The sequence below is a fragment of the Pseudoxanthomonas sp. 3HH-4 genome (assembly GCF_006716465.1).
In the GTDB taxonomy this organism is placed as follows: Bacteria; Pseudomonadota; Gammaproteobacteria; order Xanthomonadales; family Xanthomonadaceae; genus Pseudoxanthomonas_A.
On sequence record NZ_VFPB01000003.1, the window covers coordinates 171,539 to 229,209 of the forward strand.

Below are 57,671 nucleotides of genomic sequence, written 5' to 3' on the forward strand. Positions count from 1 at the left end.
GGTCCTCCGGCACCGTGACCGTCCGCACGGCGCTTTTGGCACCCGCAGCCGGCTTGTCGGAAGGGGGGGTGGGGTTGGAAGCATTCATTCTGTTACACTCGGCGGGCGAGATAAGGGTTTGATTTCGCAGGGAGTTGCAGTTGGGCCAGAAGCCCGTCTCCCCGCGATTCCGGCAAGTGCGCGGCCACCGCCCCAGGGGCGGCCATGTTAGCGGCTGATCGGCAGGCCCGGATACCGCCGGGTACGTGACGGTACCTGTGGCTGAACATGTCCCGCGCGGCGCCACCTCACCAGGGAAGCTGCCGCCGGTCCCGCAACACCTATTAGAAGAAGCGCTCCCGCGGCCTGCCGTGGTGTCGTAGCGCTGGAAACCCGATCTGCCCCGCTGCGCCTGCGCAAGGGGTGGTGCAACGTTCCAGAAGCGAAACTCCATGGCGTTCCGCGCGGTAGCAGCGCGCGAGGAACGCACAATGAAACGCATGTTGATCAACGCCACGCAGGCCGAAGAGCTGCGCGTGGCCATCGTCGACGGTCAGACCCTGTACGACATCGATATCGAACAGCCGTCGAAGGAACAGAAGAAGTCCAATATCTACAAGGGCCGCATCACCCGGCTCGAGCCCTCCCTGGAAGCCGCCTTCGTCGATTACGGCGCTGACCGCCACGGCTTCCTGCCGCTGAAGGAAATCTCCCGCGATTACTTCCAGGCCGGCGTCGACCACAACAAGGCCGGCATCCGCGAGCTGCTGAAGGAAGGCCAGGAAGTCGTCGTCCAGGTGGACAAGGACGAACGCGGCAACAAGGGCGCCGCCCTGACCACGTTCATCTCGCTGGCCGGCCGCTACATGGTGCTGATGCCCAACTCGCCCACCGCCGGTGGCGTGTCGCGCCGCATCGAAGGCGACGACCGCGCCGAGCTGAAGAAGGCGATGGATGCGCTGGCCATTCCCGACGACATGGGCGTGATCATCCGCACCGCCGGCGTCGGCCGTGACGCCGAAGAGCTGCAGTGGGACCTGGATTACCTGCTGAGCGTGTGGAAGGCCATCGCCGAAGCGGCGCTGACCAAGCCGGCCCCGTTCCTGATCTACCAGGAAAGCCGCCTGATCGTGCGCGCCCTGCGCGACTACCTGCGCAGCGACGTGGGCGAGATCCTGGTCGACACCGACGAACTGTACGAAACCGCCCGCGAGTTCATGCAGCAGGTCATGCCGCACAACCTGCGCAAGCTGAAGGCGTACAAGGACGACATCCCGCTGTTCAACCGCTTCCAGATCGAATCGCAGATCGAAGGCGCCTACGAGCGCAACGTCCGCCTGCCCTCCGGCGGCTCCATCGTGGTCGACCAGACCGAAGCGCTGACCGCCATCGACGTCAACTCGGCGCGCGCCACCAAGGGCGGCGACATCGAGGAAACCGCGTTCCACACCAACATGGAAGCGGCTGAGGAAGTGGCCCGCCAGCTGCGCCTGCGCGACCTGGGCGGCCTGGTGGTGATCGACTTCATCGACATGTCGAGCAACAAGCACCAGCGCGAAGTCGAGAACAAGCTGCAGAACGCGCTCAAGTACGACCGCGCCCGCGTGCAGATCGGCCGCATCTCGCGTTTCGGCCTGCTTGAAATGAGCCGCCAGCGCCTGCGTCCGTCGCTGGGCGAGTCCAGCCAGATCGTCTGCCCGCGCTGCGAAGGCCATGGCCGGATGCGCAGCGTCGAGTCGCTGTCGCTGTCGATCATCCGCGTGGCCGAAGAGCATGCGATGAAGGACAACACCGGACAGGTGCTGATCCAGGCCCCGCTCGAGATCGCCAACTTCCTGCTCAACGAGAAGCGCAGCGCGCTGCGCGAGATCGAACAGCGCCACGACGCACCCGTCATCATCGTCGCCGACGAAGCGCTGCACACCCCGCACTATGAAGTCACCCGCATCCGCGAGAACGAGCTCGGCGAAGAAAGCAGCAAGCCCAGCTACCACCGCGGCACCCAGCGCAAGCTGCCGGTGCATGCGCTGACCAAGGCCCAGCTCAACATCCCGGCCGCACCGGCGGTCACGCACGTGAAGCACGCGCAGCCGGCCCCGGTACGCGAAGAGCGCGAAGCCCCGGTGGCGGCCCCCGCACCGGCTCCGGTCGCCACGCCTGTCGCAGTGGCGGCGCCCACCAGCGGCGGCGTGATCGGCTGGTTCAAGCGCCTGCTCGGCGGCAGCGAGGCCACCACGCCCGCACCGCAGGCACGTCCGCAGCAGGACAACCGCCAACGCAATGACCGCAACAACGGCCGTCGTGAAAACCGCGACGCCCGTGGCCAGCAGAACCAGGGTCGTGGCGGCAAGCAGGACGGTGGCCGCCGCGACGAACGCGGCAACAAGGGCCAGAACGCGCAGAACGGCAATGCCCAGCAGCAGAAGCCGCGCAATGAACAGCAGGCCCAGAAGCCGCAGAAAGCGCAGGGCGGCCAGCTGAATGCCCAGGGCAACGCTCCACAGCCAAAGGCGCCCCGGCAGGCGCAGCCCGGCAAGCAGGAAGGCCAGCGCCAGTCGAACGCGCCGCGCACGCCCCAGCAGGAGACGGCCAAGTCTGCTGCCCCGGGTGTTGATGATGCCGTGATCGCAACGGCGGCCGTGGCTGCCGTGGTTGAAACCACCCGCGTGGCAGCTGTCGTCGAGCCCGCTCTGGTCTCGCCGATCGACGCACCGGCCCTGGACACCGACGTGACGGATAGCCTGGCAACCCCGGCCAACCCGGACGCCGCTGCGGATGCTGGTGATGGTGGCGAAGGTGGCAGCCGCCGCCGTCGCGGCCGTCGTGGCGGTCGCCGCCGCCGCCGTGGCAATGGCGAAGGCGCCGCCGCCGGCGAAGAAGGCCTGTCGGTCGACGACCTCGGCAGCGATGACGAAGCCCCGGTGGCCGACCGTTCGCAGCCCGAGTTCGATTTCGATGACGAAGAGCCGACCGTCGCCGCTCCCCGTCAGCCGAAGCCCCAGACCATCGATGCGCCGGTACGTGAGCGCACCGCGCCGGCTGCCATCGCGCCGGTCGCGGCCGTGGCTGTCATGGCAGACGTCCCGGCGGCCGAAGTGCCCCAGGCGTCGACGCCTGTCCACGTGCCCGCCCCCGTCGTGGTCGAGGCCGCGCTGGCGGCCGATGTCATCGAGGACGTGAAGGCCCAGGCCGTACTCGCCCAGCCCGAGGTGACGGCCACGGTGCAGGAAGAAGCACCGGCAGCCGTCGCCATCGTCGAGACGGTGAAGGCCGAGATCGCCGCCGAACCCGTGCGGAAGATCGAAGCGCCTGTCGCGGTGGCGGACGTCGTCGAGGCGGTTCCCGCCGCCGAAGCTCCCGTGACCGACTTGCGCAGCGAGCCCGTGCAGATCGACCTGGTCGACGCGGTGAACGAAGCCGCCAGCGAACCTGTCGCGCCCGTCGAGGTGGCCGTGGCCGCCCCCGCACCGCAGCAAGCCCCGAAGCCGGCCAGCGTGCCGGCAACCGGTTCGCTGTTCTTCGTCGCCGACGCCGACACGCCACCATCGGTGACGCGCAGCCTGTTCGAGCCGGTGGTGACGCCGGTCAAACCGGCGGACGATATCGCCCACGACGACAAGCAGGACGACGAAACTTCGGAAGAACGCAGCGTTTGACACGCTTCGCGCTCCCGAAGAAGTGAAAGCACACTGGCCGCGCGAGCGGCCAGTGTCGTTTCAGCTCCCCTATCGCGCGGGTTGGCAAGTGTGGAACGATGCGACTACAGTCCCTCCATGTTCCCAGTGCATGGATGCCTGTCATGAAGTCAGTCGCCTCGTCCTTCACCCTGAGCCGAGCAGCGATCGCACTGCTTGCATGCCTGTCCAGCACTGCCGGCGCCCAGTCCCGCGAGGTCTACACCTGGACCGAAGGCCCGGTGATCGTGCGTGGCTCCGACAACACGCGGGAACATCTGTTGAAGCAGACCTTCATGGATGTGTACTGTGTCGACATGCCCGACGCCGGCCCCATCGAGAACGTCGTGTACGGCACCCTCAAGGGTGGCGCGATCTCGTATTACCGGCTGGCCTACACCAACGGTCTGCATGGACACGTGGTGACCTCCACCCTGCCGAATGGCCGCACGGCCTCCGACGAGTACGCGCGACAGTTGCAACGCGAGCAGGACAATGCGTTGGCCATCCGCGCGGCCACCTCCGCGGAGCGCTATGTGGTCGGCACCGGCATATCGACCTTCGGTCCTACCGTGGAGATGCGCCTGCTCAACATCGAAGGCGGCAACGAAGACGGCCCGTTCCCGGTCACGCGTCCCCTGCTGAACGTACCCGATGAACCGCTGTACTCGCTTTCGGTCCATCGCTTGTTCATGCACGGCGGTAGCCGCTACGAAATCGCCGTGCTTGGCGTGCCCGCAGAAGGCGAATCTCGCACTGCGCTGGAAGCACGTGCCGCGCAGCTTGCCGACACCATGCTGGATTCGCTGCAGACCTGCACCGCGTCGATGAAAGCGAAGGCGTAGCCTGCGCGTTAGAGCGCACACCCGCATGCTCGCAATGGACTCCAGCTTTCGCTGGAATGACGGCACGGAAGAGCTGGCGAATCCCCACCGCAGGATGCGTCGCCTGCCCGCTCAGAGCGCGCGCGACGGATCCATCAGTCCCCACTGCGCCGCCAGGCGCGCCAGCGCGATGGTGTCCTGCACGCCGGTCTTCTCGAACAGCCGCGTCTTGTGCGTGTTCACCGTCTTCGCACTCAGGCTCAGGCGTTTGGCGATCTCTTCCTGGCGCAGGCCCTGCGTCAGCAGCATGGCGACTTCCAGTTCCCGCGGCGACAGCGCATCGAACGGCGAAGCATCGCCGCCCACCGTATGCAAAGCGAGGTTCTGCGCCACGTTGCTGCCCAGGTAGCGCTTGCCGCGCGATACGTCGCGTACGGCACGGATCAGTTCGGCCGCATCGCCCGCCTTGCCGAGGTAACCCGACGCCCCGGCTTCCAGCAAGCGCTTCGGCAGCGGGCCATCCTCCAGCACCGACACGATGATCACCCGCACGCCCATGTCGGCACGCACGATGCGTTCGGTAACTTCAAGACCGCTGTAGCCCGGCAGATGCAGGTCGCACAGCACCACGTCCGGTTTGAGCTGGCGCACCATCGGCAATGCGGCCTCGCCGGTCTCCGCTTCGCCCACCACCTCGATGTCGGTGTCCGTGCCGAGGATGAGTCGCATGCCGGTGCGCACGAGGGCATGGTCGTCGATGAGGAAAACGCGGATCGTCATGGGACACGGATGCCTTGAGGTACGGTTCGAGCGTAGGTGGCCGTCCATCGCCGCGCAATTAACATTCTATCGGTTGTCGCACCCGCACATGCAGGAAGCCACATCCGGCACGCGCATCCGCTGCGGCATACTCCGGCTTTCCCAAAGGAATCCGACATGCCCGGCATCCGTCCGCATCTCCGCGCCGCCCTGCTGCTCTCCCTCGCCGCCATCACGCCCGCCTGGGCCGATGACGGTGTCTCCGATCGCTGGCACACGCAGGTCGGCGATGTCAGCGCGCACGCCGACACCACGGCGCGAGGCGATGCGATCAGCCGACGGCTCGACGCCCTGGGCATCGCGTGGAAGCGCGAGGCGTTCGAGCATGACGGCCAGTCCGGCCACAACCTGGTCGCCGATCTCGGCGGCCCCGACGGGGCGCCGCTGCTGCTGATCGGCGCGCATTACGATCAGGTGGACGTGGGCCATGGCGCGACCGACAACGCCTCGGGTGTGGCGGCCGTGCTGGAACTGGCGCAGGCGTTGAAGACGAAGCCCCTTGCGGGCCATCGCGTGCAGGTCGCGTTCTGGGATCTCGAAGAGAAGGGTCTGCTGGGCTCGCGCGCATGGGTCGCCACGCCCGGCCGCGAAAAGCCCGCGCTCTACGTCAATTTCGATGTCTTCGGCTGGGGCGATACCTTATGGATGATGGCGCCGGACGCCGGCACGCCCCTGGTGGCCGCCCTGCGTGTTGCCAGCCAGCACGAGAAGCTCGGCTTCCAGCCCGGTGACAAGTATCCGCCTACCGACCACCTCGCCTTCCTCAAGGCGGGCTGGCCGGCAGTGTCGTTCTCGCTGGTCGGCGGCGACGAGATCGACTCCATCCTCACGGTGTTCGGCGGTGCCAAGCCCGAGCGGATGCCCAAGGTGATGCAGGTGATCCACAGCCCGCGCGACACCACGGCCGAACTGGACCGTGCCCGCGTAGACGACGCGCTGCGCGTGGTGGAAGCGGGACTGCGTGCCTGGGACGCCGCTCCCGCGCCTTGAGCGCGTCTGCCCCAACACACATGCAAACGGGCCCTGCAGGGCCCGTTTGCATCTGGACGAGAACACGCCTGGCTCTTCGGGCGGCGACGGTGTCGGACTCGCGGTCCACCGCCAGGCGCAGCAAGGAACAGGGGGTGTCCGGAGCGCTGCGTTCGGTTCTCTCGTGGCGCCCTGGGTGCCAGCCTTGCGGCTCGGAAGCAGGGTTGCGCGGGGGACGGAGGGGGTGGTTCCGCCTGCCCGACCACTGGCGACGTTTTACGTTGGCGTTTGCGAAGACGGCGTGTACGGCGTTCAGCTGCAGCGCACGGTTTGATGACGCCGGCTCGACATCGATGAACCCGGGCGAACGGCCCCGGGCGCGGATTCGCATCCACCTCACGGATCGCTGCGTAGTTTCGAGTCAGGCACGCGCACTTCCCCACAGCCGCCATGATGACTTTCGACCTGTTCCACGACGCTGCCGACGACGGCAGTTACGAGCTTTCCATCAACGAGTCCCCGCCCCTGCACTTCGCCAGCCGCGGCGCGGCCTTGGGCTACGCAGTCAGACTCGCCAATCAGCGCCACCAGCAAGGGCTGGACTACGCCATCAACATCGAGGGCGGCGATGGCCGCTGGCGCCTGTTCAATGGCTGGCGGCTCTGCGCCTGATATTGCGGGCCTGATGGCGGCATTGACGACCGCATCCGGCGAGTAGCCGGCGCGACGGCATGGCACCCTGTATGCCCATCCCAATGCCGGCTGCCGCCCATGACCGCCCCCTCCGACGCCGTCACCCGTTTCCGCCAGCTCCATCAGCAGGGCCTGCTGCGCCTGGCCAACGCGTGGGATGCCGGCACCGCACGCCTGATCGAGCACCTTGGCGCCCCGGCCGTGGCGACCACCAGTGCCGGCCTGGCATGGGCGCAGGGGTATCCGGATGGCGACCGCCTCCAGCCTGACGCATTGCTGCATGCCGTGGGCGGCATCGTGCGCGCCCTCCATGTGCCGTTGACCGTCGACGTGGAAGGCGGCTATTCCGACGATCCAGCCACCGCTGCCGGCACGGTGATGCGCGTGGTGCAGGCCGGCGCCGCCGGCATCAACCTGGAAGACGGCGCAGGCGAGCCTGCACTCCTCGCCGCCAAGATCCGCGCGATCCGAACCACCTGCGCCGCGCAGGGACTGGACGTCTTCATCAATGCGCGCACCGATGTCTACCTGCGCGGACTGGTCGCGGAAACCGCGCGCATCGACGAAACCCTCGCACGCGCCGAGGCCTACCGCGCAGCCGGCGCCGATGGCCTGTTCGTGCCTGGCCTGGTCGACACCGATGCCATCGCCACCCTGGCCGCACGCTGCGGCATGCCGCTCAACGTGATGCTGCGCCCGCAGCTGCAGGATCTCGCCGCGCTGGAACGTCTCGGCGTGCGCCGCATCAGCACCGGCTCGGCGCTGGCCGAATCGATGTACGGGCGACTGGGTGTGCAGGTGGAGGAATTCCTGCGCGACGACCACACCACCCTGCCCGATCCCCGCGCCATGGGCTATGGCGCGATCAACGGACTGTTCGCCTGACAACGCAGCTGGGAGAGCGGGTAGGATTTTTCCTACAGCACATCGGGGCGACGACCGACGGCGAATGTGACGGCTTTGGACGACGATGCTCGCGTCCCCGGCAGCACGCCCTGCGCAGGCCACGAAAGGCCGCTCTGCAAAGGAAACGGGCGCTGCCTTGAGCAAGCAGCACTGCCGGAGCCGGGGACTCCCCCTTCAGACCCGACCCTCATTGGTCGGGTTTTCTTTTGGCGGCGGCAGGATCAGCCGTTGCCGCCGCCCAGCCAGAGTTCGGGCATCTGCAGCAGGCCGAACAGCACCAGCGCCGTCGCGGCGATCAGCATCCAGGCCATGCTCCGCACCAGCAGGTTGCGCATGTAAGGGTCTCCCTGTCCCGTGTGTGGCACGACTATCGATGCAGGCGCGCGACGAGTCAAAGGTAAATGCATTAAGCCGCGATGGCCGTCCGCGTTTCCGCGTTTACCTCGTCCTCCAAACCCCGCGCTGCGGCAAGGAACTCCCTGCCCCAGCGCGACAGATCGTAGTGGCGGACGATGTCGTACAGCCTGCGCTGGCGGTCTTCGCGCTCGCCCTGCGTCATCACCAGCGCGTGCCGCAATGCACGCGCAAGATCCGCCGGATCATGCGGATTGGTCAGCACCGCGCCCTTCAGTTCTGCCGCCGCACCCGCGAATTCCGACAGCACCAGCACCCCGTCACCGCCATCCAGGCCCTGCACCGCGACGAACTCCTTCGCCACCAGGTTCAAACCATCGCGCAGCGGCGTGATCCACATGACATCGGCGGCGGCGTAATGCGCCACCACGTCGGCGAACGGCAGCACGCGCGCGAAGAAGCGCACCGGCGTCCAGTCCAGCTGCGACAGCCGCCCGTTGATCCGGCCCACCGCCTGTTCGATCTGCTGCTGCAGCGGGCGGTACACCGTCATCTCCTTCGCGGCCGGCACGCACACCAGTACCAGCGTCACTTCGCCCTGCAGTTCCGGGGACTCGTCGAGCAGGCGCTCGAACGCGTGCAGCTTCTGCAGGATGCCCTTGGTGTAGTCCAGCCGCTCGATCGACAGCACAAGCTTGCGCCTGCCGATCTCGTCGCGGATGCGTGCGATGTCCTCGGCCACCTGCTCCGTTTCCAGGCACGCCTGGATGCGGCCCACGTCGGTGCCGATGGGATGCGCGCCGATGCGCACGGTGCGCCCGTCGATGCGCAGTTCGGTGGCCATGTCCTCCACGCCCACCGCGCAGCCGAAGGTCAGGAAGCGCGGCGCGCACTGCGCGCGCGCGGTGACTTCCACCGGGAACGTGCTGCGTACCGCGTCGGTGAAGTTCTCCGCATGGCGCGGGATGTGGAAGCCCACGTAGTCGCACGCCATCAGGCTGCCGAGGATCTCGCGCCGCCACGGCAGGATCGCGAAGATGTCGGCCGACGGGAACTGGGTGTGGTGGAAGAAAGCGATCTTCACGTCCGGGCGCAGCTCGCGCAGCACCGATGGCACCATCCACAGGTTGTAGTCGTGCAGCCACACCGTCGCGCCCGGCGCGGCCTCCGCGGCGGCGGCTTCGGCGAAGCGGCGGTTGACGCGCTTGAACAGCGCCCAGTCGTCCTCGTTGAAGCGCGCGCGTTCCCAGAAACTGTTGATGACCGGCCAGAACGCCTCCTTCGAGAAGCGTTTGTAGAACACGTCCACCTCGTGCTTGGTCAACGGCACATGGGTGGCGGTGAGACCGGGGTAGCGCTCCGCATCCACCGGCGTGTGCAGTTCCACCGGTGGGCCCTTCGGATCGTCCACCGTCCATGCCACCCACGAGCCGGGTTGGCCCTCGCCGAAGAAACTCAGCAGGCTGGGAATGATGCCGTTGGGCGAACTGTGTGGGCGACGCACGCGCTTGCCGTCGACGATGTGTTCTTCATACGGCAGGCGGTGGTAGACCATCACCAGTTCCGCCTTGCCGGGCGCGTGCGTCGGCGGCGCGTAATCGTCGGCGCGCAGCAGGTCGAAGTGCGCCATCGCCTGCAGGATGCCGCCGCAGCCCGGCGCCTCCGCGTGCAGCACCTGGTCCATGCCGGCGGTGGCAGCGAGCAGCGCGGGCTCGGAGTCGCCCACGCACACGCCGGGGAAGCCTTCCCCATACATCGACAGGTCGTTGAGCGTGTCACCGGCCACCAGCACGCGGCCGTGTTCCAGATCGAGTTCGGCCACCAGTGCCGTCAGCGTGCTGCCCTTGCGCGTGTCGCGCGGCAGGATGTCCAGGTAACGGTCGGCCGAATACAGCACCTCGCAGCCCAGCGATGCCGCCACGGCTTCCACCTCGGCCTGGATGGTCGACAGCTGCTCCGGGTGGCAGTAGTACGAGCACCGGCGCTCCTGCGGCACTTCCTGGCGCACCAGCATCGGGAAGCGGCGCATCGCATCGACGACCACGTGCTCGCCCGGCCAGCGCGCTTCGATCCGCGACTGCAGCGGCTGGATCGGCTGCATGTCCGCGGTGCGCAGCACGGTGGCGCCCACGTCGCAGATCAGGTAGTCCGGCGTAGGCAGGCCGGGATCGGCCAGCAGCGGCAGGATGGCTTCGCGCCCGCGCCCGGTGACCCACGCCAGCTTCACGCCGGGATGGGCGTCGACCAGGTGATACAGCTGCTTGCGCGCGACCGGATCGCCGGCCAGGAACGTGCCGTCCAGGTCGGTGGCCAACAACAGCGGATCGGACGAATTCTTCAACAGGCTCATGCAGGTGCACTCCCAGTGGGTGGTGTGCCGCGCACGGAGGCACGACGCGACGCGTCAACGGACGCAGGCGGGGATCGATCGCATCGGAAAGGCGCTGCAAGGCAGGCGCAGGAAGAGGGTTGCCGCGTGCGGAACACGCTGCGCGCAAGCGCGCTACAGATGCGCGTCCATCTCCGGATGTGGACGCGGACATCGACTGATGCGATGCAGCATTGTAGTCCGCCTCGTCGTCGCAAAGGTCAACGTGATGTTAAGAACGTTAAATTCCGCCGGGAAATCCGCGTTTTTTCAACATCACTGCACGTGATGTCGCGTGCGAGCGATGCTCACGTGCGCGTCGTTGTCGCCGACACCAGGGCGTCGATCAACGCACGCGATGCTGCGGAGAGACGACGATGCGGCGCGTAGATCAACGAGAACGGACGCGTGCGTCCCGACAGCTCCGGCAACACACGCGCCAGCTCCGCACCGCGACGCGTGCAGGCATCGATGATGAAGTCGTACGTCTGGCAGATGCCGACGCCGGCCTGTGCCAGCGACACCACACCCAGCACGTCATCGGACACCTCGAGGCGCGAGCACGGCACCCAGTCCACGTCACCGCCGTCCACGCGGAACAGCCACGGCGCCACGCGTCCGCTGCTGGGCAGCACGAACGGCAGGCAGACATGCGTCGCCAGGTCGTCCAGCGTATGCGGCGTGCCGTGCGCAGCCAGGTAGTCCGGTGAGGCCACCACGCTGAGCGTGGCGTCTTCCAGTGTCCTGCCCACCAGCCCGCTGTCGGGCAGCGCGCCGAGCCGGATGGCCAGGTCGTAGCCCTCGGCCACCAGGTCCACGTTGCGGTTGGCGATGTTCACCTCCAGCCGCACCTGCGGGTGTCGCTGCACGAAGTCCCGCAGCAGCCACGGCAGCCGGTAGTGGCCGTAGGTGGTCGGCACGCTGATCCGCACCTGCCCGTTGAGCGTGCCGGCCTCGCCCTGCACCGCACGCTCGGCGTCGTCGATCAGGTGGAACGCGGCACGCGCCTGCTCCACATACAGGCGGCCGGCTTCGGTCAGGCTGGTCCGGCGCGTGGTCCGACGCAGCAACTGGTTGCCCAGCCGCGTTTCCAGGCGGGCGACCGCGCGGCTGATCACCGACGGCGTGGTGGACAGCGCCACCGCCGCAGCCGTCAGCGAGCCGTGGTCCACCACCGCCACCAGCGCCTCGACATCGGCCAGGTGATCGAACCGTCGCGCCATTCTTGCCTCCGGAGAACAGATGAATCCCTCTCAGGCCAATTTATCGCCTCGCGCGCCAGGAATACAGTGCGCGCCACCCCGGGCTTCCCGCCCGCACCGGAGACCCCCATGAAACTGCTCGCCCCTCTCACCGCCGCCGTCCTGCTTGCCTTCGCCTCGGCCAACGCCCTGGCCGCCCACGTGCTGGTGGTGCTGTCCGATGCCGACCACCTCGACCTGCGCGACGGCCAGGTCTACCCCACCGGCTTCTACCTCAACGAACTGATGCAGCCGGTCAAGGCACTGCGCGACGCCGGCCACGAGATCACCTTCGCCACGCCGGAAGGCCGCGCACCGACGGTGGACCGCACCTCGGTGGACAAGGCCTACTTCGGCAACGACGCAGCCAGCCTGCAATCGCACGCCGACCTGCTGGCACAGTTGAAGCTGACGTCCGCCACCCAATCGCCGGTGCTCAGCCTGGCCCGGGTGGAACAGATCGGCTATGGCGAATTCGACGCCGTCTACATTCCCGGCGGCCACGCGCCCATGCAGGACCTGCTGACCAGCCCGGCGCTGGGTCGCCTGCTGACCGACTTCCACCAGCAGGGCAAGCCCACCGCCCTGGTCTGCCACGGCCCCATCGCCCTGTTGTCCACACTGCCGCGCAACGCCGCCTTCGTGCAGCGGATGGAACGCGACAACCGCGCCCCGGCGCCGGCCGACTGGATCTACGCCGGCTACCAGGTCACGGTGATCAGCAACGATGAGGAAGAACAGGCCAAGGCCGCGCTCAACGGCGGCCGCATGAAGTTCTACCCGCAGACCGCGCTGCAACAGGCCGGCGTGCAGTACCGCAGCAATGCCCAGCCGTGGCAATCGAACGTGGTGGTCGATCGGGAACTGATCACCGGCCAGAACCCGGCCTCGGCGCAAGAGGTGGCGAAGGTGTTGCTGGAGCGGTTGGACTGACAGCGGCGCCAGCGTGCCCGCCTTGTGCGCTTGCCGACCCGGACAGGCGTACAGGGCGGATCATTCCCCTCTACTCACACAAAGCCTGGCGAGAGAGGCGAAAAGCCTGGCTCTACTCACACATAGCCTGGCGCGAGAGGGAAAAAGCCCGGCTCTACTCACACATCGCCTGGCACGAGAGGGAAAAAGCCCGGCTCTACTCACGCAAAGCCTGGCGCGAGAGGCGAAAAGCCTGGCTCTACTCACGCAAAGCCTGGCACGAGAGCGAAAAAGCCTGGCCCTACTCGCACATGGCCTGACACGCCAGTGAAAAAGCCTCGGCCATCCTGGTCAGCGATGCCCCGTGCACGACGGTGCCGGATGGTCGGACCTCATGGGGCGCCGCACCCGACGCCTCGGTCCACCGGTCAGGCCAACAGGATCTTCATCAACGCGACCGTCGCCACGGCCGCCACCAGCCAGATCGTCACGCGCTTGAGCAACGCGGTATCCAGCGCCCCGGCCGCCCGCGCTTCGCGCGACGGAGTGAAACCCACCACCAGCCCATGCACGGGTAACGCGACCACCAGCAGGAACGCGAACACCCAGTTCAACGTTTCGTCCCCCAATCGCGGCCAGATCAACGGCATCACGATGCCGGCGAAGAGGCCGGCGATGGCGGCGGCGATGGGGGTGGGGGTAAGTTTCATGTGGGGTGATGTCCGATAGAGCCCATGGCCAAGTCTAACGGCTGGGCGCAACGTGCAACTCTGCGGAAAGCTAGCGGATAGTCGTAGGATGGGTTGAGCGAAGCGGCCTTCAACGGCGAAGCCGGTCTACCCATCAACGCCATCTCCGAGGTCAAGGAATGACCGACTACCGACGCACTCTCGTCCCCGGCGCCACCTACTTCTTCACGGTCAATCTCGCTGACCGTCGTGCCACGCTGCTGGTCGACCACATCGACCTGTTGCGCGACGCGATCCGGTACGCACGCCAACGGCATCCCTTTGTCATCGATGCTATGGTCGTACTGCCCGATCACCTGCACGCCATCCGGACCCTACCATGGGGCGATGCCGACTTCCCTTTGCGCTGGCGCCTCATCAAGACCTGGTTCTCTCGCAATCTGCCGCTTGGCGAACATCGACGCGCCAGCCGCATCGACAAGGGCGAACGCGGCATCTGGCAACGACGGTATTGGCAGCACCTGATACGCGATTAACTACTAAGATCGAGTAGAAATGCTCACGTATAAGCTCGACGCGCCACATTGAGTGCTTCAGCTTTTTGGCCCTTCTAAGACCCGAAACCAATCTCGGATGGCCAGCTTTAGCCGATCAACTTCGTCGTCGGCTAGTACACCGCAGTGGGCAATAGTCCCGCGAAGCATGTTCAGGCCAGAGAGAACGCGGCCGACCGCCGACTGATTGCTGAGCATCCCCGCGAAGTCACTCCAATTCTCGCGAATGATGTCGCCGAGCTGCCCAAAGGTCGTGTAGTCAATTTTGTCGTCAGACCGCTGAGTCACTGCCGCCTGAGCTTCACGCGCCTGATTCTTCTTTACTTCATCTAAGACGCCTTGCGGCACGCGCGTATCCCACCAGTTGTCACCGTGAGCCGCTTCCATAGTTTCAATGATGAGGCGACGGATGTCGTTCTCAAGCAGATAGAAAAGCTCGTAGTAACGCGCCATTTTTACCGCGTTTCTACGATTAGCCAACTCGAACTGCCTAATGAACGGCTCAAGATTGTCGTCCCACTGTTCCACGCCCTTCGCATAGTCAGGATTGGCCGCGACATTCTCAGCATTCACGCCGGACTGAATCACCGCACATTTGAGAACGAATAACTCAACGGTGTGGTCGTTCATGTCAGGAGGTTGCCTTTAAGGCTGCGGAAGATAGCGTTGTAGACCTCAACATTCGTGCTCTCGGGCAAAATGATGTTGATGTTATAAGCCAGCGCCAAACTCTTCTGCAGCGTTTCAACCGGCGTGCCCGGCACGCCGTCTCGAACCGGCTGCTCTAGTTCCTTATCTTTGTCCGGCTGAGCCTGGTCCTCGCGGAAGTCCTTTCCGTATTGTTGAAACACCTGAAACGTGTTGACCATGTAACCCACGACAGAGTCGGTTTTAGGCAACCCCGTGACCGCCACAACGATATCGGTCAATGCGGGCCTGTCAGCGCGATGGGCATACTGATTCCGCCGGAAGATCTCGGCGAATCCGTTCTTTAATGCCTGAACCGCGGCCCCTGCCCTGCCGGCGTCAGTCTGAAACTGCGAATACAGCTCCGTGGGTGCTCCTGATTGACTGAGGAATCCCACCGTTTTCAGGATGGGTGGAATAGGCCTAGCTGCACCGCCGGTGGCGCCCATGACGGTAGCGAGGAAATCAGTATTGAAGACGGAGGGTTTCTCCGATGTTGGAATCTTATCCATGACCCGCTTCAAGACGCCGTGGCTCGTCGTGTAGGGAAGACCTCCAGGAATCTTCCGGCGTGCAGCCTTCTCCGGTGCTGCCGTAACCGCTGCTGCGTCAGACATAAACTCTTCTCCTTAAGCGCTGATCCGTGATGTCGAGCCTACTTAAAACAGTCCGTAAAATGGGTTTAGCGCAGCGATACCCATCATCGCGGACGATCAGGCGCGCCGAAGCGATGGGTATCGCTATGCTCAACCCATCCTACCTTTCTTGCGTTCAAGAGGACGGAAGAAACGCCCCCGCCTCGACAAGCTCGACGCCCGGCGCAGACCGCAAACAGGCTGCTAGCTGAGGAACGTGTCCCTGCCCGTAGAACACCACCGCGCGATCACCGGGCTTGAGTGCTTGCAACAGTCGCGCACAGATCGCGAAATTGCGCTTCGCCCACGCGGCATTGAGTTCGACCCCTGGCTGCTGCTCACCGCTTCCGTAGCGCAGGAACTCCGCGTAAAAGCTCGCGGCCTCATCGAGGGCCTGCGGCGTGTTCATCTCGCGCAGCACGCCGCCGATGCTGTGGGTGGTTTGCAGTTCGGTAATTCGCGCCGTGATGCCCTGGGCCTGCGCCATCAGCGCTTGCAGATCGCCCGATTTGCCATTGACCTGCGCCCACGCGCTCAATGGTTCGAATGGGAAGTCACCCGGGACATCCAGCCCGTGAGCGCGATCGAGCCCCACCTGCTTGGCCAAGCGGAATCCCAACTGCACGACCTCATTGCGGGAGGCCGGCAGTGTGCCGTCGAGATAACGCGCGTAGTTGTCGCGCGCCGCTTCAGCCGGCCACTCGACGCCGACGAATGTCGGTTGAAACCCGGCCAGGGCATCGGTCACCGCCTGCAGTTCCGCCTGACGCCGGGGCACCGTGACGTCTACCGACTCCACGTTGGCCTGGTCCTGACCCGGATTACTGAAGTGGTAGGTACCGATGAGGATGACGCGGGCCGGCGGCCCTGCCGCCCATGCGGCGCCGTGCAGAAGGAGCAATGCCAGCACAAGGAGACGACGCATGACCGGTTCCTCCAACACGTAGGTTGAGTAGAGCGCAGCGGCTTTCAATGGCGAAGCCGGTCTACCCATCATCGCGGATGATCAGGCGCACCGAAGCGATGGGTATCGCTACGCTCAACCCATCCTACATTTCATGGCGGCCGAAGTGGCGGAGAGAGTGGGATGGAGGTAGGTCCCACCTAACCGCTTGAATTGACTGCAGAACCCGTTTGGCGGGGTCTCCTGGTTTGTGTCCGAGGATTCTAGTGGCAGGACGGGGTGCCGGATCAACCCGACAGCTACATGCAGTTACCGTCGAGTCACCCCTATCGTCCGCCGCACCATACTGGTGAAGGCGACACTTTTTTGACGCCGATAATCAATTTTGTGAAGTAATTCCGGTGCGCGAACTTGCGCAATTCGTAAATGCTGCTTGGCTGCGAGTTCCTTCCCCCGCAACCGGAGCAACCATGCCAGATCCCCAAGTTCGTATCGCCACCCAACTGTTGAGCGGCACGCTCTACCAGACCCAAGGCAAGACCCCCGAGCAAAGGTCAGAGGCCATTGAGCTCGCCCTGGAGGTGGCCGCCGAAATCTTGAGCAAGCGAGGCCGGGGTATGCCGACACTGGACAACAAACCACCGACCGAAGGGACGGCCTCCCCCAGAATGGCGACCAAGGAAAGGGTCATCGAACGGCCGGTCCTTCCTCCCCTGGGCGGCTTGCTTACCCAACGCCGGGGTCAGGGCAATGCATCCCCCGAAAAGACGGATCGCAAAGGGCCCACGCTTCATTGAAATCAGAACCAAGCGTCATGACCATGCCCCGCCATCGCGGGGCGTAGTCGTTCAATGCAGCCGAGGTTTAGGGGGCGGCGGCTTTGCCGCTTCAGCACTCAGCTTCGCGCTGTCGACTGGCCCGAAGGCCGGTGGCAGCGAATCGGACTCCAGCGGGTAGTTCTTGAGCAGGTGGCTGCTCCACGCTTCCACCGCTTCTACAGCGCTCACCAGCCGCTGTTCACACGCAGCTTCGGCCTCGGGTGACCGGGCCTCTCTGGCGGCCTTTAGCGCAGCCAAACGCTGCTCAATCGCCGCCAATCTGCGTCCGCGGCGTCTTGCCCAGTCCTTCTCCGTCCCGTCGGCCGGCTTCGGGTTGGATTCGACGAACTCTTCCAGAGAATGTTCCGCTCTATGGAGCAACTTCAGCGCGTGGCGCTCCGCGAGCTGCCGCCGCCCGCGTTCCGTCGCCCAACGCCGAAGCGTCTTGAGCCGCTTGATCAGCTCGCGCAGGTCGGTGCGCAGGCGCGAATGATCGGCAAAGGCAGCAAGGCGGCTGGCGTGGTCCTCGAGGAAACGCCGGGCGTTCTTGAGCAGATCGATGACCGTTGCCAATGCGTCATCAAGCCACAGTTGGACTGCCTCACCAAAAAGGTCTTGTGTCGAAGGGCCCGGGCTTCGGGGAGGCACAGCGATCTGTCCGACGGTCAGACCCGCGATCCCTTGGACTCCACGCATCTGCCCGCCTCCGGGCAGCGTCAAGTCGACCCCACGGGGGTTCGCCCTCCGGCGATCGCGGCGAGCTTGCTCTAGACCGTGACCATCCGTCGATGCCATTGCCCTGCCCTCCCGCTCAAACGTCTGGAGGAGCTTCTCGAATTCCTCATAGTTCTCCTCTTGGATTGCCGCATTGAGTGCGGCGCGCTCGGTGTCTTCGCCTCGCCGGGCCAAGGCCGCTGCGTTCTTCCCGACGTGTTTCGTAGGCCGGCGGCTCAAGAGCGCAGCGGACACTACATCGCCTCGGGCCATCGCGGCTGCGGCTTGGGCCTCAAGGCTTCGGTGATCCACTTGGGCACCGACCTGCGCAGCAGCGAGGTGGGCATTGGTCACCCGAGCGACCATCTCTCTAACCCACTCGACCTCCGCCCTCCCCGCCGGCCCGCCGTCTAGTTCCCTGGTCTTATCCGCCAATCCATCGGCATCCAGTCGGCGGGTGGTGGCGAGGACATGTAGGTGCCAGTTCAAGCCGCCTTTGGCGTCCGGCGAGTGGATGCTCGCCTGAGCGGCGAACTGGTAACGATCGACCAAGGCACGGGTGAGCTCCGCAGCGAGCGCTGATCGCTGGTCGTCGTCGAGTTCGTGCGGCAGCGCAATTTCGAACTCACGGGCAACGGTCGCGTCCTTGCGCCGCTCTGCGTGCTCGGCCGCGCACCAGAGCCGTGCCGGAACCATCGACCAATCCGGGGCATCGGTCGGAACCACGCAGCGCGTTTCCACGACGCCGCCACGCCTGCAGTAGTCGTGCCGCGCGCCCGTCTTCTCGTCGACGAGCAGCAGGCCCGCGCGATAGGCCGCGGCGGCGACAGACGAATGGCCTTTAGCGCGGCTGAAAGTTTTGACGCGTGCGTGGTAGATCGCCATGGGGAGCTCCTGTTCGTGCTCCGCTCTTTATGCCTCGGCTTCTGATTTACGCAAGCCGGGAACGGCTTGGGGTTCCAGGGGCGAAGCCCTTGGCGCACGCGTTCCCCGAAGGGGAATGCCTAAGTGCGCTCTTGCTCTTCCAGCTTTGGCTCTGACTCTCAGTCGTAGGGGGACTTGAATGGCCTGCAGATTTGGCGGGCCGGCCGATCTTGACGCGACCGATTTCTTTGCTTCACTCAAGGCAGATTAGAAGCGGAGATCGGAATGACAGCCCCAAATCAATACCATGATCGAATCCAGCGAGCCACGCAGCAGCTCGCGCAGCTGCAAGCGCGTGAGCTTTTAGCGAGCCAGCGACGAGATTCTAAAGCCAAGCGAAAGGCGAAGATGGAGGAGGCACGACGGCGCGCTCGCGTAGCCGAGCTAACGTTTCTAGCAGGTGCGCAATCACTCGATGACGCGGAACTTGTCGGAGTTCTTCGCCAGCACATCCAGAACAGGAACGGCCAACTAAGACAACTTACTTGCGAAGTCGGCGCTGCCTGGATGACGGGATCATCCTCCAGGAGCGACACGCGACACTAACCACTGGGTTGGATTCCTCTAATTGCGGTCCGCACCACTGTGCATCCTAGATCTTACTCTTACACTTTTGATTGGCACCATAGCGATCCCTGATCTGTCTCAGCAAATCCTTCAGTCTCTCAACGGGCAGAGCTCTTTCCTTGATAGGCCGCAGGTCGTCTACTTCGGCAAGAGCATGTTTGATCGCAATCTCTACTGCTGCTTCTAGGTCGGCCCAAGGAATCGGGCCGCCACCCTCGATGGACTTCAAAGCCTTGTCCAAAGCCGAGCCAAGTGCAGCATGAGCCTCTGCGGTTTCTTGAACTGAATTTGTCACTGGCTGGATACTCCTGCCACACAAGGCGAAGCGGGAAGTGGTCTATTCCGAACGGGCTAATTGCATTTCAGTTATTTGGATGACGGGGCAGGTTCAGCAGGGGGCGCCTCGTTGCATACCTGCTCACCAAGCAGAGCCCGGACAGTCTTAGGATCCCTAGCGCGATCGCGCTGTGGATCCCAGCACGCGTATGGCGTGTGAGTGTTGAGTGCGGATCCAACCTTCACCACGTTAAGCGTGCCAAGAAACTGTCCATAGGACGGGCCCGAGAACTCGCCCGGCTCTCTGATTGTCTGCGAGAACTTCCCGACCACCTCCACGTATCGATTCAGCCGAAGCGTGAGCTTCTCCTGATGCTGAGGGGTTGTGTCCAGCAGGGCTACCGCGTTCTTCAAGATGACGTTTTCGGACGAGTCCCTGTCGAAGAAGAGAACGTCCATCAGACCTTTGGTATAGAACCCAGAAATCCGGACGAACTTCCCATCAAAGTAGTCAGGGTGAGCTGCCAGGGTATAGATCGAAACATGACAGGGGTCAGCCTCAGATGCCTTTGAAACGCCGCAGAACGGCCTCGCGGACCCAGCTTCCGTGGCGGGTCTATCCTCCGCTTGGCACGAAGCCAGTAAAGGAAGCAGAACGAGTATCCCAAACGAAATCGCTCTCATATCAGTTCCCACAGTCGACAGGCTGGATGATGGTGCATGCATAGTTGGAACCGCCTGATGGAGTTTGCATCAAGGCATCTGCGTAACTGAAAGACGACAGCGTGACAGGTGAGCCACCATAGGAGTAAACGTTCACCTTCTCAGACAGAGCGAAGATGACGTCGCTCGCGTCATCATGCGTTCTGGCGAACAGCTCACCGTCGCGATTATCGATAAGGTTGTCTCTTCCGGACAATTGAACGCCTGAAGGGATGGACGGATGGGTATGGACCCAAGCTGTCTTCGAGAACAACGGTAGCTTTGCATCGGCCGGCATGACCCAATCATAAGCGCCATTGCTCCAAGGTCCACTCACTGACCACGCCCCATTGGGTGCCTGAGCGATCCAAGCCCCGATCTCGACCTTATGAAACTCAGCAATGGGGAGCACCACTTCACCCCAAGCTTGAGCGATCTGACGTTCGGACGTGTAGTAGTTAGCTGCAACCCGAGCATAAAACCCGGACTTGACCAGAGCAGCCTGCGCATCCCTCATCGCGGTATTTGCCAGCTCCATGTTCTCTGGGGCTCTTCCGGCTCGACTGGCCGTCCGAATCCCATCGCTCCTCTTTGCCATTGCGCCTTGGATCGCCCCACTGATGGCTCCGTTGGCAAACTTGCCCCCGGTTGCAGTAGATATCGTTCCACCCAACAACGCTCCAGTCGTGATCCGGCCCAGGTCGTTCTTGATGCCGCTGAGTTGCGGCATCACGGCGGCAGTGAGACCCGCAGCCACAAAGCCATTGCCGAAGTTGCCTCCATTGAGAGTTTCCGCGATACCGCCCGTCATTCCTTGAAACACGATGCGGCCCCATATGTCCAGACCCAACTGGCCAATGCCCATCGTGATGCCGGCAGTGAGCGCGCCTGTGACCGCGCCGCGGAGAGTGCCCGTCGCTACATATCCCGACGCCGCGCCGAATGCGATGGCGACACCGAGCTTGGCGAAGAATCCTCCGTCCATGCCCCAGGTGACGTAGGTGCCTATGATCGCTATGGCGATGCCCAGGACCTGTCGGAATGTTAGGTTTCCTGAGGGATCGGTGTATGCGAGTGGGTTGTTGAAGACGTAGGTATAGGCATTCCAGCTCTGAGTATTGTCAGGCGCCTGGACGAACGGATCCGCTTGCATGAAACGACCCACCTCCGAATCGTAGATTCGCCCGTTCATGTGAATTACGCCCGTCCCATCCAGCCCCTCGTGACCGGTGAACCCTCTATTTGTCGTAGAGGGAGCAGAGCCCGGCGCGGCAGGATCCGCGTAACTGCGTCGCCCGCCGAACGGTGCGTAATCCAACCCTTCTGCTACTGACCCGTCGGCGTTGGCAACACGAACCAAGCTCCCAAGGTGATCTTGGAAGAGGAACCTTGTGCTGTTGACCGTGCCGGCGATGACGGTTTGAATGGCCACGCTTCCCAGATAGCGCTTGAAGCTTGTTGCACCGCCTTGGGTGATCACTTCAACGCCGTTGACGTAGAGCGTTACTTTTCCAGCCTCCTCTTTTTTGTAGCGCTTTCCGTCCGGCCCATACCAGAATCGAACCCGCTGACCATTGCCCATGAGGATTTCATAGGCCTTGTTGTCTACCGAGTATTTCACCGTCCTGTCGTTGGCCGTGCCAGGTGCATCGCGCAAGGTTTGATTTCCGCGCATGTCGTAGTAATAGAAGGTCGCGCTGGTGCCGGTGCCGGACTGGCTGACGGCGTGCGGACTACCAGATCCGCCCGACATCGAGACCATGCCTGTGGTGGCTCCATAGCTGGAGATCCCGCGCCTCCCCTCCCCCAGATCCAGCCCTGCAGAACTTGCACTTGACTCGCTGTAGCGGCGAGTAGGCGTTTCGGGGGCCTTGTGAGCGCGACTATCTCTCCAAGCCGCCGGTAAGCTGTTGTCGGCCAGGACAGGATGTTGATAAGACGGGAGCAATGGGGAAATTTTCGCCTGGCTACCCAACGGGGTAGCGGACAATGCCGCGGCCCCTCCGCACCCGTCTGCGCCGGCATAATCGAAGCCTAAGCCATTCTTCATGCACACATTGCCCAGGTCATCGTAGCCTTGGGACAGGGTGACTTGGTTCGCGGGTTGGCCGTTCTGGGCCAGAACCTTTGCCTCAATCAGGCGATTGAGCGAGTCGTATTGGAATGCCTCCAGATAACGGCTCTCTTTCTGATGCGAGCTCAGATTACCCGCCGCATCCCAAAGGTAAGCTTCGTTCGTGAGATTGCAGCTTGTGGACCCAGCGCATATCGATGCGATGCGTCCGGTGAGAGGGTGGAAACTCCTGTTGACCTCCATGGCGGCCGTATCGGCCCTGCGCTCCTTGGTAACGTTACCCCATGCGTCCGTGGCCAGTATTCGCTGATAGGTGGACGCCGGCACGGAACAATTTGGATCCTGATCGGTCCAGTCGCTTTCGCAAACAGCGACGATGCCTCGATTCCCATACTGCGTCTTCGTCCACAGCGAAGTGGCGTCCTGCACCCTCACCACGCGGCCTAGCGCGTCATAGACGGTAGCCGACATATACCATTGGTTATCGATCTGGTAGGTGCTGCCACTAGTCCTTCCCAGCGCATCGTAGTAGTGATAGTTGACGATGTTCAGCTCACTGCTGGCCTCACCGACGAGCCCAGAATATGTGCCAACCGTAGTCTCCATGGTTACCGAGCCACTTCCGTTCTGGGCGGTATCGAAGACAGACGTGGTTTGACTTTCTATGGCGCCGTTAGCAAGTTTTACCGTCTTACGCCACACTCGGGCCCTTGCATCGATCTCATTCTCTATACGTTGCCCTTCGCCATCGGTTTGAACGATGAGCTCTCCCATCGCGTTGTATTGGAACGTGGTGGTGCCAGAGTCTGGGTCAGACTGCTGTATCTTCCTTCCGAGCACATCGTAGACATACGAATTGACGATAGTGCCGGCGCCGGCGTCGCGCGCGACTGTTTTGAGATTGCCATCTGCCGTATAGGTATAGTTTGTGGTGAGGCCCGCCGCGTCTTGAACAGAGACGAGCTCTCCCTTTCCGTTACGCGTTTGCGTCGTCGGATTGCCTCTCGGATCTACCGCCGTTGTGGCCAACCCGCTGTAGCTGTTCGATACTTCACTACCGTCGGCAGCCAACACATGCACTGAGCGCCCCAAGACGTCGTAGGTCGTAGTTGTCCACTGGCGCGATGGTGACGTGCAGACAGCATCAAGGCCCGTCGGTCCGTCTGTTCCAGCCGTGCCAGGAAGGAAGAACGGATTGGAAAGCCGCCTTGGCTTACCCGTGATGTCATATTCAGTGCAGACCGCCGACACGTCCTGGTCAGCCACGCCAGCATTGAAGGTTTCCATGGCCTTCATTACCGTGCGTCCTAGGACGTCCATGTAAACCCACTGAGACGGCGATCCAGGACTGGCCAGCTTCTGGCGCATCCTTGCACCTACGGGGCAGTTCACTTGGCTGCCACACCAACGGTAAGTGGTAAGCGAGGTCATGCCGCCGTTACCTGGCGACGCATTGGGGCTGGTCTTCTTCCAACCGAAGTAGTCGCGACCTAACGCACCCTTGATCGCCAGGGTTCGAACGTTGTTGATGTCAAGCGCTTCTACGGGATCACCGAAGATGTTCCGCTGCAACACACGATACGTTTGACGTTCTTCTCCGCCCGCGTCCGTCCAGAACGGCTCGAAGGTCGCGACCGGGAAGCGACCCAATGAATCGTATTCCACACGCGAGTATCGCTTAACTGCGTCCAGCGTGCTGGGGTGGAACTGAAATCCTGCCGTGCTGCACGAGGCGGCGGGCGCCCCACACGTGACGAGCATGGAGTGATTTCCATATGGGTCCAGTTGATATGCCTTGGTGAGGGCGAGATCGGCCGACCCACCGGGTTGGGTCCGTTCCTCGGTCATAAGACCGGTAGCAGCCCCACCCATGTCATAACTGAAGCCCACAGTCCTTACGACAGGAACCTCACCGGGCCGCTGATGGGTCACGGTGCTGCTCGTAAGGCGACCAAGTCGCCACCTTGCGGCATCGTCGGCGTATGTGTTGTCGGTAGTCAGCCTCATTGACCAAGCCGTATCGCCGCCATTGAAAGTATCAACAACGGTCTGGCTAACGTTGCCACCGGCCGTGTAGGAGAAGGCTGTGGCTGTCTTGCTGGTCTGAACTCCCGTATATGGATCCCGCACCGACTCTTCCGAACCGGCGGTGCGAACGTGGAGTGGCACCTGCGCCGCAAGGGACGCCGGCGCCACCTCCCAAATCTGAACATTGCTAGAGAAGGCGCTTCCCCCTATTGCGGGAAAAGCTTCGCCTAAGGTTGGGTAGCACAGATTGGTGATCGGTTGGGTCAAGCAGGAGGGAGCGGCATAACTCTGCCCGGGAAATGCCGATTTGACCGTTTGAGTGGGAACCCCAACGAATGGAAAATTCTGGGCATAAGACGTTGTGGTCGCGACGTAACCGCCAGACTGGTTAGGGTCGATAGTGACGGTCTCACGGAAGCCTAAGAAGCCTCGCCCACCCGCCTGCACCCTGCCCCCGGCATATCGGTAATACAACGAAGCCTTGGCGCCGGGATTGCCTGCGATTGGAGCGCTGCTCGATACACGCGCAACAACGTAGCTGGACGCGATCAGGTCGACCACGGGGGAGCCGCGACCGACGTTCAGCCCATTCCGTGAACCGGTATCGCGCCGGTAGACGTCTTTGTTTGTCAGTGCGGCGTAAACGATGTCCGTCTCAGACCCCAGTCCATTGACCACCTTTACCATCGTGTCGCGTGGCTCAAACCGGGTCGTTGCACGAGATACATACAGCGCAGGATTGTTCTCATACTTGAATGACATGAAGTCAAGACTTCCGTCCGCGTCGAAATCTGAGAACATCGGTGAGAACTGATCGGGATTGCAGCTTCCAGAGCACAGCCGCGCGCCACCACCGGGCATTGGCGACGCGGTGGCGGCATACCCCCCTGTGCTCAAGGCATATCGGACGGCGTATGCCTTGTAGCTACCATAATCAGTTAGAACAAGAGCGTCTGCGCGCCCATCGCCATTCACATCCTGGAACTGGGTCTGGTTCTTGTAGGTGCTTATGCCCAGATCAACGGGAGCCTGGAAACCAGCACCGGTATTCTGGCTGAACCGCCAGCTTTGGGAACCCAAATGACGAAAGAACATGTCGGTCAGACCATCGCCGTTACCATCTGCGATCTTCAGAGCACCTGGATCCACACCGTCGATTATCGATCCGATACTTCCATATGACCTGAGCAACACAGTGCTAGCGTCGGCCGCGTGAATGGTGAAGGCATGCAGCATCGGCGTATAGGCGATCACACACCCAATAGGATCTGACTTCGTTCTCTTAGAGGAAGCCACCACCTCTGATAGAAGCGGCGTGATCCGGACCCCCGCATTGGGACGCGAGTGGGAAAGCAGCTCCCCATCCACAGCAGCGCTCCTTGCGGTGGTGCAAGCCATCGGGGAGCTCAATACCTCAGAGATATCGATGAGCAGATCTGACGCCGAATCGCCGTTGAAGTCCGCGAGCTGGTTGTAGCCTGTCTCCTTTGTTGGCGCGCCTGCTATCGTGTATGAGCAGTAATAGCCGGGCTCATTGCAGAATGGATGCGTCCAGCCGATGGTTGACTCGTCGATTGCGATGGTTCGCTCGGAACCCCACCCGAAGGTGGCACCTTGGCGCTCCATGGTGCGAACACGCATGGCGCCGCCGCTCGGGTAAACGATATCGGTCAAGCCGTCACCGTTCAGGTCCGCCAACTGGACTTGATCGCTCTTTGCCGTGTTTGAAGGGACAATTGGCGACAGCCCAGCAATCAAGTTCTGACTTGCGTCAAAGCCAATACCGGTGGAAGGATAGACTCGCCAGCCTTGACCAGCGGGTCCGCTGACGAAAAGATCATCGCGTCCGTCACCGTTGTAATCGAGAAGATGCCAAGCACCCACTCCACGGGTGGTAATCGCCGCGGGCAGACAGATGATGCCTCCACTTCCAAACGCCGGCCGGCCGCTGGCGTCCAGCACACTCAGCGCAGACACGATGTAACTGGTCGAGCAGCCGCCGCTCCCGCTTCTCAGGTAGACGAGATCGGATCGTCCATCTCCGTTCAGATCACCATACTTGTAACCAGAGAAGGCGGAGATGTCTAAAGCGAGATTTCCGGGCGACTCTTGCGTGGCAAACTCATATTTGCCTTGACTCCACAGGAAGCTCGTCGGCGCAGAGCAAACAGCCCCCGTGCTATCCCGGCATTCTTGCAGTCCAACCAGCGTATCCACATTGCTGCCGGAAGCGCTCGGCGCATACGTGAGCAGGTAGTGCCTAGCCTGCTCAAAGCCGGCGCAACCCATGCTGCCGCAAGAGGTGATACTTGTGAGGAAGCGAGTTTGTGTCAACGTCCCTCCAGACACGTATCCCTTGCTCCACTTTGTCGCAGGTCGGACGCCGTAGTTAAAAACCACCTTTGCGTAAGGTGCAGATGAATTTCCGGACTGACCAGGTAGATTTGTCTTTCCAGTGAAGCGGACCTCACTGATCAGATGCTCGCCAGTTCCCGCACCAGCAGGATTCTCAAGATAGACGTAATCGATGTAGTTGCCTGTGGAGTCCTGGAAACGTGTTTGCGCCCAGTTCAACGCCGCAGCAGGATTAATCGGTGAGTTTGTCTCGAAGTAGCCGTCTGGCCGGTTGGCGCTGCTGTTGTTGTCACGGTCGCCATACCAGCTCGTCGAGCCATCCTTCCCATCTACCGTAAAGAAGCTTGGCCCGCTCTGAGAGCCGTTTGTTGTGTAAGCGCACACCCTTTGAAAGGAGTCGACTTCGGTAGCAAGAGCGACACCACTCATGCCGCTGACCGAAGGGCACGTAGCAGCTAGCGGAATCAAGCGTTGTCCGTCTAAGCAGAATCGGTCGGAGGACGAGAAGTTGACGGGTCTAGGATTACCATCTGGCGTGGCCGCACCGATGAAGTCGCCTGCCTCGCGAGTTGCACGGCACCGAGAGATAGATGAGAGGCCGCCGATCGCCCAGCCCTTCCCCACTGGCCCGTCGTTCCCCTGGCTGGAGTAGCTCAACGTGAGCTTTGGCACCACACCGGCCGTGCCAGAGACCGCATAGATGGGAACGGAGTAGGTCGCCGCACCGGATTCATCGACGCGAAACTCAGCGCCCGTCGCGGAAACGGCATCTGAGAGAGGATCCGGCTCCGCAAGCACGCCGGGCTGCGAAGGTCCACCCGTGGTCTGAGCCACAACTTCAGTGATGATGGCACCTAGTGGCACCAATATGATCGAGCAAACCAGGAGGAAAAGTGCGACAGCAGCAGGAGACAAGCGCGGCGAATTTGCACTGGGCATGGGAAGTCCCTTTCCGCGCCCTCACTCTTTGAGTGAACACGCGACGTGTCGTGGAGAGAAATCCACGCTCCGCATGACGGTCGGATGTCGGCCTCATCCGGAATGCAGATCCACCTGCCGATGCCCCGCAGGCCCGGCGGCGCGAGTAATACTCCCCTAAGGAACTACTCGCAAATACCTAGGCTAGGCAACACCTTCTTGCTAGATCCTTCGGCTCGCTTCACGCCTTCAGATCAGTATTTTAGGGCGAATACTTGCAGAAGAGGATCACTTCACTTGTCCATTCGAGAAGCGCCAAGCTCACGCGCACGGGAGCGAGAAGCGCGGCAACTCACCGCCAAGGCTGCGGTAGACCCGAGACGGCGCGGAGGAGACATGCCCTTGGGATGAGACCGAGGGCCCTGAATTCTTCTCAGATGGCCCAGCGTAGATGAGGAGAACTTAAGTTGGGTCCGAGGCCTATCCTAGGCCTGCAAGAGGCGAAGAAGTCGACGCCGAGACAAGTTGTCAGCATCCTCACCGCAGCAAGCAAACGGCGAGCATGCGGCCCAGTGTTGGCAGGAAGCGCCAGTGCTGCCACTTAGGCTGCAATGCCCGGAGAGCCGCCACCGGCCAAGTGGCCTGGTGTGCGATTGGCGAAGCGCCTGCCGTTCAAACGCCAACAGGGCTCGGAAGCGTAAGATGCGGTTGCGTTGGATCGGGACGACACGCTGACGACTGGGGAGATCCTCATACATTTTTTTGGGGGGAGCATGGGTCTGTATTTGCGAAAGAGCATTCGCGTTGGGCCGTTTAGATTCAATCTTTCCAACGGCGGTGTGGGTGTGTCCGTCGGTATCAAAGGCTTTCGCGTTGGCAGCGGACCACGCGGCAACTACGTGCACATGGGAGCAAATGGCATCTATTACAGAGCCACCATTCCCTCCACCACCCATTCCAATCCTGGACGAGCCGGTTCTAGTCCTCTGGGCGGGTCGGTCGATCCGGTAATACCCGCACACACACATGGCCCCATGGTGGATATTGAGTCTGCCGATTCCACACAGATTGTGGACTCGTCCTCCCGGTCGCTGCTCGATGAGATGAAGCAAAAGCAGGCCAAGCTCCGGGTCTGGCCATGGGTAGCCGCGGCTGCAGTGATTTGCTGGTGGACGGCGTGGCGAAGTGACTTGCCCACATGGAGCGTAGTGCTGATTGTGCTCTTGGGTTGCTCGCTGACAGCCGTCGCATCTTTCTGGGACACGCTGCGAAAGACGGTTGTGCTGATGTATGAGTTTGATCCTGCTATGGAAGCCGCCCTGACGCAGTTACATGCAGCTGCCGACTACCTCACTGGCGCGTCGGCAGCCTGGCACATCCCGTCTAGGGCGCAGGTGCACAACTCCAAATATCACGCCGGAGCCAATTCATTGGTCAAAAGAAGCCGGACCAAGATCCATCGTTCCTCGCCCCCCTTCGTTAAGACCAACGTCCAGACCGTCGCGGTGAACGTTGGGCGCCAAACCCTGCACTTCTTCCCTGACCGAGTGTTGATATACGACTCTTCGGGAGTCGGTGCTGTGGGATACAAAGAACTGCAGATCAGGACCGGAGCCACATCATTTGTCGAAGACGAGGCCGTCCCCGCTGACGCGACAGTGATCGGACACACTTGGCGATATGTAAACAAGAAAGGTGGACCAGATCGGCGCTTCAACAATAACAAGCAGATCCCTATTTGCAACTACGATCAGCTCAGCCTGAATAGCTCTTCCGGCCTCAATGAACTACTACACATATCAAGATCCGGCTCCGCCCCCTACTTTGCCGACGCAGTGCATGCACTTGCTCGAATTCTCCCAGTCGAACATTAAGATTCATGCCGGGCCACATTATGGAGAGCAGCATCCGAATCATGGCTCCAGATCTAAGCACGCTTCTTCGTGCCCAGCCCTTGGGGCTCGCTGAAAATTGATCAAGGCGTTCGGCTAGTTCCACCAATCTCAGGCGCCTTGATGGTGTTTCTGGCCCTCCCAGCACCTGCAAACGCGGCATCTCAGTGAAACCTAAGCGTCAAGCGATGGGCCGTGGCACGTCATACAAGGCTAGAAACTCTCAGACCTAGCCAGCGCATGCCCTCATCACGAGCAACAGAACCACGCCTAGAACGATTATCGGCAGGCAACCGCTATTGGATGAGGAGCGAGATGGAGGCGCGCCTGCGGGGGCAGGCTTATGCGGCGGCGGTTGTGATGGCGACTGCCTTTGCATGCCCGACAAAACATGCTGATTACGGCTCTGTGGAGGCATTGGAGCGGGCGCATTCGTGGGCGCACCTGGGCTTGACGTCTTGCCACCCATTCCTTTGAGGATGTCTGCGTTGCGCGTAGTCGTGGGTTGCACAACTCCACCAGCAGACTTACCGGCGACACCCAAGCGAAACCTGGCATCCTTCTCCGACAATGTCTGGATCTGCCCTGGTGCCGTGATGGTGATCGAGAGGTGGGTGTAGCTCACCGAGCGCACTCGGTTGCTGTAAGGGGGATCTACCAATCCAGTGACCGAAAGCCAGCGCCCCACCCACGATGCGTCAGGAACGTTGCGCCCAATCGCGTCAAGGCCATCGGACCAAATGGAAAGCTTGACCGCAAAGCCTCGCCAATCAGCGAAGTTGACAAAAACATAAGGCTTGCCATTTCTCGCTCGCCGCCGCGTCACTTCGTGGACTCGACCAACCATCTCCACTCGGTTACCGACCAACTGCAAGACCTGTGCATAGTTCTCGGCGTTCGCGACGATGTAGGGTCCCTGGTAGACCAGAACCTGACTTGGCGGCCGAATAGCAATCGGTCCAGAGGGGACACCCTTACCCTGCAGGAAGTCAGCCAACTGAGGAATTGCAGCGAAAGACGCAGTTGCGACCTTGGCCAAATTCTCAACATGCGCCTTGATGGCGGGGATTGCCACCGCTTCCTGGAACACTTTCGATTGGGCAGGGTCAAGAAAGTCATTGCGGCGGAACACCACCGCACTTGGCTCGGAACGTGAGGAGGCCCATATTTTCGGCGCGGCGATCAGAGCTTGAAGCGCTACGTCCAATGTTAGGAAAGAGAAACGGTCAAGCGTCGGGCCAAAGTGATCAGCCGAGCGTTGAGGGTGTTGGAAATTGATCTGCCCTAACTCAGTGGCTTGAGCGCCATTCAAGGACTCGACGAAAAGACCGTCATAGTCAATTAGCTGGACGGCCGCCCCACCCGCGCTGACCATCAGGTTCTCGGGCTGAATGTCGCCATGGGCAAGACCGTTCTTTTCCAGAAAGATGGCCAGCGCTGCCAGAGCGCTGCGGAGCTTCTCGAGGGATGCCTTGGTCCCATGTTCAGCCTCCAAGAACTCAGCCAACGTGCGCCCATTCGCCCACGCCATCTTGACGATGGGGTAAGTCTTGCCCTGAATCCGAATGCCGTTGGGGTTGAACTCAAACGGCAAAAAATATGGACTGTTGAGCTGCTTCAGCCGAGTCGAAATGGCCTCGTAACGTCTCTCTAACTCACGCGATTCCTTGTGAAAGCACCGTAGCGCATACTTCTGCGAGCCTGCGGTGACCGTGTAGGTGAGCGCGAAACCACCACAAAGCGCCAAAGGTAGCCCTAAGCCGGTCGTTTTTAGCGTGCCGCGCTTCAACTCGGGATCCAGCAGCACCAGCTGAGGTGACTGCAAAGCCTCGTTGTATTGTTCTAGAGAAGGATAGGCCACGGTCTTAGTCCAGCTTGGACCGGGATACAGACGCAACGATCAGCGTGGTGTCATCCCTCTTGAGGCGTCCCGCCGCTCGCTCGCTTTCGACGAGTTCCGTTAGCTCCTCAATGTCCCGGATGCCCCGCAACGCTTCAAGAGCAGAAGGATCCCCTCGCTCTTGATGCGTCAAGAGCCACGCACCCAAGGCGTCTGTCATACAAAGCAAGAATCGGTGACCTTTCGCTTCATACTTCCACCGCCGGACGGTTATGCCCTCTCCGTCAGCAGAGTTCAAAGCTAGGCGAGTAGCCAACAGCATGGGCTTCTCTTGGAACTGTTCCGCACGTTCGTAAGGTGTAGACGCGACCCATTCGTCGCCGTCTACCCAAACAGCCAAGCTGTCGCCGACAGCGGTGACCTGGACAGCGTTGTCTTCGGGCTCATCCTGAGCCAAAAGAATAGCCGCAAAGCTGCCGCGCTCATACGCTCCCGCCTTAGACCAGGAAAGAGTGCTGGGATCATGTAGCGCCTCGTAATCCTCCGCGCAGAGAGCCACCGCCTCCCAAGACAGATCCTCGTCGATCATGCGATCGACAAGGACCCTCGCCCAACTGCGGGCGTCGAAGGATTCCGAAGCCCCATCAGAAACTACCAACCGCCCCCTCTCAGGGGCTAAGCGATAGGCGTCCTCGTTGTCATCCGGTGACTCAAGATGCTTAGCCACCGTTCCTTCGAAAAGAACGGTCAGTGCCATAGTCAGCGCAACTGCGCGGCTCTGGTGCCGATATCGAAGAAGTCCACGATCTCAGCAATCTCACCGTTGAACACGAATCCCTTTGACTCCATCGTCGCCTTGATGCCCTTCTCTTCGGCCACCCGTTGAAGATGCGGCGGCAGCGCACTGGACATGCGGAACAGCAGCTTGGCGTAAGAATCACTCAAGCCTGCATCGGAGCTCGGGAACTTCACAGGATCGCCCCCGCTAGTGCTTACATGCAGATTGAACAGCAAGACATTGCCGTCGTTGGTGGCGATCTGCTGAAGCTGCTGGGCAAGCGACTCTGGATCACCATCCGTCGATTCACCGTCGGTGACGTGGAGCACGGTGGGCGGATAACTGTCCGGATGCGCATCGCACCAGGCTACCAGCTGCTCAGCCGCCGTGGTGACCGCGGTGCACATAGGGGTGCCACCCGACGCTTTGGCCTCAAACCAGACAGGAAACTTGATCGCCTGATCGACCAGACCACCGGCCCCGTCGTCTACACGTTTGGTGCGATCCTCTACACGCAAAGGATTGGCTTCGATCCTTGAGATGGGGTGCAGAACCGTCGAGGAAAGACCACCCGTTAGTCCGTTTTCAGCAGAACTTCCGGAGTATCCGAGCACGCCCACTTCGAAGTAGTCCCGCGTCCCCTCAGATTTGGTGCAGCGCGTGATGAGGGTTGCCAAGGTTCTATTGAGAACGTCCGCAACAAACTGCGCCTTCGACTTTCCGTTCTGCATCGTGTCCTGCATCGAGCCAGATTGATCGACCAGGAAGAGAAATGCTGTCGGACTGGTGCGACTGATCTCTGCTGTGTAGCTCATGTGACCCCCTCACTTGAAATGTTCTTGACTATCTTAGGCGCTTCTACCGCGCCGGGAAAAGACACGTCATGCTCTTTCGCTCCCAACTGAAGCGATTCCCCGTTTCGCTTCTACTCCCGCACTTGACTGCCCGCGTCAAATTCCCGGCGCCGATGACAAGACACATGGAAAACGATCCGCGATATCGAGAACCTCTCGCTGGAGATTGGGTATCCCCGTCAAGATAGCGGCCTGCATAGCAGTCACGACAGTGAGGCCATTGACGTTCTTCATTACGTTCGCCAGCAGCTCCAATGGATAGCCCTCGGCGTGACGTCGAATCGGATGGATACCCGCGTGCACATAGGAGTTGAGAGCACCCCAGCTGTGAGCCTTAAACTCAAAAAGGGGCTTGAACGCATTGGGCGGAGCCGTCGTGGCCAACTCCTCCATCATTTTCGCGGCCAAAGGTGTGTTCTTGGCGGCCTGCTCGGTTTGCAGTGTCAACTCAGCGCTGAGCTTTGCAATCGACTCGTCACTGGCGCTGTAGAGAACCCAGAGCGACCGCACGACCGACTCAAACTGGGAGCGGTGGACCACAAGCGCGGACGGCAGGAAGCCAGTATGCAGAAGCATGCGCGCAGAGTGAGAGTGTTCAAACGCTAGGGACGCCAAGACATCGCTTAAGGCAATACGAGCACTGTCGTCGTAGGTCTCGTAGGAGACGCAATCAATGAGCGCCACCGCAAGATCGTGGGATTGCTCCACGAAGTCATCCCAAATTTTGTCCTGATCATCCTGCACTCGCCACCTACAAGAACTTGTTCCGCCAAGCCGGTCAGGCGTCCCGATCGGATCCCAAGGCCCAGCCGGTGCGTCGCGCACCCTGGATTTGATCACCTACCACAGCGTCGCCTCAGACCCGCGAATTCGTGACCAACGTCACGCCGATCAAGTATCTCGGCGTCGTCGGGACTCTTGCAATTGTTATTTCCTGTAAATGCATTTACATGGCGCCGACTGACAGCCGGCGCCGCCTGAGGGGCTACAGCCAACCCCTCGCCGCCATGGAAATGGGCGTCACGGCACCGCCTACCACGAAGTGGTCCAGTAGGCGGATGTCGACCAGTGCTAAGGCTTGCTTCAAGCGAGCCGTCAGGGTCCGGTCTGCTGTAGAGGGCTCAGGATCTCCAGAAGGGTGCTGGTGGCCGAGGATCACGGCTGCCGCATTGAGGTCCAGGGCGCGTTTGACCACCACACGGGGATGGACTTCGCATCCATCAATGGTGCCGTGGAAGAGGTCTTCAATTGCCAAGATGCGGTGGCGCGTGTCGAGAAAGACCACCGTGAACACCTCGTTGGCGATGTGGGCCAAGCGCATCTTCAAGATGCGCCCTGCTGCTTCCGGGTCGGTCATGGCGTCGCCTCGTTGGAACCGGCGTTCGAGGATGGCCTCTGCAGCCCGGAGGATCTCCTCTTCCGTCGTGGTCGGGGTGAGGTGGTAGTGGCCCAGGATGTCTTGCGTGCAACCCATCTTGCTTCTCCCGTCGCGCCGGCGTGGCGCTCGTGGGATCCGATGGGCTGTGTCGATTGGGCAGCCGTGCACCGCAGGCCGCAACAGCGTGGAGGAGCCGCTAGGCTTGCAGGGATGACAGACGCAGCCACTGTGCCCCACTGCTAGCGCCCCGTGCGAAGGGAGGTGATGGACCGGCAGTGCGCATCCAGTCGCCCCCCTACTCTGATCCGTGGAAGGGTTATGGCTTACGAAAGGCCAGGCATACCGCAGCAGCTTCCGCCGCCTTCACCGTCCGAAGCAGGGTTTGCAAGCAAATTGACAAGAACAGGTTCTTGTTTCCATATATGCAGGGCAATGCACTTTAAGCCATCGCGCAAACACAATAGGGGCGCAGCTGCTCCCCCTTCGACAGCCCGAAGGACATCCCCGCACGTGACCGACGAACTGCCACCCTCGACCGTCCCTCAAAGCACTAACTTGGCTCTCATGAACTTTCCGGAGGACCAAGAGTTCATCCAGAAATTCAGCGACGAGATGACGGGCGCCATCGTCGCCTGTGGGCGCTTCCTTGACCTTGAACGCTTGGCGGGTGTCACGGTGGGATACGACTTCGACGCCGCCCTAGCATCCGTTGACTTGGGTTATGAATCAGCGATCGCCAGGCAATACACGAACAATAGCGATGTCGTTGCCGTAGCCAAAGCAATGAACGTGCGACGGGATGGCAAAGTGATGTCGCACGTGGTCTACAACGCGAACGTCATCGATGCATTAGTAGACCCGGCCCACGAGCATCATCTGGATGCGCTGCATATCATCGCTCACGAGTTCGGGCACGTGGCTGAGCTGAAGTGGCGCGATGAGGCCATGCCGGGCTTGCTGCTGACCAGACCGGAGGGGGAGTGGGTAGACGTCACCCTCTTACTGACCATCCTGACGGCTTGGGAGGAATATGCGGCCTGTCGGATGACGGGAATGATCGGCGACCGTGAAGCGTTGAAACATCGCTATGCCCAAGAGTTCGACCGGGCGGCGGGTTATTCGTTGGCGCGTGCCCAAGAGCAGATCAAACAGTATCGCACCCACGGAGACGTCGACCGACTCCTGGTCGAAGCTGGCGAGCCCATCGCCATGCCGCTCAAGATGGCCGGCTACCTGCTGGGGCACTTGGACGCCATTGAGGCAACGGACGCCTTAGAGGAGCTGTGCCCCGCCTACGCCAAGTCCCATTTAGTCACCTTGATCCCTGCGCTCAGAGCGGCACTGCGAACCGTTTGGGACGAGCGAGACGCTGGAAAGGGTTTGGCGATCTTTGATGCGCTGAAGGCGCTGATGATTCAGGCTTATGCTGCGGCGGGAATCGAGCTCACTCCTCTCAGTGAGGGCGAAGGCTACTACGCCAACGTGCCCTTCACTGCCGAGACCATGCCCAATGGGGAGGCCGATATGATCGTGGCCCGCCTCAGACAGCAGCTGGGGTTGGACTAATGTCCGAACCTCGGCTCAGCAAAACCGAGATCCATCACGCTGGACAGGGACCGACAAACTGCTCTTAGAAGCCACCACACAAGAGCAACAATCACGCACTAATCTGCATCAAGCGTGCCAGAGGCGTTAGGCGGCACGCTACTGAGTAGTGCGTCCTTCTTTAGCTGCCTTTCTTGTGCTGGTGAGGCTTGAGAGAGGGGGTGTTGCCGGGCGTCTCCTTGTTATCCCGGCGCCGCTGATCGGGCTTTCCCGTCGATTTTGCAATTGGCTTTGGACCAGGCTTGATGGCCATACGTGGACTCCTTAGTTCGAAGGTTTCAAAGGATTGACCTGCCGTGCCGCCTAACGTCTGCTTCGGGCCACGTAACAACAGCTGCATCGGCCCACAAAACCTTTCCTAGCATCCCCAAGCTGCCGCGCCGTTCCCGACTGGGTTGCCGCTCACTTGAGCTTGAAGCCCGCCCTCTTGAAGGCGTCTTTGAGCTGCTTCTCCACCGCGGCCTTGGCTTGGGTCTTGGCAGTCCGCGTCACGTCCCCATACTTTCCGGTAGCCCCGCACCTCGCACAGGAAATCGTGTCCGAGGGCCGTCGGGTGCTCGGAACATTGAACTTGTCGCTACCGCAGCGGCATTTGACGGAAATGGTGCCTGTGGCCATCGGACGCTCTCAAGATTAAGGGGCTATGCGAGAACCACGCTACCGACAACCCGTCGCAAATCCTGAGAACTACAGGTTCGACGACAGAGAAAGCGCGCCATTATTTACCTGCCGTACAGATCTTTCCTAACTTATCCAGGCTGCTTGTTAGCTTATAGCAGTTAAACAGTACGCCTGGCCCAGCTTCAAGCGAGGACTCTGTTGGCCCACCAGCGACGCGAAGCAAAGGCGCAAAGAAAAGCGAAGCGGGAGGAGATGAAACGACGACAACGCGTATCGGAACTAGTTTTTCTAGCCGGCGCCCACGCGTTGGACGATGAGGAAATTGTGGGCGCACTGTTAGAGCACACTGCTCGTAGGAACGACGAGAACATGCGTGAACTCATTTACGCAAAGGGCTCCGAGCGACTCAAACTCCACTGAAAACAAGCACCCCGCCCGCGGGATTTTCGGACCCATTTAGGCCGCCGTCTCGACAAGGGCAGCACACCACAAAGAAATGTGGTGCAATCAGCACTGGGGGCAGGCCGGCGTCATGGTGCGATGAGAACTTGACGGCTTTGACTCCAACACCATAAACCGGATACCAACGGGGGAAGGATGATGTCCAGGGATGCGGCAGTGTCGGCGATTGAGAGCGGGCTGTGCCTTGAGCTCCGCTACGATGGTTTCTCACGCTTGGTAGAGGTCCATGCCGTTGGAACGAGCAAAACCGGTGAGCTTTGCATGCGGGTCTACCAAGTGAGCGGCGGGTCTGTGAGCGGCGAAAGATCCGGCTGGAAGATGATGCTCATAGATAAGAGCTTCTCCGCGCATCTTTCTACGACCCGGTCTAAGGCACCAAGACCTGGCTATAGGAAAGGAGACCGGGACATGCTGGCAATCTATTGCGAGCTCTAGCTCGACCACTCACTAGCGCCAAGAATAAACAACCACATACGGACCGGGAGGCATTGCTCTATGCAACTACTGAGAGCACGCATCAAGAACTTCCGCTCTTTGCGTGATGTCTCCATTGACTTTGAAGCTCACACCGCACTGATTGGCGGCAATGGTGCGGGTAAGTCAAGCATCCTCAAGGCTCTTGAGAAGTTTTACTCGACCAGCAAAGTGCTCGACCAAGATGACCACTTCGGCCGCGACATCACTCTACCCGTAGAGATTGAGCTGACCTTCGGAGCGTTAAGTGTCGTGGAGCAAGAGACCTTTGAAAGCAGGGTTCGTGATGGAACCTTGACGGTATCGAGAGTTTTCGATGGAACGGCCTCCTCGGGTCGCTACTACGGATCGACTCTCCAAAATCCAGACTTCTCTGCCATACGTGCCATCGGTGGCGCGAATGAAAAGCGAGCTGCCTACAAAGCACTCAAAGAGGGGAACTCTGCTTACGCTGAGCTCCCCAGTGTGACGAGTGCTGGGCAAATTGAGGCATATCTTCAAGAGTGGGAACTAGCCCACCCTGATTCGCTGGCCCTACTGAGGGACGACGGCCAGTTTTTCGGATTCCAGAATGCGGGACGTGGAGCACTACAGCGCCATACAAGTTTTGTCTTCGTTCCAGCGGTTAGAGAAGCTTCACTTGATGCCGCCGATGGAAAATCCAGCGCCATCGGGCGACTGCTTGAGATTGTCGTTCGCAGCGCCATTCTACAGCGCAAGGATGTGCGGGATTTTCAAGAGGAAGTGACGGCTCGCTATCGCGCCCTGGTCGCGCCTGCAAACATGCCCGAACTCGGAGAACTCGCGAACCGTTTAACCGTCGACCTCAAGAGCCTGTATCGGGACGCTGCTGTGGGCCTAACTTGGCGAGATGTGGCGGATATCGCAGTGCCCCTGCCTGCCGCAGACGTTTCATTGAGTGACGAAGGTTTCGGTGGCCCTGTTGACCGCCAAGGTCACGGGCTACAGCGTGCATTTGTTTTCACGCTGTTACAGCATTTGGCGAAAACCAGTCATCAGCCTTCGGCGACCGAAGGAGAGACTACGGAGGAAGCAGCCCAAACGACCCCACCAGCGGCTCCAAGCCTCATCTTGGCCATTGAGGAGCCAGAGCTATACCAACATCCGACCAAACAGCGCCACTTAGCGAGCGTCCTAAGAGGCTTGAGCACCGGAAGCCTGCCAGGCGCAACTGGGCCAACCCAGATCATTTTTGGCTCACACTCACCGATGTTCGTTGCGATGGACCGAGCTGATGAGGTGAGACTTGCTCGACGATCAACGTCAGCAGATAGCAAGTTCAAACATGCGCGCCTCACGTCTTTGAGCCTTGCCAAGGTCGCTGCTCGCCTAGAGAGAGCGAACAACAAACCTCCAGGGACTTGGACAGCCGAAACTCTTACCCCAAGACTACACATCCTCGGACCAGAGCTTTCAGAAGGCTTCTTTGCTAACGGCGTCGTCTTGGTCGAGGGACGAAGCGACCGATCCGCGCTGCAAGCATGTGCGCGATTACTTGGCCTCGACTTTCACGCCGCCGGAATCGCGATCCTTCCTGCGGATGGAAAGACGAATCTTGATAGGCCCTACGCAATTTTTACCGAACTAGAAATCCCAACGTTCATGGTGTGGGATTGCGATCAGAACAAGAAAGAAGCAGCAGCAGCAAACCCCGCACTCCTCCATCTATCAGATGCACAGGCCGCTTATGACGACCCCCTGTCTACCCGTATAGCTACGAACTACGCATACTTCGAAGATACACTTGAGTCAACGCTAATTTCAGAGTTAGGGGATGAGGTGCACCAGCTCTGTTTGTCAGAGGCCTGCGAACCATTTGGTCTAACACCCAGCAGAGATACGCACAAAATTCCCGAGGTCATGCATCGCTTGCTGGTCTGCGCGAAAGAGAAGGGAAACAGCTCTTCAACTTTGGAAGCCCTTGTTAAAGCGATATGGCTACACCTAACACCCGACGATAACTAGCTGTGGATCAAACCAGCAGATGGGCTACCAATCATTTTAGATGGAGAGAAGGGTGGACAACCAGCAACATGCCCAGCATCTAGGCGGACTTATTGGCAACCTTCAGTCACTGGAGATTTCCATCCGTTTGACTTTGGCGCAGCGTCCCGGCTCGCCTGCCCAAGGCATGTATGGCGACGACTTCCGCAACGCTCCCGTCGGAACCTTGGTTCCTGTAAGCGACCTGAGTAGCTATGCCAGTCTTCGGGAGCTGATCAACGCTTTCAACGGCTCCTTCTCTCCCACGCCTCCGCTGGATTTGAGTCTGGTCACCTTGAGAGATGCCCTCGCCCACGGCCGAGTGTTCGCGGGGCCGAGTGAAGAAGAGTTCCGCATCGTGAAGTTCGAAAAGCCGGCGAAGGGGGCGACTGAGGTTGCTGTGGAATACAGCGCCGTCATGACCGAAGCCTGGTTCATCGATAACAAGGCAAAGGTGCGCGCCGCAATGGAAACGGTCGCCCGAGTCTGGCCGACACTTTGACCCATCTTAGCGACACCTCAAACAAGCCTCCTACGACACCCATCACGGCTGGCGCAGCATAAATACAGGCATATATCTTTAAATTCAATCACTTACGTGTATTTTCTTTACATTTTTACATTTTATGTAGGTTATGATTTGACATCTGCGAAAGTCGCTTTTAGGCTGTGCTCATGGCCGAGAACGAAATCATCGATATGGGGCACGCGTCGCGATGGGTTCGCACGCGTAAGGCAATGAGGGACCCCAACTGCTCCGTAGAGGACATCGCAGCTGCCATGGGCGCAGACATGGAAGGCATGTGCGCCGCTCTAAACGGCGCCTTGCGGAACGGTCCGCCGCTGTCACAGTTGCTCCGTCTCTCATTGGGTTCGCCCTTGCAAGTCCAAGCGGTCATTGCCCAGTTCACCGAAAAGGGGCTCGCGAGCCTGGTCAACACGGCCCGTAATCTCTGCCGCAGCAGTGATCCGGCCGAGGTCGCACGCGTTGCCGCTCGACTCCTGACGCAGCGTTTAGTTGATCAGGCGGAGTGCCGAGCTGGCCGGGAGGAGCGCTTTCGAGATCCCGAATCGCGCGATGAGCTTTGCCTCCAAGCGGCGAAGACCTTCGGCGCTTACGAGGCTGACCTTCGAGTGATCCTAGAGGCTGCGCTGCGAGACGGCGCGCCGGTGCCATTCAAGCGGCGTCTGACTGCAAAGAGGCGTATGAGTTCGAAGCAGTTGGTAGGGATGTCCTTGACTGCTCCCCCACAGCATCCTAAGGAGTCGAATCGTGCTCGTTGAGCTGCCGCAACAACTTCAGGTTCGCTACTCAAACGGTTATCTCGAGGTTGAAGGCGACACCACCCGCCGAATGAGCATCAGCGCCCAGGCCATGATCCAGGATCTCTTAGCCTGCGTGGACGACCGTTCAATTGACTTCATCAGCATCGCGGCGGGCGCATACGCAATCGACCGTATTCACCGCCGCAAAACTAGCCTCAGAAATGAGGCAGGCCTTCGGACGATCCCCGTCTGCTTTAATGTTGCCGACATCGACTACTGGTCTCAGCCGCAAGTCATAGACCAACTGGCAGAACTGTTGCATTTTCTGTCTGGCGACTTCTGGCTAATTTCGTTCGCGGCTCAGCAGCGATCAACGTCCGCAGGCCATCAAGAGCTGCTCGATTTCGGAGCGCACTGGCGCCCAAGCCGAGTGGCACTATACAGCGGAGGACTGGATTCCGCAGCGGGCCTGGCCTGTGCGTTGCAAGATGGCCAGCGCGAGATGGTGTTGCTGACTGCTGGTCACCAATCCGCCATTCGCCGACGCGCCATCGATCAGGTCAATGCCCTTAAGCGTGTCATGCCCCATGCCAGTTCGATCAGCCATGCGTCGTTTGTATTGGGTCTTGAACGCTCGGGGCGTATTCGTGATCAAGAGACTACGCAGCGCACTCGAGGCTTCTTGTTCTGCGTCTCCGGCGCAGTGCTGGCGGCGGCCTGCGGAGTCGAGATTGTCGATATCTACGAGAACGGTCACGGCGCAATCAACCTGCCCCTGATTGGAGGCGGCTTGTCGAGCGGATTCTCTACGCGCGGCGCCCATCCTGCCTTTCTTTCGAAGATGACGCGTTTGGCAAGCGATGTGCTGCAGCGCCCTATCCGCTTCGAGCTTCCCTTCGCGCACATGACCAAGGCGGACATGGTCGCTAAGCTTACTAGCACTCCACGATTAGCCGACTGGGCGCAACAGTCGCGCTCCTGCGTTCACACGTCCTGGCGGGAGCTTGGCATTACCCATTGCGGTTACTGTGCTGCTTGCATCGAACGACATCAGGCTCTTGAGGGAGCAGACGTGGTCGACGTCACCTCATACAGCCGCCCTCTTTGGGAGCAAGTAAACGCCTTGGACGACGACTATTTCCGTAGCTATCTCTGGCAAGCACAGCGATGGGCCCGAGGAGACCTTGGCATCAGAGAGAGGTTAGATGATCATTGCGCGTTATCCAATTCCGCGACTCCCCTTGAGGAACTGATTTTGCTTCACGAGCACCATGCAGCCGAAGTTCTGCGCGTCTATGCTAGACACGCTGACGCACCATCTCCTAGTCATCCAACGCCAGAAATATTGAGGGCGGCGTGAGCGCGCTTGCGCAGCGACTAGCGGCCGCTCGAAAAGCTGCAGGAGTTTCGCAACTCGATGCCGGCAAGCACATCAATGTCAGCCGGCCCACCTACATAGCCATCGAGAAGGGGGAGAGAGACGTTAAGCCGGGCGAGCTCGTTGCACTGGCTGCCCTGTTCAAAACTCAGGTCAGCCGTCTGGTTCGGCAAGAGACCGCGCCCCCCATGATTGCGCCGCACCTTCGCGGCGAGATCCCACAGGCAGCACAAGAAGTTGGCGTTAGCGAAGCAATCGACAAGCTCGCGGAATTCGTCGACGACTATCAGTTCTTGTTGGAGAAGAACAACGCCCGGTTGATCCCGGTAATGGCCCCTCCTCTTATCGACCGCTCTGCGAGAGAGCTGGAAGCTCTTCCAGCTCGCGTCGCACAGCACGAGCGAAGTAGACTCGGCTTTGGAGAGCGGGAGCCCATCGGCGATCTACGTAAAACGCTTGACGAGGTTGGCGTTCATGTTTTTGTGGACGCCCTCCACTCCAAGCTGGCCGGACTCTATTCTTATGTAGAGGGCTTTGGATACTGCATCTTGGTAAACCGGCTTCATCCTCGTGAGCGAATGCGTTGGACGATTGCTCATGAGTATGGTCACTTTGTGTTTGATAGAGATAAGCCAGGGGTCGACTACCTGAATTCCGGGACGCGCAGGCCTTTTAGTGAACGCTTTGCTGACGCGTTTGCTGCCAACTTCCTGATGCCTGCCGAGGGAGTTCGCCGACAATTTGAAGATGCGAAAGCACGAAGCGGTGATGTCAATGTCGGCGACGTTTGCCGGATGGCCGATTTCTATGGCGTTTCGATGATGGCGATGACGCTGCGAATGGAGGGCCTTAAGCTCATCCGATCGCGCACTTGGGAGTTGCTAAAGGAGTCTGGCGTGCGCGTCAGCGAGATGAAGCGGGAAGCCGGGATTGTGGAACCCAGCCAGAAGCCGGTCATCGACACGTTCCCAGAACGCTATCTGTTACTGGCCATCCAGGCTTGGAACAACGAAGAGATCACTACTGCCCAGTTCGCCAAGCTTCTCCGCCGATCTCCGATTCAAGCCCGAGAGTTGGCAGAGAAACGCTCCACCCTGGACGAAGAGGGGCTTCTTCGGGTTAAGCTCAGCGCCTCGGTTCTGGACCGGAGCAACGCTCCTGCATGAAGGGATATGTGCTGGATGGATGCACGTTGATCAATCTCTACTGCGCATGGGGCAGTATCGCCAACTTGAATTGCTTTCCAGCGCCATTCCATATCGGGACGGCTGTGGCTTCAGAAATTCATTATGTTCGCGAGTTCGACAGCAAAGGTAACGTTGTCGCCAAAAATTTGAGTGCTATAGAGTTGGCTCGCCACCACCCGTTGCACGAACTGGCACCGACATCAGAAGAGATCGAGCTCATGGTTCGATTGTCAGCATGGCTGGATGATGGCGAGGCTCAGGGATTAGCTATTGCTGCTTCACGTGCCATGGAGTTCTGCACGGATGACGGCGCCGTCCAAAAAGTGGTTACAGCCCTTGGCATTCAAGCAAATCTCGCTTCTACGCCGAGCCTGCTTCTAGGCTGGGCGGGAAATGAGCCACACCGTCTAGGCACGCTTCCTACGATGGTGAAGCGTATTACCGAGTTGGGTAGATTCAGGCCTCACCGCTCTAGCCCTCACTACTCCTGGTGGATGAACAAGCTCGATGAATGATTGGGCCCAGTAAAAGCTAGCCCGCTCGTTAGGCTGTGTTACGTAGCACATTGATTGGCTTGCTCGTATCACGTGACTCTAAGAGCCAACATTTATCTACCGTACAGATCTTCCCTAACAAATCCCGAGCCTCAAGTTAGCTTGTTTCATTAAACAGTACGGTCATGACTCCGAAAGCAAGCGCGGACTAAAAATGCAAGCCATTGATCCAGAATAGTTTGCACATAAATCAGCGGTGATAATGCGCGTCGCATCCATGCCGTTTGATCCCAGCAAGATCTCAACGCCTAAGGCCATCACTCGCCTTGCAGAAAAATGTCTCAGACGGGTTGACGAATTTCTTTCCTGATTGAACTTACTTCCATCTCCAGATGGAAGTGAAACCATGTCGAACCAACCCCACGCAACAAACCAAACCCTTCAGAACTACATCAACAGCCCCTTCGGCTTGCTCACAATGAAAGGCGTCCGTATCGGGCGGGTTGTCATTGAAGAAGTCGCTATCGCGGGCCGCGAAGCCGCCATCAATCTCCAGGAAATCTTCCTGATGGCGTGCGACAAGACCAAGCGTCTTCGAATCAGCAAGAATGGAACTCGCTATCCAGAGCCGCTGCCCGTAGCCTCTCCCGCTCGCCTTCTTTCAATCGAGATGCAAGACCATCTCAACGACATGGCCCGGCGAAACCTCCAGCCCAGGACCATCGAAGCGACCGAGCGCACTTTGAAGCTGTTGAAGCTGACATGCGGCGACATTCCGGTGTCCCGCATCGACCACAAGCACATCTACCAGCTGTGGGATGTCATCCGCTGGGCACCCACCGGCCTGATGGCCTTCCCAAACTTCACATCTCTACCGCCCGACAGGGCGATTGCCCTGGGTAAGAAGGAGGGCGTTAAAGCGCCCGCACCGGCGACCATGGAAAGGCACCGGCGGTTCCTGGTTGCCTTCTTCAATCAGCTGGTCCGCACCCGCGCCATTCCTGCCTCCCCCATGGCACCGTTCGCGGAGGTCAAGAAAGATCTCGCGATCGATCCGAACAAGCCGGAGCGGCTGTTCGATGACGAGGATTTGAAGCGAATCTTTGCCCCCGCCACGTTCATCCCCTGGGCCAAGTGCCATCCGCACCGCTGGTGGGCCCCGATGATTGGCCTCTACACAGGTGCTCGCATCAACGAAGTGGCTCAGCTCAAGTTGGCCGACATTGTTCAAGAGAGCGGCGTGTGGTGCATCCGCATCCAAAAGACGATCGATGCCGACTTGGCGCACAAGGCCACCGGCCGGAGCCGCCAGAGTCTTAAAGGCAAGGCCGCGGTTAGGACCTTGCCCATTCCCAAGCCCCTCCTGGATGCTGGCTTCATTGAGTTCGTCGAAGACATGCGCGCATGTGGGCACCCTCGCCTCTTCCCGCATCTCTCTGCCGGCGTGAACCGAAAGACCGGAGAGACCAATGCCCGCTACAGCCAAGGCATCTTGAACCAGTTCGGGCGCTACCTGCGGGACCTCGGCTTTCCGAAGGGCGTGGGCTTCCACGCATTCCGGCACACCTTCGCCACCGAGCTACATCACCAAGGCATTCCTGAAGAGGACATCGCGCTGGTCACCGGCCACTCGGTATCAAAGAAGGTGCCGGTCCTGCATGAGGCCTACTTCCACAAGAAGCCGGCGGTGGCCCGATCCAAGCAGATCAAGGCACTGGCGAGCTACCAGCCTCCGGTCGAACTGCCGGTCTATCGACGAGGGCAGTTCGCCGAGCAACTCACGGACCCATCTCGGTTGTATCCATGAACCGCGAAATCTAGCAGCGAGCGCGCATAAAAAGGGAGGGGACTGTTGCCCCTCCCTTCCTCATCACTTCTCCTCGAAGTGATGATTGTTCAAGCTCGGGGGGAACCGCTCCCCCTTCTCCACCCGGCGGTCGTGCGAACTGCCAGCGTAAGCGTTGTTCACGTCGCTGTATTGCCCGTAGGTCGCTGTCTTGGGGCACTCCTGCCCCGACCAGTATTTACCACTGCTCATAGCTAAAGTCCTCTAAGGTTGATGAAGCACCAGGCGAATACCTGGTTCGCTCTTTGTAAGTGACGTGCATCTCAATTTCTGAGACGATTCGGCTCGGCCGTTCTCGAGCTTGATCCCCCGGCTGCGGGCGCGCTCTATCGGTCGCCTTTGCATACCTCCGGAACCTGTGGCCCAGACGCCTCGGGCACCAGCGGGCAGGGAGGCGCGTCATTGGGGCGCGCCCGTTGACGAACACAGGCGACAATCTCGTCATGACGCCCGCGGCGTTCGCGCTCGCGAGACGGCCTTCTAATTGGGGAGCCAGGATGAATCTTCCAAAGTCGCAAAAGACGGGCCGACTTGCAGAGTGGGCTGTGGACGGCGTTTTCACTTCTTGGGGTTGGAATGTCGGGGAAGACCACATCGACATCGGCTACGACCTCTGCGTGACTTCGGACTACGACACCTACTAACTAAGGCGTTCTTTTTCCTGGTTTAGTTCAAAGAAACATCGCGGTAGCCCACACCGGACTCATGGGTGCCATCCAGGACGGCATCGCTACCCTTGAAATGGCTCTCCATGGACTTGGTCCGCGTGACTCGGCTCTTGTCATCCCCTAGACTTCTTGGAACATCGAGAAGCTTGGGGGTCCGATGTCGTTTGCCTGGGGTTGGCCTCACCACCCACTGAGTTTGGCGTTCTCCCTGGCCTTACTCCTCCTGCACCTACTGGTGGCGGCACGTGCCATCACCCGGCCAGATCGCACGCCCGCCTCACGCGCAGCTTGGGTGGCCGTCATCATGTCGGTCCCCACCCTGGGCATCATTGCGTATTTCCTTTTGGGTGAGACCAGCATCGGCCGCGGTCGAGTGGTCCGTCTGCACCACGCCGAAAAAGCGCTGGCCAAACCTCCCGCCACGCCCCTACCCTCGCTGTCTGCCCCCGCACATGCGCTGTCGGACCTATGCACAGCGATCAACGGGTTGCCTGCCGTGGGCGGAAACCGTATCGAATTGCTGGGCCATCCCGGCGCATCAGCACACCACCCCATGCTTGATTCGGAGGCGGCCATCGAGGCGCTGGTCGCCGACATCGCCCAAGCTCGCGACCACGTGCATATCAGCTTCTATATCTGGCTGGACGATGAGCATGGCGGCCAGGTGGCCGATGCAGTAGCGGCGGCAGCCCAACGCGGGGTCGCGTGCCGGGTCATGATCGATGCACTGGGTTCGCGCGTCTTCATTCGCGGTCCCCGCTGGCAGCAGCTGCGCCAGGCCGGGGTGCACCTGCTGGCAACACTCGATGACATTCCGCGCATTGGCCACCTGGCCGTGGGTCGCTTGGACCTGCGCAACCATCGCAAGCTCGTGGTCATCGACAATGCCATCGCTTACTGCGGCAGCCAAAACTGTGCCGACCCTCAGTTCAGGGTTCTGGCTCACTACGCACCTTGGGTGGATATCTTCCTGCGTTGCCAAGGCCCGGTGGTGCGTCAAGCGCAATGGTTGTTCCTGAGCACATGGATCGCCGAAACCGGTCAGGCGCTGGAATCACTGCCGGCCGCTCACCCTCTACCCGCCTCGTTTGAACCCGGCACCACCGCCCAGATGTATGGCAGCGGCCCGTCCACCCCCGGCAATGCCATGTCGGATTCCTTTGTTGGCGCCATCTACGCAGCCCAAAGTGAACTGTTGATCACCACCCCCTACTTCGTTCCCGATGAGGCCCTGTTGCGAGCCTTGTGTGCCGCACCCCGCCGCGGGGTGAAAACCACCGTCGTGTTTCCCACGCGCAACAACTCATGGCTCGTGGCCTGTGCATGCCGCAGCACGTATCGGGACCTGCTTCAATCTGGCGTGGCGATCTACGAGTATCCGCTGGGATTGCTCCATACCAAGTCGCTCACGGCCGATGGCCAGTTTGCCCTGGTGGGTTCGGCCAACATGGACCGCCGCAGCCTGCAACTCAACTTTGAGAACAACCTTCTCATCATGGATCCTGACACGACGACGACTATCCAGAAGCGGCAGCAGGGTTACCTCTCTGCCTCAGCGGCGGTCGCCCTCGATAGCGTGGAGGCTTGGCCGCTCCATGTCCGCTTGCTTCAGAACGCAGTGGGCATGATGGCCCCCGTCCTCTAAGCGAGGTGCGTGCGTCGACATGGTCATTGATCGAAGACTCCCGCGCAGCTTCTATCACCGCGATCCGCGCATGGTCGCCCCAGAGCTACTGAATAAGTCTTGGTCCGCGCCGATGGTCGGATAGGTCGAATCGTCGAGCTCGAAGCCTACTGCGGACAGGAAGATCCCGCCGCGCATACCTACCGGGGACCCACACTACGCAACGCTACGATGTTCGGCCCCTGCGTGCACCTTTATGTCTATCTCAACTACGGCATGCATTGGGGTGCCAACGCGGTGTGTGGCGAAATCGGCGAGGGCGTTGGCGTGCTATTGCGAGCCATCGAACCGGTCGCCGGCATCGACCTCATGCGCCAAGCACGACACTACCCGGCCAAGAATCGTGAAATAGGCTCAGGTCCAGGGCGTTTGACGCAGGCCATGGGAATCACGGGCGAGCTAAATGGCGCCGACCTGGTCGGAAACGATCATGGCATCAGCATCGTCTCTGATGGCACGCCGCCACCCCAAGAGCCCGAGGTGGGTCGCCGAATCGGCATTCGACACACGACCGAGAAGCCGTGGCGATGGCATGTTCCGGCCCACCCCCATGTATCGCACTGGCGCCGCCATCGTCGACAGCCTGGCTAAGTTCACCCCTGTCGCTAAACGGGTGGAGCGTAGAGCAACTCCAGGGCAGACAATGCGGTCAGCACATAGGTGCCGTTGTAGTCTGCATCCTCGTCCGTGGAAAGATCGAGCTGCTTCCACACCCCATTGACGTCGCCAGCCTGGCGTTCATCGATCACGCTATTGGCGAGTCGACGAATCGCGATGAACTGGGTGAGATCGAAGTTCAGACCGTTGGCGTCCACAAACAGGCCGTGCTGACGCAGGAACTCCGCCATCGGCATGGAGGTCTCACTGATGTAGAAGAGCAGATCCCCGGCCTCCAGGGGGCGATCTTCTGCCTGCGGCACGAGGCCGACACTATTCACCAGCTCCTGCGCATGCGAACGCATGTCATTGGTGAGCTTTTCGCTAGATACGGCCGTCATCTTCGTTCTCCTTTCCCAAGCAGGCAAAACATTCCAGCAGTCCACTTCGGCGTTGCGACTCTCGAAACACGCGGACCGGCCCACCAGCTAAGCCAGCGTTACCACGACATTGACTACCGCAGCCAGAAGCACGGTGTTAAAGGTGAAGGCCACGAGCGAATGCAGCAAACTCACCGCCCGGATGCGTGAGGACGAGATGGAGACATCTGCAGTCTGCGCGGCAACCCCGATGACGAACGAAAAATAAAGGAAATCACGCGCGCCAGGAGGCTTTCCTCCTGGAAAGAGCAGTCCGCCGTGATACCCATCCTGCGTCTGGCTTCCGTCGGTGTCTTCTTTGTCGGCCTTTCGCCAATACATGTGCGCATAGTGCCAGGCCATCATCGCGTGGATCGTGGCCCATGCCAGCGGCAATGACGCCAACGTCATTACCAGGACGATGGCATCGCGCTCACTCTTGCTACCGACGGAGATTACCAGGATCACGGCCAGGGCTGCGGCAGCCAAGGTGATGATCAAGACCAGCCATAACGGCTCATCGCGGTGTCCAGCGCTGTCTCTCATCCGTTGGGCGTCGAAAGACGGGACAGCGGCGAGCGTGCGCACCAGATAAGCAATGAAGAAGACATCTACTCCCACCACTACGGCCAGGTAGGGCACGGCATAAAGAGCCCAGCCCCACGCCAACACGCCTGCGCCGGCGGCGAGATAGAAGCTAGCTCTGGCGTGCGACAACTTAATCATTTTTCGTCCACCTTCTAAAGAAAGCTGCATGTGCTCTGCCCCATACCGGCCAACGTCGAAGCATCAACAGATGGCTCATGCTTGACAAGAATAAATTCTTCGCTATGGGTATCTACCCATCAACAGGTAGAGACTCATGAAATCCAACGGCTTATCAGGTCTGACGTGGAAAGAACGAATGGCCATCAGCACGGGCATGCTGGTGATGCTGGGCTACTTCTGGCTGGTGCTGTTTGGATGCCAATACATGCGCTCTCATCGGCAGCCAACGCCCCTGCAGAATACGTCCCCCAGCGCGCCTATGTCGCCACCCGCGCCATACACGACATCCATGGCCCAGATAACAACCCCCGCTACAGCGAAGCCAATTCCCCACGCTCGAGTCCGTATCTGAGTGCACATAGCCACAGCCGCGGAGGCAAGCAAAAGCCCAAGCAGCAGTGCATTCATGTGCGCGGCGGGATCCTGTTGAGGAATGAGCTCGGATAGCGCGAGGTAGATACTTCCTACGATCAACGTGATGGCAATACCCAGCCACGTCCGATCCCATGTGGAATGGATGCCGAATACTCGCGCCCACCATGATGCCGGTTGACCATCGGCTTTCTTCCCGACGGGCACAGCCGGTTCGAAATCAAGATCATCGGGAATCCCGTCAAACTCTTCCGATGCCCTTGGATCATCGGGCGAGGTGGATGAGGTGCCAGACGCTACAGAGTCCTGCTGATCTTTGTCTTTACTCATCTCGATCCACCTTTCCTTGAAAAGAGTTCGCAAAGAACTCAGCCTCCGTCAGCAGACCTAACTTCGTGCCGCGACTTCATCGATATGACGCAGCAAATCCGCCGGGTCTTCATACACACGAAAAGCACCCGCACGCTCAAGCTCTTCTTGCCCATACCCACCCGAGAGCACGCCAACGCCCAAGGATCGAGCCCGCTGGGCTGCGAGCATGTCCCAGATGCTGTCGCCAATTACCAGGCACTGCGTGATGTCCACCCCCAGCCGCTCAGCCGCGGCGATGAAAAGATCTGGATCCGGCTTTGCATGCCGGACCAGATCCCGAGTGATGACCGGAACTTGCGCCGGGTCCACCCCTAGTGCCGCGATGTTGGGCCCCGCGGTCTCCATGCGTCCACTGGTTGCGATAGCCCAGGGAATAGATGCGCCCGTGAGGAAGTCCAACAGCTCGCGCGCCCCGGGAAGAGGATGCACAGTGCCCTCGCGGGAGAATCGTCCATAGGCTTCGGCGTGATACTGCCGAAGCCTGGCCAGACGCTCCTGCGTGATATCCAAGCCAGTCTCACGCAGCAGGATATTGGTGAACAAGCCACCGCTCATGCCGATCTTGCGATGGATCTTCCATACCGGCAGGTCAACGCCTTCCCGATCCAGTGCTTCCTTCCATGCCAACACATGCTGGTAAACGCTGTCGATGAGGGTGCCATCGAGATCGAAGAGAAAGGCGGTTGAGGCGCGTGGCATGGCGGCATCTCACAGAGAAAGGGAGTGGTGGCGCGAGGCCTATTCCTTATCGTCCTTGACCTCGGTGAACTCAGCATCGACGACGTTGGGGTCATGCGTCTCCTGCCCCGCGCCTCCACCCTCCTGGGCATGGCCGCCACCGCTTGCTGCTTCCATCAACGGCTGCGCGATGCGCTCCAAACCTTGCGTTTTGGCCTGGATCTGGGATCTGTCATCGCCCTTCATGGCAGTTTGAAGGTCCGCCAGTGCCGCCTCCACTTCACCAATTACACCACCACCGACCTTGCTTCCATGTTCGTTGATGGCATTGCGGACCGTGTAGATCAGCGCGTCGGCCTGATTGCGCACACCCACAAGTTCCTGGAATTTCTTGTCCTCGTCCCGATGCTTCTCTGCATCCTCGACCATGCGGCTAATCTCTGCCTCTGACAAGCCAGAACCCGCCTTGATCTCCACCTGCTGCTGTTTGCCGGTTTTGTTGTCTTTGGCCGAAACATGCAAGATGCCATTGGCATCGATGTTGAAGGATACCTCGACCTGAGGCGCTCCACGTGGCGCGGGCTCAATGCCCGTAAGATCGAACTTGGCCAGCGATTTGTTGAACTGCGCCTGCTCGCGCTCACCTTGCAGCACATGCACGGTAACCGCGGGTTGGTTGTCCTCGGCCGTGCTAAAGGTCTGGGACGCCTTGGCCGGAATCGTCGTGTTCTTCTCGATGATCTTGGTCATCACTCCGCCCATGGTCTCGATACCCAGGCTCAGCGGAGTTACGTCCAGCAGCAATACATCTTTGACATCACCCGCCAGCACACCACCCTGGATCGCAGCACCCAGCGCCACGGCCTCATCGGGGTTAACGTCCTTGCGCGGCTCCTTGCCAAAGAAGTCGGACACGGCTTGCTGCACCTTGGGCATGCGTGTTTGACCGCCCACCAGGATCACCTCGTTGATCTCGCCTGTCTTGATGCCGGCATCCTTGAGGGCAATGCGGCAAGGCTCGATGGTCTTCTTGATCAGATCCTCCACCAGTGCTTCGAGCTTGGCGCGGGTCAGCTTGATGCTTAGGTGCTTCGGACCTGAGGCATCGGCCGTTACATACGGCAGGTTCACCTCGGTTTGCTGCGCGGACGACAGCTCAATCTTGGCACGCTCGCCAGCATCTTTCAGGCGTTGGAGTGCCATCGGGTCCTTGCGAAGATCGATCCCCTGGTCTTTCTGGAACTCATCAACCAGGTAATCGATGACACGCTTGTCAAAGTCCTCGCCACCCAGGAACGTATCACCGTTGGTGGCCAGCACCTCAAACTGCTTCTCGCCATCCACATTAGCGATCTCGATGATGGATACGTCGAAGGTGCCACCGCCAAGATCGTAGACCACGATCTTGCGATCCCCGCCTTCCTTGTCCAGACCGTAGGCCAAGGCAGCGGCCGTGGGCTCGTTGATAATGCGCTTGACGTCCAACCCCGCGATCTTGCCGGCGTCCTTGGTCGCCTGCCGCTGGCTGTCATTGAAATAGGCCGGCACTGTGATGACAGCTTCTTTGATCGTCTCACCCAAGAAAGCCTCGGCCGTCTTCTTCATCTTCTCCAACACGCGGGCCGATACCTCCTGTGGCGCCATCTTCTTGCCTTCGGAAGTCGCCACCCATGCATCGCCGTTCTCATGCTCCACGATGCTGTAAGACACCAAATCGATGTCCTTTTGCACTTCTGCGTCCTTGAACTTCCGCCCGATCAGTCGTTTGACCGCATAGAACGTGTTCTTGGGATTGGTAACCGCCTGCCGCTTGGCCGCAGCGCCTACCAAGACCTCCCCGTCCTTGGTATAGGCCACGATCGAAGGTGTGGTGCGATCGCCTTCGGAATTCTCCAAGACGCGGGCCTTGCCACCTTCAATGATGGCAACACAGGAGTTGGTCGTGCCCAAGTCGATGCCAATGATCTTGCCCATCGTGTTCACCTTTTCCGATTAAGAAGTAGAAACCATGCGCCTGATCCCAACACTCCCATGAATCCAGGCACCGTCGAACCGCTACCGCTCAGTTTCGTTTGAAGCTCAATCTTCCGTCCTGGGCGAATACCCTTACCGTATCGCCCGGTGCGAATTCTCCCGAGAGAATCTGTTTGGCCAAGGGATTCTCCAACTGGGTTTGGATCGTGCGCTTGAGCGGTCTGGCCCCGTAGATGGGGTCAAACCCAATGTTCCCTAAAAGGTTGAGCGCTGAATCATCCAGTTCCAAGTGGATCTGCCGCTCGGCCAAGCGCTTGGCCAGGTAGCGGGTTTGGATACGTGCAATCTCCCGGATTTGTGCTTTGTCCAAGGGATGGAACACGACGATGTCATCCAGCCGGTTGATGAACTCAGGCCGAAAATGGGTCTGGACCACGCCCATCACTGCCGCCTTCATCTGCGTATAGCTCTCCGCACTGTCAGTGGCGCCGCTTGCATCGGACATGTCCTGGATCAGGCTCGAACCCAGGTTGGAGGTCATGACAATGACCGTGTTGCGAAAGTCCACGGTGCGGCCCTGGCCATCGGTAAGCCGCCCATCGTCCAGCACCTGCAGCAGGATGTTGAACACATCCGCGTGCGCCTTTTCTACTTCGTCAAGCAGGATTAGCGAGTAAGGACGTCGGCGCACCGCCTCGGTCAGGTAGCCCCCCTCCTCGTAGCCGACATAGCCAGGCGGAGCACCAATAAGTCGGGCGACACTGTGCTTCTCCATGAACTCGCTCATGTCAATCCGGATCATGGCCTCGCTGCTATCGAACAGGAACTCCGCCAGCGCCTTGCACAATTCGGTCTTGCCAACGCCGGTGGGCCCCAGGAACAGGAACGAACCACTGGGGCGGTTGGGATCGCTTAGCCCAGAGCGGGAGCGGCGCACCGCATCGGACACCACCTTGATGGCCTCCTCCTGCCCGATCACCCGCTTGCCCAACGACTGCTCCATCTGCAAGAGCTTCTCGCGCTCGCCTTCAAGCATCTTGGCCACCGGAATGCCGGTCCAGCGCGAAACCACCTCGGCAATTTCCTCCGCTGTTACCCGGTCTTGGACCAGTTTGAAGTCCTTCTGCTCCACTTCTTGCGCCGCACGCAGTTGCTCTTCCAGTTCAGGAAGCTGTCCATACTGGATTTCGCTCATGCGCGCATAGTCCTGATGGCGCTGGGCGGCCTCCAGTTCCAGCTTGGCCTTCTCAATCTGCTCCTTGACCTTGGTGGCGCCTTGCAGGGCGGCCTTCTCGGATTTCCAGACCTCATCAAGGTCTGAGAACTCGCGCTCCAACGCGGCGATATCTGCTTCCAAGTCCGCCAAGCGCTTCTTGGACTCAGGATCCTTCTCCTTCTTGAGCATCTCGCGCTGAATCTTGAGTTGGATCAAGCGGCGCTCCTTGCGATCCAGTTCCTCTGGCTTTGAATCGATCTCCATGCGGATACGCGAGGCCGCCTCGTCCATCAGGTCGATGGCCTTGTCCGGCAACTGCCTGTCGGCGATATAGCGGTTTGACAGCATGGCCGCAGCCACAATCGCCGGATCGGTGATCTCCACGCCATGGTGCACGGCATACTTCTCTTTTAGGCCCCGCAAGATGGCTATCGTGTCTTCCACCGAAGGCTCGCCCACGAACACCTTCTGGAAGCGGCGTTCGAGGGCCGGATCCTTCTCCACATACTTGCGATACTCATCCAGCGTCGTGGCGCCAATGCAATGCAGCTCACCGCGTGCCAGGGCGGGCTTGAGCATGTTGCCCGCATCCATCGAGCCCTCCGCTTTGCCGGCACCCACCATCGTATGCAGCTCATCGATGAATAAGATGACCTGTCCATCGGTCTTGGAAAGATCGTTGAGAACAGCTTTGAGGCGCTCCTCGAATTCCCCGCGAAACTTCGCACCGGCAATCAATGCACCCATGTCAAGCGAAAGCACCCGTCGATTCTTCAAACCTTCGGGAACCTCGCCATTGATTATGCGCAAAGCCAGCCCTTCCACGATCGCGGTCTTGCCCACACCCGGCTCGCCTATCAACACGGGGTTGTTCTTTGTGCGCCGCTGCAACACCTGAATGGTGCGCCGTATTTCTTCGTCGCGACCAATGACTGGATCCAGCTTGCCCTCTTCAGCCCGTTTGGTCAGATCGATGGTGTATTTATCCAGCGCCTCGCGCTGGTCTTCCGCGTGCTCGGAATCCACTTTGTCTCCTCCCCGCAGTTGTTGTATCGCGGACAGCAACCTCTCCTTACTGGCACCGGCGTGCCGAAGTGCCCGCCCCGCTTCTCCGGTGTCCTCCACTGCCGCCAGCAAGAACCATTCGCTGGCGACATAGGTATCGCCACTGTGTTGGGACAGTTTGTCTGCCACATTGAGAAGTCGCGCAAGGTCATTGCCGATGGACACATTCGCTTGCCCGGGAACGCGCGAAAGCCTATCTATCCCTGCGCCAAGTTGCTCATCCAGGCTGGAGACGTCTACCCCCGACCTGACCAACAGAGGCCGCGTCGTCCCTCCGTTCTGGTCTACAAGAGCTTTAAGCAGATGCACAGGCTCGATCAGCGTGTTGTCTCGGCGAGCAGCCAATGCTTGCGCCTCGACCAATGCTTGCTGCAAACGCGAAGTTAGCTTCTCAAGACGCATCTGTTCTCCCTACAGCGCATCAACTCGGCGGATTCCAATCCAGCCGGCTCATGCCGGACCGAAATGCCGCCGCGGGGGCCAAACTTATCAGTATTTGAACCGCACAACGAAGGACAAGTTGTCCAAATTTCTAGACAGAATGTCCGTGCAAAATATGCGCGACGGGAGGGTTCTCACCCGCGGAGCAGAGGCGTAGAGTCAGGCTGGGTGAGTCCTGCAATGCGCGCGGTGGCCGCGATGCATGGGAGCGACGCCTCACGGGGAGAACGCAATGAACGCAGTAGCTTTGCTTGTGGCCCGGCTGTTCTTGGGTGTGCCTTTCGTCATCTGGGGCGTCATGAAACTTCATGGCGGTGAGGCCAAACTCGTGCCCGTCCTTGCCGGCATGGGCTTGCCCGACGCCAAGGCGCTGGCCTACCTGATCGGTGCTTGCGAGCTTGTCGGCGGGATAGCCGTGTGCATTGGCTATCCCGTTCGCACGGTAGGCGTCCTGCTAGCTGCATGGTGCTTGGTGACAGGTTACGCAGCCCACAGGGGCGATGCGAACCAGCTGTTGGCTCATGTAGGCATGGCCGGAGGTTTCTTCCTGCTCGCCGCAGTGGGGCCGGGCTCGCTCTCGCTATTCGGCGGAGCTCCAACAGGCGTCTTCGCCAACCTGCGGTGACGGCCCTACAAGAACCCTGTATTTGTGGAGGAGCTCATGTCCGCCCATACCCTAGGGTCAGACGCCATCCTTTCGGCCGGCACTCTGGCGCCGGACTTCACGCTCAACGCCACGCCCGATCAGAAATTGTCGCTCCATGAGTTACGCGGCAAACCTGTGGTTCTGGTGTTCTATCCCGCCGACTGGAGCGAAGTGTGCTCAGATGAGCTTGCGCTCTTCAATCAGGCGCTTGCGCTCATTTTGGAAGGTGGCGCTACAACACTCGGAATCTCTGTAGACAGCGCCTGGTGCCACCAAGCCTTTGTCGCCGCGCACAAGCTCCGTTTTGATCTACTCTCAGACTTCCACCCCAAGGGCTCAGTGTCATCCCTGTATGGAGCGTATGACGCTGAGCATGGCTATTGCAAAAGGGCTTTGTTTGTCATCGATGCGCAAGGCCGCATTGCCTGGAGCTACCTATCGCCGACGGCCATTAACCCAGGCGTTGACGGAGTATTGGATGCACTCGAATCTCTCAAACACTCCTGACTTCATCCCAGAACAGGATATATGCCATGTCCACGCTTCGTGTTCCGGTCACCCCACGTGATCACATCCAAGGCAGCCTCGATTCGCCGGCCGTGCTGGTTGAATACGGCGATTATCAATGCCCTTACTGCGGTGAGGCTTACGAGGGCATCAAGGAACTGCAGGCACAATTCGGCCAGAGCCTGTGCTTTGTTTTCCGCAACTTCCCACTAAGCGATGACCATCCCCAGGCCGCACCGGCGGCGATCTTCGCCGAGTATGCAGCCATCCAAGGCAAGTTCTGGCAAGCGCATGACGCGTTGTATGAGAGCCAGGATCGGCTCGGTCCGGCCCTGTATGTGGAACTAGCGCGCGCACTGGGCTTGGATGTTGAAGGGTTGCGCCAGGCGTTCGAAAGCGCGCAGTTCGCGGACCATATTCATGCTGACCTCAATGGCGGCCTGCGTAGCGGCGTCAATGGCACACCCAGCTTCTTCATCAATGGCCAGTTCTATCCTTTGCAGAACGGCGTTGAGGACCTTGTCAGTCCGATCCAGGCCATCGTGGATGGACGGGATCACTAGCAGCGAAACCAGCGCATGGGTGCCGATGTAGTCAAAGG

At 60.3% G+C, this 57,671-nt stretch carries 45 protein-coding genes and 1 pseudogene (1 of these 46 cut by a window edge); 24 read left to right on the forward strand and 22 right to left on the reverse strand.

Annotated elements, in window-relative coordinates; translation table 11 throughout:
* A protein-coding gene (locus FB548_RS10750) for an RluA family pseudouridine synthase (protein WP_142124779.1) crosses the window boundary here: on the reverse strand, positions 1-88 show its 5' end (the start). Its footprint begins 911 nt before the window's first position; 88 of the gene's 999 nt are visible here — the first part of the coding sequence; it begins with the start codon at positions 86-88; the stop codon falls past the left edge of the window.
* Between the two features lie 382 nt (positions 89-470).
* Here FB548_RS10750 and FB548_RS10755 point away from each other — a divergent pair, with 382 nt between their 5' ends.
* Both FB548_RS10755 and FB548_RS10760 read left to right on the forward strand, forming a co-directional pair.
* Complete coding sequence (locus tag FB548_RS10755) at positions 471-3,635, forward strand: Rne/Rng family ribonuclease (RefSeq protein WP_142124780.1); 3,165 nt, start codon at positions 471-473, stop codon at positions 3,633-3,635.
* A 143-nt stretch (positions 3,636-3,778) separates the two neighbouring features.
* Positions 3,779-4,498, forward strand: a complete 720-nt coding sequence (locus FB548_RS10760) for a hypothetical protein (RefSeq protein ID WP_142124781.1) — start codon at positions 3,779-3,781, stop codon at positions 4,496-4,498.
* Positions 4,499-4,609: 111 nt separating this feature from the next.
* Here FB548_RS10760 and FB548_RS10765 read toward each other — a convergent pair whose 3' ends face one another.
* Positions 4,610-5,257 carry a response regulator gene (locus FB548_RS10765; protein ID WP_142124782.1) on the reverse strand — a complete coding sequence of 216 codons (648 nt, stop codon included), beginning with the start codon at positions 5,255-5,257 and terminating at the stop codon, positions 4,610-4,612.
* A 156-nt stretch (positions 5,258-5,413) separates the two neighbouring features.
* Here FB548_RS10765 and FB548_RS10770 point away from each other — a divergent pair, with 156 nt between their 5' ends.
* From FB548_RS10770 to FB548_RS10780, 3 genes are all read left to right on the forward strand, one after another.
* Complete coding sequence (locus FB548_RS10770; RefSeq protein ID WP_142124783.1) at positions 5,414-6,286, forward strand: M28 family metallopeptidase; 873 nt, start codon at positions 5,414-5,416, stop codon at positions 6,284-6,286.
* A 429-nt stretch (positions 6,287-6,715) separates the two neighbouring features.
* A complete protein-coding gene (locus tag FB548_RS10775; protein ID WP_142124784.1) occupies positions 6,716-6,937 on the forward strand; it encodes a hypothetical protein in 222 nt (73 codons plus the stop codon).
* 99 nt (positions 6,938-7,036) lie between these two features.
* Complete coding sequence (locus FB548_RS10780) at positions 7,037-7,843, forward strand: isocitrate lyase/phosphoenolpyruvate mutase family protein (RefSeq protein WP_142124785.1); 807 nt, start codon at positions 7,037-7,039, stop codon at positions 7,841-7,843.
* Between the two features lie 427 nt (positions 7,844-8,270).
* On the opposite strand, the gene ggpS is transcribed toward FB548_RS10780, so the two are convergent.
* A complete protein-coding gene (gene ggpS / locus FB548_RS10785) occupies positions 8,271-10,568 on the reverse strand; it encodes a glucosylglycerol-phosphate synthase (protein WP_255470502.1) in 2,298 nt (765 codons plus the stop codon).
* A gap of 326 nt (positions 10,569-10,894) precedes the next feature.
* Complete coding sequence (locus FB548_RS10790) at positions 10,895-11,809, reverse strand: LysR family transcriptional regulator (protein ID WP_142124786.1); 915 nt, start codon at positions 11,807-11,809, stop codon at positions 10,895-10,897.
* A gap of 108 nt (positions 11,810-11,917) precedes the next feature.
* On the opposite strand from FB548_RS10790, the gene FB548_RS10795 reads away from it, so the two are divergent.
* The gene (locus FB548_RS10795) at positions 11,918-12,760 is read left to right on the forward strand and encodes a type 1 glutamine amidotransferase domain-containing protein (protein WP_142124787.1); all 843 of its coding nucleotides are present in this window, start codon (positions 11,918-11,920) and stop codon (positions 12,758-12,760) included.
* 407 nt (positions 12,761-13,167) lie between these two features.
* Here FB548_RS10795 and FB548_RS10800 read toward each other — a convergent pair whose 3' ends face one another.
* Positions 13,168-13,449 carry a hypothetical protein gene (locus tag FB548_RS10800; RefSeq protein WP_142124788.1) on the reverse strand — a complete coding sequence of 94 codons (282 nt, stop codon included), beginning with the start codon at positions 13,447-13,449 and terminating at the stop codon, positions 13,168-13,170.
* Between the two features lie 158 nt (positions 13,450-13,607).
* On the opposite strand from FB548_RS10800, the gene FB548_RS10805 reads away from it, so the two are divergent.
* The gene (locus tag FB548_RS10805; RefSeq protein ID WP_185742084.1) at positions 13,608-13,964 is read left to right on the forward strand and encodes a transposase; all 357 of its coding nucleotides are present in this window, start codon (positions 13,608-13,610) and stop codon (positions 13,962-13,964) included.
* Positions 13,965-14,021: 57 nt separating this feature from the next.
* On the opposite strand, the gene FB548_RS10810 is transcribed toward FB548_RS10805, so the two are convergent.
* The 3 genes from FB548_RS10810 to FB548_RS10820 all read right to left on the reverse strand — a co-directional run bounded on the left by FB548_RS10810 (position 14,022) and on the right by FB548_RS10820 (position 16,229).
* Positions 14,022-14,612, reverse strand: coding sequence for a Swt1 family HEPN domain-containing protein (locus tag FB548_RS10810; protein ID WP_142124789.1), 591 nt, complete (start codon positions 14,610-14,612; stop codon positions 14,022-14,024).
* Positions 14,609-15,286: a DUF5343 domain-containing protein gene (locus FB548_RS10815; protein ID WP_142124790.1), complete on the reverse strand. Its 678-nt coding sequence runs from the start codon at positions 15,284-15,286 to the stop codon at positions 14,609-14,611. The genes FB548_RS10810 and FB548_RS10815 overlap by 4 nt, the downstream gene beginning before the upstream one ends.
* Positions 15,287-15,440: 154 nt before the next feature.
* Complete coding sequence (locus FB548_RS10820) at positions 15,441-16,229, reverse strand: DUF5694 domain-containing protein (protein ID WP_142124791.1); 789 nt, start codon at positions 16,227-16,229, stop codon at positions 15,441-15,443.
* A gap of 449 nt (positions 16,230-16,678) precedes the next feature.
* Here FB548_RS10820 and FB548_RS10825 point away from each other — a divergent pair, with 449 nt between their 5' ends.
* Positions 16,679-17,005, forward strand: a complete 327-nt coding sequence (locus tag FB548_RS10825) for a hypothetical protein (protein ID WP_142124792.1) — start codon at positions 16,679-16,681, stop codon at positions 17,003-17,005.
* A 51-nt stretch (positions 17,006-17,056) separates the two neighbouring features.
* Here the strand turns inward: FB548_RS10825 and FB548_RS10830 are convergent, their stop codons facing one another.
* Positions 17,057-18,625, reverse strand: a complete 1,569-nt coding sequence (locus FB548_RS10830; protein ID WP_142124793.1) for a MobA/MobL family protein — start codon at positions 18,623-18,625, stop codon at positions 17,057-17,059.
* A gap of 264 nt (positions 18,626-18,889) precedes the next feature.
* On the opposite strand from FB548_RS10830, the gene FB548_RS18995 reads away from it, so the two are divergent.
* Positions 18,890-19,210, forward strand: coding sequence for a hypothetical protein (locus tag FB548_RS18995; RefSeq protein ID WP_255470503.1), 321 nt, complete (start codon positions 18,890-18,892; stop codon positions 19,208-19,210).
* 46 nt (positions 19,211-19,256) lie between these two features.
* On the opposite strand, the gene FB548_RS10840 is transcribed toward FB548_RS18995, so the two are convergent.
* On the reverse strand, positions 19,257-19,526 hold the full coding sequence (locus tag FB548_RS10840) for a hypothetical protein (protein WP_142124794.1): 270 nt from the start codon (positions 19,524-19,526) through the stop codon (positions 19,257-19,259).
* Positions 19,527-20,192: 666 nt separating this feature from the next.
* Positions 20,193-27,605 (reverse strand): RHS repeat-associated core domain-containing protein, encoded by a 7,413-nt coding sequence (locus FB548_RS10850; protein ID WP_142124796.1) that lies wholly within the window; start codon positions 27,603-27,605, stop codon positions 20,193-20,195.
* Between the two features lie 752 nt (positions 27,606-28,357).
* Here FB548_RS10850 and FB548_RS10855 point away from each other — a divergent pair.
* On the forward strand, positions 28,358-29,458 hold the full coding sequence (locus FB548_RS10855; RefSeq protein WP_142124797.1) for a DUF4236 domain-containing protein: 1,101 nt from the start codon (positions 28,358-28,360) through the stop codon (positions 29,456-29,458).
* A gap of 247 nt (positions 29,459-29,705) precedes the next feature.
* Here FB548_RS10855 and FB548_RS10860 read toward each other — a convergent pair whose 3' ends face one another.
* From FB548_RS10860 to FB548_RS10880, 5 genes are all read right to left on the reverse strand, one after another.
* The gene (locus FB548_RS10860) at positions 29,706-31,337 is read right to left on the reverse strand and encodes a protein kinase family protein (protein ID WP_255470504.1); all 1,632 of its coding nucleotides are present in this window, start codon (positions 31,335-31,337) and stop codon (positions 29,706-29,708) included.
* A 4-nt stretch (positions 31,338-31,341) separates the two neighbouring features.
* A complete protein-coding gene (locus FB548_RS10865) occupies positions 31,342-32,073 on the reverse strand; it encodes a hypothetical protein (protein ID WP_142124798.1) in 732 nt (243 codons plus the stop codon).
* A 2-nt stretch (positions 32,074-32,075) separates the two neighbouring features.
* Complete coding sequence (locus FB548_RS10870; RefSeq protein ID WP_142124799.1) at positions 32,076-32,909, reverse strand: vWA domain-containing protein; 834 nt, start codon at positions 32,907-32,909, stop codon at positions 32,076-32,078.
* Positions 32,910-33,044: 135 nt separating this feature from the next.
* Entirely contained in the window at positions 33,045-33,656 is a 612-nt protein-coding gene (locus FB548_RS10875) for a hypothetical protein (protein WP_221625947.1), read from the reverse strand.
* 277 nt (positions 33,657-33,933) lie between these two features.
* Positions 33,934-34,422: a JAB domain-containing protein gene (locus FB548_RS10880; RefSeq protein WP_142124801.1), complete on the reverse strand. Its 489-nt coding sequence runs from the start codon at positions 34,420-34,422 to the stop codon at positions 33,934-33,936.
* Between the two features lie 414 nt (positions 34,423-34,836).
* Here FB548_RS10880 and FB548_RS10885 point away from each other — a divergent pair, with 414 nt between their 5' ends.
* From FB548_RS10885 to FB548_RS10940, 11 genes and pseudogenes are all read left to right on the forward strand, one after another.
* Positions 34,837-35,892 carry a hypothetical protein gene (locus FB548_RS10885; RefSeq protein WP_142124802.1) on the forward strand — a complete coding sequence of 352 codons (1,056 nt, stop codon included), beginning with the start codon at positions 34,837-34,839 and terminating at the stop codon, positions 35,890-35,892.
* Positions 35,893-36,723: 831 nt separating this feature from the next.
* Complete coding sequence (gene traD / locus FB548_RS10890) at positions 36,724-36,972, forward strand: conjugal transfer protein TraD (RefSeq protein ID WP_142125053.1); 249 nt, start codon at positions 36,724-36,726, stop codon at positions 36,970-36,972.
* A 537-nt stretch (positions 36,973-37,509) separates the two neighbouring features.
* Entirely contained in the window at positions 37,510-39,474 is a 1,965-nt protein-coding gene (locus tag FB548_RS10900; protein WP_142124804.1) for an AAA family ATPase, read from the forward strand.
* A 52-nt stretch (positions 39,475-39,526) separates the two neighbouring features.
* Entirely contained in the window at positions 39,527-39,994 is a 468-nt protein-coding gene (locus FB548_RS10905; protein WP_142124805.1) for a hypothetical protein, read from the forward strand.
* Between the two features lie 173 nt (positions 39,995-40,167).
* Positions 40,168-40,776, forward strand: a complete 609-nt coding sequence (locus tag FB548_RS10910) for a hypothetical protein (RefSeq protein WP_142124806.1) — start codon at positions 40,168-40,170, stop codon at positions 40,774-40,776.
* Positions 40,766-42,118, forward strand: a complete 1,353-nt coding sequence (locus tag FB548_RS10915; protein WP_142124807.1) for a 7-cyano-7-deazaguanine synthase — start codon at positions 40,766-40,768, stop codon at positions 42,116-42,118. The genes FB548_RS10910 and FB548_RS10915 overlap by 11 nt, the downstream gene beginning before the upstream one ends.
* Positions 42,115-43,302 carry an XRE family transcriptional regulator gene (locus tag FB548_RS10920; RefSeq protein ID WP_142124808.1) on the forward strand — a complete coding sequence of 396 codons (1,188 nt, stop codon included), beginning with the start codon at positions 42,115-42,117 and terminating at the stop codon, positions 43,300-43,302. The genes FB548_RS10915 and FB548_RS10920 overlap by 4 nt, the downstream gene beginning before the upstream one ends.
* Positions 43,299-43,838, forward strand: coding sequence for a hypothetical protein (locus tag FB548_RS10925; protein ID WP_142124809.1), 540 nt, complete (start codon positions 43,299-43,301; stop codon positions 43,836-43,838). Before FB548_RS10920 ends, FB548_RS10925 begins: the two co-directional genes overlap by 4 nt.
* 385 nt (positions 43,839-44,223) lie before the next feature.
* Complete coding sequence (locus tag FB548_RS10930) at positions 44,224-45,624, forward strand: site-specific integrase (protein ID WP_142124810.1); 1,401 nt, start codon at positions 44,224-44,226, stop codon at positions 45,622-45,624.
* An 864-nt stretch (positions 45,625-46,488) separates the two neighbouring features.
* Positions 46,489-47,976 (forward strand): cardiolipin synthase, encoded by a 1,488-nt coding sequence (cls, locus tag FB548_RS10935; RefSeq protein WP_142124811.1) that lies wholly within the window; start codon positions 46,489-46,491, stop codon positions 47,974-47,976.
* Positions 47,977-47,995: 19 nt separating this feature from the next.
* Positions 47,996-48,606 (forward strand): annotated as a pseudogene (locus FB548_RS10940) (DNA-3-methyladenine glycosylase).
* Between the two features lie 14 nt (positions 48,607-48,620).
* Here the strand turns inward: FB548_RS10940 and FB548_RS10945 are convergent.
* The 6 genes from FB548_RS10945 to clpB form a co-directional block, all read right to left on the reverse strand.
* Positions 48,621-49,013, reverse strand: a complete 393-nt coding sequence (locus FB548_RS10945; protein ID WP_142124812.1) for a hypothetical protein — start codon at positions 49,011-49,013, stop codon at positions 48,621-48,623.
* 87 nt (positions 49,014-49,100) lie between these two features.
* Complete coding sequence (locus tag FB548_RS10950; RefSeq protein ID WP_142124813.1) at positions 49,101-49,787, reverse strand: DUF1345 domain-containing protein; 687 nt, start codon at positions 49,785-49,787, stop codon at positions 49,101-49,103.
* Positions 49,788-50,012: 225 nt separating this feature from the next.
* Positions 50,013-50,501, reverse strand: a complete 489-nt coding sequence (locus tag FB548_RS10955; RefSeq protein ID WP_142124814.1) for a hypothetical protein — start codon at positions 50,499-50,501, stop codon at positions 50,013-50,015.
* A gap of 57 nt (positions 50,502-50,558) precedes the next feature.
* Positions 50,559-51,242 (reverse strand): HAD family hydrolase, encoded by a 684-nt coding sequence (locus tag FB548_RS10960; protein ID WP_142124815.1) that lies wholly within the window; start codon positions 51,240-51,242, stop codon positions 50,559-50,561.
* 39 nt (positions 51,243-51,281) lie between these two features.
* Positions 51,282-53,195 (reverse strand): molecular chaperone DnaK, encoded by a 1,914-nt coding sequence (gene dnaK, locus FB548_RS10965; protein WP_142124816.1) that lies wholly within the window; start codon positions 53,193-53,195, stop codon positions 51,282-51,284.
* An 88-nt stretch (positions 53,196-53,283) separates the two neighbouring features.
* Complete coding sequence (gene clpB / locus FB548_RS10970) at positions 53,284-55,878, reverse strand: ATP-dependent chaperone ClpB (protein WP_142124817.1); 2,595 nt, start codon at positions 55,876-55,878, stop codon at positions 53,284-53,286.
* 271 nt (positions 55,879-56,149) lie between these two features.
* Between clpB and FB548_RS10975 the strand changes: the two genes are divergently transcribed.
* From FB548_RS10975 to FB548_RS10985, 3 genes are read left to right on the forward strand one after another with little or no spacing between them, the layout of a single operon-like run.
* The gene (locus tag FB548_RS10975) at positions 56,150-56,542 is read left to right on the forward strand and encodes a DoxX family protein (protein ID WP_142124818.1); all 393 of its coding nucleotides are present in this window, start codon (positions 56,150-56,152) and stop codon (positions 56,540-56,542) included.
* A 36-nt stretch (positions 56,543-56,578) separates the two neighbouring features.
* Positions 56,579-57,070, forward strand: a complete 492-nt coding sequence (locus tag FB548_RS10980; protein ID WP_142124819.1) for a redoxin domain-containing protein — start codon at positions 56,579-56,581, stop codon at positions 57,068-57,070.
* Positions 57,071-57,096: 26 nt separating this feature from the next.
* Positions 57,097-57,633 carry a DsbA family protein gene (locus FB548_RS10985; RefSeq protein ID WP_142124820.1) on the forward strand — a complete coding sequence of 179 codons (537 nt, stop codon included), beginning with the start codon at positions 57,097-57,099 and terminating at the stop codon, positions 57,631-57,633.
* The last annotated feature ends 38 nt before the right edge of the window (positions 57,634-57,671 follow it).

What these genes read in the sequence shown, in the direction of transcription:
- FB548_RS10930 (WP_142124810.1), top strand. Translation starts at nt 44,224, where the DNA reads ATGTCGAACCAACCCCACGCAACAAACCAAACCCTTCAGAACTACATC.
- FB548_RS10790 (WP_142124786.1), bottom strand. Translation starts at nt 11,809, where the DNA reads ATGGCGCGACGGTTCGATCACCTGGCCGATGTCGAGGCGCTGGTGGCG.
- cls (WP_142124811.1), top strand. Translation starts at nt 46,489, where the DNA reads ATGTCGTTTGCCTGGGGTTGGCCTCACCACCCACTGAGTTTGGCGTTC.
- FB548_RS10830 (WP_142124793.1), bottom strand. Translation starts at nt 18,625, where the DNA reads ATGGCGATCTACCACGCACGCGTCAAAACTTTCAGCCGCGCTAAAGGC.
- FB548_RS10815 (WP_142124790.1), bottom strand. Translation starts at nt 15,286, where the DNA reads ATGTCTGACGCAGCAGCGGTTACGGCAGCACCGGAGAAGGCTGCACGC.
- FB548_RS10900 (WP_142124804.1), top strand. Translation starts at nt 37,510, where the DNA reads ATGCAACTACTGAGAGCACGCATCAAGAACTTCCGCTCTTTGCGTGAT.
- FB548_RS10825 (WP_142124792.1), top strand. Translation starts at nt 16,679, where the DNA reads ATGCCAGATCCCCAAGTTCGTATCGCCACCCAACTGTTGAGCGGCACG.
- ggpS (WP_255470502.1), bottom strand. Translation starts at nt 10,568, where the DNA reads ATGAGCCTGTTGAAGAATTCGTCCGATCCGCTGTTGTTGGCCACCGAC.
- FB548_RS10795 (WP_142124787.1), top strand. Translation starts at nt 11,918, where the DNA reads ATGAAACTGCTCGCCCCTCTCACCGCCGCCGTCCTGCTTGCCTTCGCC.
- FB548_RS10910 (WP_142124806.1), top strand. Translation starts at nt 40,168, where the DNA reads ATGGCCGAGAACGAAATCATCGATATGGGGCACGCGTCGCGATGGGTT.
- FB548_RS10760 (WP_142124781.1), top strand. Translation starts at nt 3,779, where the DNA reads ATGAAGTCAGTCGCCTCGTCCTTCACCCTGAGCCGAGCAGCGATCGCA.
- FB548_RS10770 (WP_142124783.1), top strand. Translation starts at nt 5,414, where the DNA reads ATGCCCGGCATCCGTCCGCATCTCCGCGCCGCCCTGCTGCTCTCCCTC.
- FB548_RS10880 (WP_142124801.1), bottom strand. Translation starts at nt 34,422, where the DNA reads ATGGGTTGCACGCAAGACATCCTGGGCCACTACCACCTCACCCCGACC.
- FB548_RS10980 (WP_142124819.1), top strand. Translation starts at nt 56,579, where the DNA reads ATGTCCGCCCATACCCTAGGGTCAGACGCCATCCTTTCGGCCGGCACT.
- dnaK (WP_142124816.1), bottom strand. Translation starts at nt 53,195, where the DNA reads ATGGGCAAGATCATTGGCATCGACTTGGGCACGACCAACTCCTGTGTT.
- FB548_RS10755 (WP_142124780.1), top strand. Translation starts at nt 471, where the DNA reads ATGAAACGCATGTTGATCAACGCCACGCAGGCCGAAGAGCTGCGCGTG.
- FB548_RS10820 (WP_142124791.1), bottom strand. Translation starts at nt 16,229, where the DNA reads ATGCGTCGTCTCCTTGTGCTGGCATTGCTCCTTCTGCACGGCGCCGCA.
- FB548_RS10765 (WP_142124782.1), bottom strand. Translation starts at nt 5,257, where the DNA reads ATGACGATCCGCGTTTTCCTCATCGACGACCATGCCCTCGTGCGCACC.
- FB548_RS10925 (WP_142124809.1), top strand. Translation starts at nt 43,299, where the DNA reads ATGAAGGGATATGTGCTGGATGGATGCACGTTGATCAATCTCTACTGC.
- FB548_RS10945 (WP_142124812.1), bottom strand. Translation starts at nt 49,013, where the DNA reads ATGACGGCCGTATCTAGCGAAAAGCTCACCAATGACATGCGTTCGCAT.
- FB548_RS10870 (WP_142124799.1), bottom strand. Translation starts at nt 32,909, where the DNA reads ATGAGCTACACAGCAGAGATCAGTCGCACCAGTCCGACAGCATTTCTC.
- FB548_RS10780 (WP_142124785.1), top strand. Translation starts at nt 7,037, where the DNA reads ATGACCGCCCCCTCCGACGCCGTCACCCGTTTCCGCCAGCTCCATCAG.
- FB548_RS10950 (WP_142124813.1), bottom strand. Translation starts at nt 49,787, where the DNA reads ATGCAGCTTTCTTTAGAAGGTGGACGAAAAATGATTAAGTTGTCGCAC.
- FB548_RS10985 (WP_142124820.1), top strand. Translation starts at nt 57,097, where the DNA reads ATGTCCACGCTTCGTGTTCCGGTCACCCCACGTGATCACATCCAAGGC.
- clpB (WP_142124817.1), bottom strand. Translation starts at nt 55,878, where the DNA reads ATGCGTCTTGAGAAGCTAACTTCGCGTTTGCAGCAAGCATTGGTCGAG.
- FB548_RS18995 (WP_255470503.1), top strand. Translation starts at nt 18,890, where the DNA reads ATGACAGCCCCAAATCAATACCATGATCGAATCCAGCGAGCCACGCAG.
- FB548_RS10960 (WP_142124815.1), bottom strand. Translation starts at nt 51,242, where the DNA reads ATGCCACGCGCCTCAACCGCCTTTCTCTTCGATCTCGATGGCACCCTC.
- FB548_RS10865 (WP_142124798.1), bottom strand. Translation starts at nt 32,073, where the DNA reads ATGGCACTGACCGTTCTTTTCGAAGGAACGGTGGCTAAGCATCTTGAG.
- FB548_RS10975 (WP_142124818.1), top strand. Translation starts at nt 56,150, where the DNA reads ATGAACGCAGTAGCTTTGCTTGTGGCCCGGCTGTTCTTGGGTGTGCCT.
- FB548_RS10775 (WP_142124784.1), top strand. Translation starts at nt 6,716, where the DNA reads ATGATGACTTTCGACCTGTTCCACGACGCTGCCGACGACGGCAGTTAC.
- FB548_RS10850 (WP_142124796.1), bottom strand. Translation starts at nt 27,605, where the DNA reads ATGCCCAGTGCAAATTCGCCGCGCTTGTCTCCTGCTGCTGTCGCACTT.
- FB548_RS10955 (WP_142124814.1), bottom strand. Translation starts at nt 50,501, where the DNA reads ATGAGTAAAGACAAAGATCAGCAGGACTCTGTAGCGTCTGGCACCTCA.
- FB548_RS10800 (WP_142124788.1), bottom strand. Translation starts at nt 13,449, where the DNA reads ATGAAACTTACCCCCACCCCCATCGCCGCCGCCATCGCCGGCCTCTTC.
- FB548_RS10855 (WP_142124797.1), top strand. Translation starts at nt 28,358, where the DNA reads ATGGGTCTGTATTTGCGAAAGAGCATTCGCGTTGGGCCGTTTAGATTC.
- FB548_RS10810 (WP_142124789.1), bottom strand. Translation starts at nt 14,612, where the DNA reads ATGAACGACCACACCGTTGAGTTATTCGTTCTCAAATGTGCGGTGATT.
- FB548_RS10805 (WP_185742084.1), top strand. Translation starts at nt 13,608, where the DNA reads ATGACCGACTACCGACGCACTCTCGTCCCCGGCGCCACCTACTTCTTC.